Annotated in this window: 42 protein-coding genes and 1 pseudogene; 23 read left to right on the forward strand and 20 right to left on the reverse strand. The window is 67.4% G+C overall.

The window, feature by feature from the left end; genetic code table 11:
* Nucleotides 1–267 precede the first annotated feature (267 nt).
* From U7114_RS13840 to U7114_RS13875, 8 genes are read right to left on the reverse strand one after another with little or no spacing between them, the layout of a single operon-like run.
* Nucleotides 268–1,701 (reverse strand): mannitol dehydrogenase family protein, encoded by a 1,434-nt coding sequence (locus U7114_RS13840; protein ID WP_323057668.1) that lies wholly within the window; start codon nucleotides 1,699–1,701, stop codon nucleotides 268–270.
* Nucleotides 1,698–3,098, reverse strand: a complete 1,401-nt coding sequence (gene uxaC / locus U7114_RS13845) for a glucuronate isomerase (protein WP_323057669.1) — start codon at nucleotides 3,096–3,098, stop codon at nucleotides 1,698–1,700. Before uxaC ends, U7114_RS13840 begins: the two co-directional genes overlap by 4 nt.
* Before the next feature lie 4 nt (nucleotides 3,099–3,102).
* Nucleotides 3,103–4,008 (reverse strand): sugar phosphate isomerase/epimerase, encoded by a 906-nt coding sequence (locus U7114_RS13850; protein ID WP_323057670.1) that lies wholly within the window; start codon nucleotides 4,006–4,008, stop codon nucleotides 3,103–3,105.
* Nucleotides 4,009–4,012: 4 nt separating this feature from the next.
* Nucleotides 4,013–5,179, reverse strand: a complete 1,167-nt coding sequence (locus tag U7114_RS13855; protein WP_157239205.1) for a Gfo/Idh/MocA family protein — start codon at nucleotides 5,177–5,179, stop codon at nucleotides 4,013–4,015.
* Nucleotides 5,176–6,024 carry a sugar phosphate isomerase/epimerase family protein gene (locus U7114_RS13860; protein WP_321215314.1) on the reverse strand — a complete coding sequence of 283 codons (849 nt, stop codon included), beginning with the start codon at nucleotides 6,022–6,024 and terminating at the stop codon, nucleotides 5,176–5,178. The genes U7114_RS13855 and U7114_RS13860 overlap by 4 nt, the downstream gene beginning before the upstream one ends.
* Nucleotides 6,025–6,026: 2 nt before the next feature.
* Nucleotides 6,027–6,950 carry a carbohydrate ABC transporter permease gene (locus tag U7114_RS13865; RefSeq protein ID WP_323057671.1) on the reverse strand — a complete coding sequence of 308 codons (924 nt, stop codon included), beginning with the start codon at nucleotides 6,948–6,950 and terminating at the stop codon, nucleotides 6,027–6,029.
* Nucleotides 6,947–7,975: a sugar ABC transporter permease gene (locus U7114_RS13870; RefSeq protein ID WP_323057672.1), complete on the reverse strand. Its 1,029-nt coding sequence runs from the start codon at nucleotides 7,973–7,975 to the stop codon at nucleotides 6,947–6,949. Before U7114_RS13870 ends, U7114_RS13865 begins: the two co-directional genes overlap by 4 nt.
* Nucleotides 7,976–7,981: 6 nt before the next feature.
* Nucleotides 7,982–9,340, reverse strand: coding sequence for an ABC transporter substrate-binding protein (locus U7114_RS13875; RefSeq protein WP_197432423.1), 1,359 nt, complete (start codon nucleotides 9,338–9,340; stop codon nucleotides 7,982–7,984).
* A 202-nt stretch (nucleotides 9,341–9,542) separates the two neighbouring features.
* Between U7114_RS13875 and U7114_RS13880 the strand changes: the two genes are divergently transcribed.
* Nucleotides 9,543–10,595, forward strand: coding sequence for a LacI family DNA-binding transcriptional regulator (locus U7114_RS13880; protein WP_323057673.1), 1,053 nt, complete (start codon nucleotides 9,543–9,545; stop codon nucleotides 10,593–10,595).
* Nucleotides 10,596–10,608: 13 nt separating this feature from the next.
* On the opposite strand, the gene U7114_RS13885 is transcribed toward U7114_RS13880, so the two are convergent.
* Complete coding sequence (locus U7114_RS13885) at nucleotides 10,609–10,953, reverse strand: hypothetical protein (protein ID WP_157239215.1); 345 nt, start codon at nucleotides 10,951–10,953, stop codon at nucleotides 10,609–10,611.
* Nucleotides 10,954–11,118: 165 nt separating this feature from the next.
* On the opposite strand from U7114_RS13885, the gene U7114_RS13890 reads away from it, so the two are divergent.
* Nucleotides 11,119–11,739 (forward strand): hypothetical protein, encoded by a 621-nt coding sequence (locus tag U7114_RS13890; RefSeq protein ID WP_323057674.1) that lies wholly within the window; start codon nucleotides 11,119–11,121, stop codon nucleotides 11,737–11,739.
* A 78-nt stretch (nucleotides 11,740–11,817) separates the two neighbouring features.
* The gene (locus tag U7114_RS13895) at nucleotides 11,818–12,537 is read left to right on the forward strand and encodes a YcnI family protein (RefSeq protein ID WP_323057675.1); all 720 of its coding nucleotides are present in this window, start codon (nucleotides 11,818–11,820) and stop codon (nucleotides 12,535–12,537) included.
* Nucleotides 12,538–12,644: 107 nt separating this feature from the next.
* Here U7114_RS13895 and U7114_RS13900 read toward each other — a convergent pair whose 3' ends face one another.
* Nucleotides 12,645–12,875 (reverse strand): hypothetical protein, encoded by a 231-nt coding sequence (locus tag U7114_RS13900; RefSeq protein WP_323057800.1) that lies wholly within the window; start codon nucleotides 12,873–12,875, stop codon nucleotides 12,645–12,647.
* A 55-nt stretch (nucleotides 12,876–12,930) separates the two neighbouring features.
* Between U7114_RS13900 and U7114_RS13905 the strand changes: the two are divergent.
* Nucleotides 12,931–13,281 (forward strand): annotated as a pseudogene (locus tag U7114_RS13905) (DUF4232 domain-containing protein); the annotation flags it as partial.
* A 94-nt stretch (nucleotides 13,282–13,375) separates the two neighbouring features.
* On the opposite strand, the gene U7114_RS13910 reads toward U7114_RS13905, so the two are convergent.
* Nucleotides 13,376–13,840 carry a DUF4383 domain-containing protein gene (locus tag U7114_RS13910; protein ID WP_323057676.1) on the reverse strand — a complete coding sequence of 155 codons (465 nt, stop codon included), beginning with the start codon at nucleotides 13,838–13,840 and terminating at the stop codon, nucleotides 13,376–13,378.
* Nucleotides 13,841–14,027: 187 nt separating this feature from the next.
* Between U7114_RS13910 and U7114_RS13915 the strand changes: the two genes are divergently transcribed.
* The 3 genes from U7114_RS13915 to U7114_RS13925 all read left to right on the forward strand — a co-directional run bounded on the left by U7114_RS13915 (nucleotide 14,028) and on the right by U7114_RS13925 (nucleotide 21,639).
* Nucleotides 14,028–15,554, forward strand: coding sequence for an FAD-dependent oxidoreductase (locus U7114_RS13915; protein ID WP_323057677.1), 1,527 nt, complete (start codon nucleotides 14,028–14,030; stop codon nucleotides 15,552–15,554).
* A gap of 165 nt (nucleotides 15,555–15,719) precedes the next feature.
* Nucleotides 15,720–20,816 (forward strand): DEAD/DEAH box helicase, encoded by a 5,097-nt coding sequence (locus U7114_RS13920; RefSeq protein WP_323057791.1) that lies wholly within the window; start codon nucleotides 15,720–15,722, stop codon nucleotides 20,814–20,816.
* Entirely contained in the window at nucleotides 20,809–21,639 is an 831-nt protein-coding gene (locus tag U7114_RS13925; protein WP_323057678.1) for an Fpg/Nei family DNA glycosylase, read from the forward strand. The genes U7114_RS13920 and U7114_RS13925 overlap by 8 nt, the downstream gene beginning before the upstream one ends.
* 24 nt (nucleotides 21,640–21,663) lie before the next feature.
* On the opposite strand, the gene U7114_RS13930 is transcribed toward U7114_RS13925, so the two are convergent.
* The gene (locus tag U7114_RS13930) at nucleotides 21,664–22,311 is read right to left on the reverse strand and encodes a hypothetical protein (protein ID WP_323057679.1); all 648 of its coding nucleotides are present in this window, start codon (nucleotides 22,309–22,311) and stop codon (nucleotides 21,664–21,666) included.
* Between the two features lie 61 nt (nucleotides 22,312–22,372).
* Between U7114_RS13930 and U7114_RS13935 the strand changes: the two genes are divergently transcribed.
* Nucleotides 22,373–23,857 carry a PLP-dependent aminotransferase family protein gene (locus tag U7114_RS13935; RefSeq protein ID WP_323057680.1) on the forward strand — a complete coding sequence of 495 codons (1,485 nt, stop codon included), beginning with the start codon at nucleotides 22,373–22,375 and terminating at the stop codon, nucleotides 23,855–23,857.
* 40 nt (nucleotides 23,858–23,897) lie between these two features.
* Here U7114_RS13935 and U7114_RS13940 read toward each other — a convergent pair whose 3' ends face one another.
* Both U7114_RS13940 and U7114_RS13945 read right to left on the reverse strand, forming a co-directional pair.
* A complete protein-coding gene (locus U7114_RS13940) occupies nucleotides 23,898–24,590 on the reverse strand; it encodes an SRPBCC domain-containing protein (RefSeq protein WP_323057681.1) in 693 nt (230 codons plus the stop codon).
* On the reverse strand, nucleotides 24,583–25,212 hold the full coding sequence (locus U7114_RS13945) for a winged helix-turn-helix domain-containing protein (RefSeq protein ID WP_157239229.1): 630 nt from the start codon (nucleotides 25,210–25,212) through the stop codon (nucleotides 24,583–24,585). Before U7114_RS13945 ends, U7114_RS13940 begins: the two co-directional genes overlap by 8 nt.
* A gap of 104 nt (nucleotides 25,213–25,316) precedes the next feature.
* Between U7114_RS13945 and U7114_RS13950 the strand changes: the two genes are divergently transcribed.
* The 3 genes from U7114_RS13950 (at nucleotide 25,317) to U7114_RS13960 (ending at nucleotide 27,616) form a co-directional block, all read left to right on the forward strand.
* Nucleotides 25,317–26,300 carry an RluA family pseudouridine synthase gene (locus U7114_RS13950; protein ID WP_157242718.1) on the forward strand — a complete coding sequence of 328 codons (984 nt, stop codon included), beginning with the start codon at nucleotides 25,317–25,319 and terminating at the stop codon, nucleotides 26,298–26,300.
* Between the two features lie 88 nt (nucleotides 26,301–26,388).
* Nucleotides 26,389–27,018 (forward strand): hypothetical protein, encoded by a 630-nt coding sequence (locus U7114_RS13955; protein ID WP_323057682.1) that lies wholly within the window; start codon nucleotides 26,389–26,391, stop codon nucleotides 27,016–27,018.
* A complete protein-coding gene (locus U7114_RS13960) occupies nucleotides 26,999–27,616 on the forward strand; it encodes a DedA family protein (protein WP_157239233.1) in 618 nt (205 codons plus the stop codon). The genes U7114_RS13955 and U7114_RS13960 overlap by 20 nt, the downstream gene beginning before the upstream one ends.
* A gap of 35 nt (nucleotides 27,617–27,651) precedes the next feature.
* Here U7114_RS13960 and U7114_RS13965 read toward each other — a convergent pair whose 3' ends face one another.
* Entirely contained in the window at nucleotides 27,652–27,957 is a 306-nt protein-coding gene (locus tag U7114_RS13965; RefSeq protein WP_323057683.1) for a hypothetical protein, read from the reverse strand.
* 141 nt (nucleotides 27,958–28,098) lie between these two features.
* On the opposite strand from U7114_RS13965, the gene U7114_RS13970 reads away from it, so the two are divergent.
* Nucleotides 28,099–28,602 (forward strand): hypothetical protein, encoded by a 504-nt coding sequence (locus U7114_RS13970; RefSeq protein ID WP_323057684.1) that lies wholly within the window; start codon nucleotides 28,099–28,101, stop codon nucleotides 28,600–28,602.
* A gap of 89 nt (nucleotides 28,603–28,691) precedes the next feature.
* Here U7114_RS13970 and ppc read toward each other — a convergent pair whose 3' ends face one another.
* Both ppc and U7114_RS13980 read right to left on the reverse strand, forming a co-directional pair.
* Entirely contained in the window at nucleotides 28,692–31,514 is a 2,823-nt protein-coding gene (ppc, locus tag U7114_RS13975) for a phosphoenolpyruvate carboxylase (RefSeq protein ID WP_323057685.1), read from the reverse strand.
* Nucleotides 31,515–31,626: 112 nt separating this feature from the next.
* Entirely contained in the window at nucleotides 31,627–32,172 is a 546-nt protein-coding gene (locus U7114_RS13980) for a hypothetical protein (RefSeq protein WP_321215298.1), read from the reverse strand.
* 95 nt (nucleotides 32,173–32,267) lie between these two features.
* Here U7114_RS13980 and U7114_RS13985 point away from each other — a divergent pair, with 95 nt between their 5' ends.
* Nucleotides 32,268–33,119, forward strand: coding sequence for a DUF1684 domain-containing protein (locus tag U7114_RS13985; protein ID WP_323057686.1), 852 nt, complete (start codon nucleotides 32,268–32,270; stop codon nucleotides 33,117–33,119).
* Here the strand turns inward: U7114_RS13985 and U7114_RS13990 are convergent.
* Nucleotides 33,116–34,315, reverse strand: coding sequence for an acyl-CoA dehydrogenase family protein (locus U7114_RS13990; protein ID WP_321215296.1), 1,200 nt, complete (start codon nucleotides 34,313–34,315; stop codon nucleotides 33,116–33,118). The two genes, U7114_RS13985 and U7114_RS13990, sit on opposite strands and share 4 nt — an antisense overlap.
* A 2-nt stretch (nucleotides 34,316–34,317) precedes the next feature.
* A complete protein-coding gene (locus tag U7114_RS13995) occupies nucleotides 34,318–35,112 on the reverse strand; it encodes an SDR family NAD(P)-dependent oxidoreductase (protein ID WP_323057687.1) in 795 nt (264 codons plus the stop codon).
* 136 nt (nucleotides 35,113–35,248) lie between these two features.
* Between U7114_RS13995 and U7114_RS14000 the strand changes: the two genes are divergently transcribed.
* The 4 genes from U7114_RS14000 to U7114_RS14015 all read left to right on the forward strand — a co-directional run bounded on the left by U7114_RS14000 (nucleotide 35,249) and on the right by U7114_RS14015 (nucleotide 40,425).
* On the forward strand, nucleotides 35,249–36,460 hold the full coding sequence (locus tag U7114_RS14000; RefSeq protein WP_323057688.1) for a glycoside hydrolase family 76 protein: 1,212 nt from the start codon (nucleotides 35,249–35,251) through the stop codon (nucleotides 36,458–36,460).
* Nucleotides 36,461–36,624: 164 nt separating this feature from the next.
* A complete protein-coding gene (locus U7114_RS14005) occupies nucleotides 36,625–37,677 on the forward strand; it encodes an iron ABC transporter substrate-binding protein (protein ID WP_323057689.1) in 1,053 nt (350 codons plus the stop codon).
* A gap of 4 nt (nucleotides 37,678–37,681) precedes the next feature.
* Nucleotides 37,682–39,271, forward strand: a complete 1,590-nt coding sequence (locus U7114_RS14010) for an iron ABC transporter permease (protein WP_321215292.1) — start codon at nucleotides 37,682–37,684, stop codon at nucleotides 39,269–39,271.
* Nucleotides 39,268–40,425: an ABC transporter ATP-binding protein gene (locus U7114_RS14015; protein WP_321215291.1), complete on the forward strand. Its 1,158-nt coding sequence runs from the start codon at nucleotides 39,268–39,270 to the stop codon at nucleotides 40,423–40,425. Before U7114_RS14010 ends, U7114_RS14015 begins: the two co-directional genes overlap by 4 nt.
* A 58-nt stretch (nucleotides 40,426–40,483) precedes the next feature.
* On the opposite strand, the gene U7114_RS14020 is transcribed toward U7114_RS14015, so the two are convergent.
* Complete coding sequence (locus U7114_RS14020) at nucleotides 40,484–41,101, reverse strand: YdeI/OmpD-associated family protein (protein ID WP_323057690.1); 618 nt, start codon at nucleotides 41,099–41,101, stop codon at nucleotides 40,484–40,486.
* Between the two features lie 107 nt (nucleotides 41,102–41,208).
* Between U7114_RS14020 and U7114_RS14025 the strand changes: the two genes are divergently transcribed.
* The 6 genes from U7114_RS14025 (at nucleotide 41,209) to U7114_RS14050 (ending at nucleotide 46,639) form a co-directional block, all read left to right on the forward strand.
* A complete protein-coding gene (locus tag U7114_RS14025; RefSeq protein ID WP_323057691.1) occupies nucleotides 41,209–41,940 on the forward strand; it encodes a VOC family protein in 732 nt (243 codons plus the stop codon).
* Between the two features lie 93 nt (nucleotides 41,941–42,033).
* On the forward strand, nucleotides 42,034–42,573 hold the full coding sequence (locus tag U7114_RS14030; RefSeq protein ID WP_157239255.1) for an NUDIX hydrolase family protein: 540 nt from the start codon (nucleotides 42,034–42,036) through the stop codon (nucleotides 42,571–42,573).
* 88 nt (nucleotides 42,574–42,661) lie between these two features.
* Nucleotides 42,662–43,639 carry a DUF6707 family protein gene (locus U7114_RS14035; protein ID WP_323057692.1) on the forward strand — a complete coding sequence of 326 codons (978 nt, stop codon included), beginning with the start codon at nucleotides 42,662–42,664 and terminating at the stop codon, nucleotides 43,637–43,639.
* A gap of 83 nt (nucleotides 43,640–43,722) precedes the next feature.
* Nucleotides 43,723–44,451 (forward strand): SRPBCC domain-containing protein, encoded by a 729-nt coding sequence (locus tag U7114_RS14040; protein ID WP_323057693.1) that lies wholly within the window; start codon nucleotides 43,723–43,725, stop codon nucleotides 44,449–44,451.
* A gap of 46 nt (nucleotides 44,452–44,497) precedes the next feature.
* Nucleotides 44,498–45,847, forward strand: coding sequence for a tRNA guanosine(34) transglycosylase Tgt (tgt, locus tag U7114_RS14045; RefSeq protein ID WP_416235557.1), 1,350 nt, complete (start codon nucleotides 44,498–44,500; stop codon nucleotides 45,845–45,847).
* A 42-nt stretch (nucleotides 45,848–45,889) separates the two neighbouring features.
* Nucleotides 45,890–46,639 carry a dienelactone hydrolase family protein gene (locus U7114_RS14050; protein ID WP_323057694.1) on the forward strand — a complete coding sequence of 250 codons (750 nt, stop codon included), beginning with the start codon at nucleotides 45,890–45,892 and terminating at the stop codon, nucleotides 46,637–46,639.
* Nucleotides 46,640–46,745: the final 106 nt, after the last annotated feature.

Consider the following 46,745-nt stretch of genomic DNA (forward strand, 5'->3'; position numbering starts at 1 on the left):
ACCATCCTCCGTGGTGACCCGCAGCGTCACGAAGTTACGGGAGGGACTGGTCACAAACACATCGGCAGCAATGATTTTCACAACAGATCCAGGCTTTCTTAATCGATGGAGCGGTACTTGGTGGATTGGCAGGGGCTCAGCCGGTGGTTGCCGGCTGTTTGGCGGCCGCGGCATCCGCGGCGCCAGGTTCCGCGGCGGCGGGGCGGCGACAACGGCCCAGTCCCCGAATCTCTCCGGGAACCGGGCAGATGTGCGTGCTTTGCACAACTACCGCGGGACAGTCCGCGGCTCAAACGTCCCGCAGAGGCCCTCAACCAGGTCCACTGCGCCGGTGTCCCCGGCGAGGGCAGGATCCACCAAGGACAGGAGGGCACGGATCCGCTCCCTGCCCCGGAGTGAGTTGGCTGCGGCAACCTCGCCCGCGAGCGGATCCTGGACCGCGCCGCCGGCCGTGTAGTCCATCCACGCAGCAATCATCAGCGCGGCGGCTGCTCCCGAGCGTCCCGCGGCACGCTCCGCCTGCAAAACAGGGACGGCACGCATGCGCAGCTTGGTGCTGCCGTCCATTGCGATCTGCGCCAGGTGGTGGGCAATCCGGGCATTGCGGAACCGCGCCAGCAGGGCCGCGCGGTAGGCCGGGATCTGCAGGTCGACCCCGTCACCCTCCTGTTCCGTGAGGTTGGTTTCCGCCTCGTCCCAAAAGCTCTCCACCGCCTGCAGGCAGCGCGGGTCCGCCAAGGCTTCCGCGACGGTGGCATGGCCACGGAGCTGGCCGGCGTAGGCGAGGAGGGAGTGCGCACCATTCAGGAGCCAGAGTTTGCGGTTCTCATAGGGTTCGATGTGGTCAACGAACACCGCGCCGGCATCTTCCCAGTGCGGACGCCCGGCGGGAAAGTCCCCGCTGAGCACCCAGTTGGCGAAGGGCTCGGCCACCACGGGAGAGGTGTCCCGATACCCGCAGGCGGCCTGGACGGCCGCAATGTCGGCGTCAGTGGTGCGCGGTGTTATCCGGTCCACCGAGGTGCTGACGAAGCTGACGTTGGCATCGATCCATCCGGCCAGGTCCGCATCCCAGGCCTCGGCCATGCCCGTGACGGCATGGTGTGCAATGGTGCCGTTGTTGGCGAGATTGTCGCAGCAGACCACAGCGAGCGGTCCAGCAGAAGCAGCCCGGCGGGCGGCGAGGGCGAACACGAGGCGGCCCAGCGGCGTCGTCGGTTGGCCCTTGCCGGAGGAGAGCACGGCAAGGTCGGCAGCTACGCCAGGCGCGGTGAGGTCCAGCCTGCCGCCGGAACCGATGCCGTAGGCGGCTTCCGTGATCGTCAGGGTGATGACGGCGGTACCGGGGGCGGCCACCAGATCCGCCAGGCGCTGCACGTCGGCGCCGTCCACGGCCTCCACAATGCTGCCGACGACGGTGTAGGAGTCGCCGTCGTCAGCACGTTCCACCAGGGTGAACAGGCCGTCCTGCTCAGCGAGGGCCAGAGCAGCATCGGGACGGCGGCCGGTGAAGGCTGCGATGCCCCAGTCCGGGGCATCGGACGCCTTCTGCGTGTACCAGGCCTGGTGGGAGCGGTGGAAGGCGCCCAGGCCAAGGTGGACAATCCGCACTGGAGCCTTGGCTAACTGGTGCAGGCGGCGGTTCAACTGCGGAAGGTCCCCGGCGGCGGACCCTGGTTGTGGTGGCAGTTCAATGCTCACAGCTTGAAGACCCTCCTCGGCGAACCGTCAACGATGTCCACGATCAGTTCGCGGGCGCGTTCTTCGCTGATGCGGTGCTCGGCTACCAGGCGTGCCAGGAAGGCCGACTCGATCCGGCGTGACGTGTCGTGGCGTGCCGGGATGGAGCAGAAAGCCCGTGTGTCGTCGATGAATCCCGAGGAGCGCGAGAAACCGGCAGTTTCCGTGACGGCGGACCGGAACCGCAGCATCGCATCCGGCGCATCCAGGAACCACCACGGGGCGCCGATGTAGACAGACGGGTAGAACCCCGCCAGCGGCGCCAGCTCCCGCGAGAACACGGTCTCGTCCAGGGTGAACAGCACCAGGTGGAAGTCCTTGGCCGTGCCGAAGTCCTGGAGCAGGGGCCGGATGGCCTCGGTGTAGTTGATCGCGAACGGAATATCGTGGCCCGTGTCCGCGCCAAATGATTCGAACGTGGGCCCGTGGTGGTTGCGGTACGAACCCGGGTGGATGGTCATGACCAGCCCGTCCTCCACGGACATCCGTGCCATCTCGTAGATCATGTGGGCTTCGAAAGCGTCGCGGTCCTCCGGGGTCGTGTTCCCCGCACGCGCCCGTTCGAACAGCCGTTCCGCGTCGGAGCGGTCCAGCTTCAGGGTGGCCGGCGTACGGACGCCGTGGTCGGCGGATACCGCCCCGTTTTCGACGAAGTGACGCCGCCGAGATTCCAGCGCGGTGATGTAGCCGGCGTACCCCGAACCGCCTCCACCGGCAGCGATGAGCCGCTCCACATTGTCCTGCCAGGCCGGATGGGCAATGTTGAGGTACTGGTCCGGCCTGAAGGTGGGCAGGACACGGCTGGCGAAGGCCGGGTCCTTGGCCAGGGCCGCGTGACTGTCCAGTGTGTCCAGCGGATCGTCGGTGGTGGCGAGCACCTCGATGTTGAATTCCTTGAACAGCTGCCGGGGCCTGAAGCCTGGTTCGGCAAGCTTGGCCGAGATCGCGTCGTAGATCCTGTCGGCGTTTTCGGCGGTGGGCTCCTCATGCAAACCGAACACGTGCTCGAATTCCTGCCGGATCCAGTACCCCGAGGCCGTGCCCTCAAATTGCGGCCACGCGGCACAAAAGTTGCGCCAGACCTGCCGGGAGCCTGCAGCGGAGCCGCCAAGGCCCAGCTGGTCCATTGGGACGCCGCCGGCATGGATCAAGCGGGTCACATAGTGGTCCGGGGTGACCAGGAGCGCGGCGGGATCCGGAAAGGGCAGGTTCTGTTCGATGACGGCGGCATCAACGTGTCCGTGCGGGGAGATGATCGGGAGGCCGGCCACCAGGCTGTAGAGCGAACGGGCAATCTCCCGAACGCCGGGGTCTGCGGGCAGGAGCCGGTCGGGGTGGGCTGCCATTGAATGTGCCATGGCGTCAACGCGCCCCGGCCCCTGCGGTGAGCCCGGCGAGGGCCGCCGTACGCCGCAGGTAGTCGAGATTGCCGGCAGTACGTTCGGCAAGGGGCAACTCCGTGGAGAAGTCTTCCACCGTGACCCACCCGTCATAGCCATGGGCCGCGAGCGCCTTGAAGTATTCGAGGACGCTTCCCTGTCCGGACTGCAGCGGTGCCCATTCGTTGCTGAACACGGCGGCACCTGATTCGTCCGTTGCGTCCTGGCGGACCCAGACGGCGTTCTTGACATGGATGTGTGCCAGGTATTCGCCCAGCAGTTCGAAGGCCGGAAGGTAGTCTTCCTGGCCTTCGATCAGCAGGTTGCCGAGGTCGTGGATGACCCCCACGTGCCGGGGGTCGAGGCCCTCCAGCAGGCGCCGCGCCGAGGACGCGGATGCGGTAATGGTGCGGTGGTGCAGTTCCACCAGTGCCTTGACGCCATGGTGGGCGGCCCGTTCAGCCACCCACTCGAAGTCACGGCGGGCTGCCTCAAACAGGGCAGGATAAGGAATCCCGCTCGGTCCTTCGTTACCCCACGCCGCCGTTCCCAGCGGAAGCGTAGTGACGCGGACCTGGCCCGCGCCCAAGGCGGCCGTAGCTGCCAGCATGCGCTCGACGTCGTCGTGGTTGTCACAGCGCGCATAGCCGCCGATTCCGGAGAACTCCAGCCCGGCGTCGCGGGTAATGGCTGCCACCCGCCCAAGGTTGTCTTCGAGTCCAGTGAGCGGGATCGTCGCTTTGTTGCCGGCCCAGAAACCTGGCTCGGGCGCCTCCGCCTGGTCCGTGATCCGCCACTCGATGCCGTCCCAGCCCTGGCCCGAAAGGTGGCTCACGGCTTCCTCGGGGGTCCAGTCCGGCGTGGAGGCTGTAAATACTGAAAATTTCATCGCTTCAGGCGCTTTCTGTCGCAGTGGAGCCCGTGCGGACCTCCAGGTCGTTGTACTTGCCGGCCAGGACGTCGTCGAAGAGGACCGCCTGGTTGAGCGTGGCGGAGACATAGACGGCACGCACGGCGGCCAGGGCATTGACTGCATCGCTCACCGTGACCCCGGGCTGGCGGCCTTCGGTGATGGCCCCGAGGATGTCGCGGTACTGGCGGATGTGTCCGGCCGGGTACACCGTGGGGTCCTTGGCCTCGTAATCCTCTGCCGGGTACTTGGCGAGTTCTTCCCGGGCCTGGTTGCCGCCGCCCTGAAGCCCCATGTCCGCGGAAGGGCCGCCGGCGTCCTTGGCGTGGAAGTAGTGCAGCTGGTCGTTGTCCACCACTGCGGAGCCTTCGGAGCCCATCAGCTGTACCCGCACTGTCAGGCCCGGGTATGCGGCGGTGGTGGCATGCAGTACTGCCAGGCCGCCGTTTTCGAACGTCACGGTAGCTACGGCGGTGTCCTCCACCTCGATGCGTTCGTGTGCCAGGCGGGCCGTGTGCGCGTGGATCTCAACCGGGCGGCCCATGAACCACAGCAGCAGGTCAACCGTGTGGACGCCCTGGTTCATCAAGGCGCCACCGCCGTCCATTGACCAGGTGCCGCGCCAGTCACCGGAATCGTAATAGCCCTGCCCGCGCCACCAGGCAACAGAAGCGATGGCGGACGTCAGCCGGCCGAACCGGCCTTTTGCCACGGCATCGGCAACCGCAACGCTGGCCTGGTCAAAGCGGTGCTGGCTGATGACGGAAGCGACTACGCCGCGGCGTGCGGCTTCATTCGCTGCCGCCTCGATCTCCTGGGCGCGGCTCAGGTCCACGTCGAGGGGCTTTTCGATGACAACGTGCTTGCCGGCAGCCAGGACTTCGAGGCCCTGCTGGATGTGCAGGCCGCTGGGGGTGGCCAGCGCCACCAGGTCGATGTCTGCGGCGGCGAAGGCGTCCGCAAGGGACGCGTGCACGGAGGGCCTGGGGCGTCCGCTCTTTTCGATGAAGTCCGCAAGGGCAACAGCGGCGTCCGGGACCGCATCCACCAGCGCCACAATGCTGGCGCCGGGGAACTCCTGCAGGGCAACCGCGTGGGTCCGCCCAATGACGCCGCAACCCGTGATGGCAACCTTCAACGTCTCACTCATACTGTCTGCACTCCTGCTTCCGCTGTGACTTTTGCAAAGGCCCGGGCAGCAATACCGAAGGCCGTGGGACCGGAGAATCCGCCAAGGCCGTGGGCCCCGGCAAGATGCGGCTCCAGGGAGGCGAAGCCGGTGAAGCCGTCAGCCTTAAGCGCTTCGACGGTGCGCAGCAGGTCGCCGTCGCCTTCGCCTGCGGGGACCACATGTCCGTTGGAGAACAGGGCGTCCTTGACCTGGAGGTATTCCAGGTGCGGGCGCAGCTTCGCGTAGGCCTCGTCAAAGGGCTTCACGCCCACCTGCACGAAGTTGGCTGCGTCCCACGCCACTTTCAGCGCCGGTGAGTTCACGCTTTCGATGATGTCCAGCACGCGGTCCGGAACGTCCCCGAAGATGTCTTTTTCATTCTCGTGCAGCAGGACCACGCCCTCTTCCTCGGCAACAGCGGCGAGCGCCCTCATCCGCTCGATGACCGCGTCACGGATGCTGTCCACCGGAACGGATTCGCCGTAGTAGAAGGAGAAGATCCGGATGTACTTGGCACCCAGGACTTTGGCAGCATTGGCTGCCCGCCGCAGCCGCTCCACTTCGTGTTCAACGGGGAGGCTGACGTCCACCTTGCCGATCGGCGAGGCAATCGCGGAAACCTGCATGCCCTTTTCCTTGAGCAGCCCCGCGAGTTCCGCGAGCTGGTCATCGGACAGGTCCACGATGTTGGTGCCCCACGCGCTGCGCACTTCGATGTAACTGGCACCGAGTGCCTGCAGCACCGCGATCTGCACCGCGGGGTCGTCGTCGATTTCGTCGCCGAATCCGGACAGGGCCCACGAGACCTGGGTGGCTGGAACCATGGTTACTTAACTCCTCCGGCGGTAAGTCCGCCCACTAGATAACGCTGGAAAATCAGGTAAAGAATGACCACGGGGGCGGCACATACGAGGGCCGCAGCCATCATCTGGCCGTAGAACGGGATGGCGCCGCCTTCCTGGGACGCACCGAAGATCTGCAGTGCCACAGCCGCGGTCTGGCTTTCGGGCCGGGTCATGACGGAAGCGAACAGGACGTCGTTCCAGCCGAGCAGGAAGGCGAAGATGCCGGACACCACGATGCCGGGCCAGCTCAGCGGCAGGATGATCCTGAACAGGACACCCACGTTGCTGGCGCCGTCGATCCTGGCTGCTTCCTCAAGTTCCCGGGGAAGCCCGCGCAGGTAGGTCACCATGACCCAGGTGGAGAACGGCATGGCGAACGTCAGGTAGGTGACAAAGAGTCCCCACTGGGTTCCGATGACCTGGATTCCCAAGTAGGTGGCGGCCGAAGAGAACAGGACGAACACGGGCAGCACCATCAGGGTTCCCGGCACCGACTGCAGCGCAAGGAGGCCGCGCAGGATGGTGAGGCGGCCCCGGAAGCTGTAGCGGACCAGGACAAACGCGGTTGAGACGGACAACGCTGCCGAAACAACGGCTGTTGCGCCTGCCACGAGGACGCTGTTGGCAAGTCCGGTGGCCAGTCCCACGCTGGTCCAGATCTTCGAGTAGTTCTCCAGGGTGAAGCTTGAGGGCCAGAACTCTCCGTTGGCCACGCCGATGTCCGAGTTAACGGACGCAAGGAAGATGTAGAAAACGGGGATCAGGACGAGGGCACCGAGGAACACGAGAATGATGGTGAGCAAAGGCCCCGGGAGCAGCCGCAGGACTTCGTGTTGTTTCTTCGATCCCGGACGTGGAATGTCCGCGGTGGCCTGACTCCGCCTGGTGGCAGTGGAGGTGCTCATTTTTTGGCTCCAGGTGACTCGGCGTCGTCGAGCTTGACGGCGCGCAGGTAGACAAACAGCGGAATGGCGATCAGGACCAGGGAAACGAAAGCCATGGCAGCGCTCAGCCCGAAACGGAAGCTTTGGAAGCTGGTGACGTACGTAAGGATCGGGAGCACTTCCACGTCGGCCGGGGCCGGAACTCCAAAGAGGACATAGGGAAGCGTGAAGTTGTTGATGTGGTGCAGCATGCCGATCAGGAAAGCGAGGGAGAGCGGCCCCTTGAGGTAGGGGAAAATGACGTAGCGCAGTTTGTTCCACCACAGTGCGCCGTCCAGGGCTGAGGCCTCATGGACCTCATGGTCCACGGACTGCAGCCCGGAGAGTGCGAGCAGGTAGATGAAGGGCCAGGAAGCCCAGATCTGGACCAGGACCAGCGTCCAGAAGGTCTGCGGTCCGTTCAGCCACAGGCCGGCCTCGATGCCGACAGTCCCCAGGGCCTTGTCCACGATGCCGTCCGGCTGGAACATGGTGCGCCAGACGGTCGCCACCACGAACGACGGAAGCACGTAGGGGATCAGGAAGATGGACCGGATCACGGCCCGCCCCTTGAACGCGTTCTGTGTGGCGACGGCGGCGGCTATGCCCAGCGGAAGGGTCACGACCATTGCCAGCAGCGAGTAGCTGACGCTCAGCCAGGTGGCGTGGAGGAGGGGTGAGGACGTCAGTGCTTCGACGAAGTTTTCGACGCCGATGAAGGGCGAACTGATCCACTTGCGGAGTGTGTACTGGTCCAGGTTGAGGGTGGACATGAAGATGCCCAGCAACAGCGGCACGACGATGATGATGATCATCAGTACCCCGCCCGGGATCAGCATCCACAGTGGGCGGTTTCGTTCGCTGAGGCCTTTGCGGCGCGGGCTCTTCTGCCCGCCCGGCTCTGTGCCGGCGGTGTCCTGGCCGGCGGTGTCAGCGGCCGAGCGGGCCGCCCGGCTTGCGGCGGACTCCGCCGCAAGCCGGACTTCGTTGGATGCGTCAGTTGACATCACAATTTATCCTTTGGAGGCCCGGTCCAGGGAGGCCTGGCCCTTGCTCTGGGAGTCCTTGATCCGTGCTTCAAGGGCAGAACTGTCCACCTTGCCGGCGGCAAGGTCAGGGACGGACTGGACCGTGACGTTCAGCAGGCCCAACTGGATGTCGCCCCAGGCTCCGGTGAACGGCGTCGCCTTGGACTTCGCAGCTGCGTCCGTGATGGGCTTGAGCTTCGCATTTCCGCCCAGCTCCTCCAGGGCCTCGGCGTTGGCCGGCAGGTCGCCGAAGATCTTCTGGTAGTTCAGCTGTTCCTCTTTTGAGGTGATGAGTTTGATGTACGCGAAGGCCAGGTCCTTCTGCTTCGAGTAGTCCGCTACCACCAGGTTGTCGCCGGACAGGATGCTCGCTGCGTCCTCGTTCTTGGAGCTGGACTCGCCCGGAGGGGTCGTAGGCATCAGTGCGTACTCGTACTTGCCCGCAACGGCCGACTTCTCAAGGGTGGGAAGGGAGCTTGAGGTGGTCATCATCAGGTAACCGGCCTTGCCGCTGGCAAAGGCCGCGACTGCGTTGCTGTTGCTCCAACCCACGGAAGCCGGGTCAACGATCTTGTCCTCTGTCAGCCAGCCGAAGTAGGTTTCGTAGGCCTTCTTGACGGTGGGGTCGTCGAGCTTGAGCTTGTTGCCGTCCACGATCGGGTTGCCGGCCTGGACGGACATCGCCCAGATGAACTTCCAGGGGTCGTAATTGTCCTTGTAGCCGGTGGCCAGGCCGTAGGTGCCGTCCTTGGTCATCTTCTTCGCCTGCTCCGCAAGCTCATCCCACGAAGTGGCCGGCTTTTCAATTCCGGCGGCGGCCAGCAGTTCCTTGTTGTACGCCATCACGAAGGGGCGGCTGACGAACGGAATGCCGGCCTGGTGCTCCTCGTCCGGCCCGGAGATCCCCAGGGCAGCCTTGTTGAACCGTTCCTTGCCTCCCACCTTCTTCCAGTCGTCGTCGGACAGGGTGACAAATGCCTTGGTGGCGAAGGCAGTCGGCGTGAAGGTGGTGCCCAGTCCGTAGATGTCCGGGCCCTGCCCCGATACCACTGAGGTCTGGATGCGGGTCAGTTCGTCGTTGGCCGAGGCAAAGGTCTCGAACTTCACGTCGGCACCGGTTTCAGCCTTGAATTTTGCCGCGATGTCGCTCTGCCACTGCTTCTGCTGTTCCGGGTACTGGCTCAAGACACCGACGAGGACGTTGAGGGTCTTGCCCGTTCCGTCCACCTTTCCGTCCGCGCTGGTGGACGAATCAGTAGTGCCGGAGCCGCCGCCGCAGCCGGTCAATGCCAATGCCGCAGCCGTAACGATAGCCGCGAGCCCGGAAGACGATTTAAACCTCATTGTTTTCTCCTCTTGGACACCCACATGGCCACAACGTCAAGTGGCGCACATCACTGCAGGCGATTCGAAACCCAGTCTAGGGAGCGGCAACACATGCGGCAAGCGGTTGCCAAAAGTTGCCAAAAGATGTTTCCATTGAGGTACGGCCACTCCACCGCGGATGAAGGACCGGGCGCCTTCTCGGCACGAAAGGATTGGGCCAATGACTGCAACAACGCCGGGAGCTCGCACGGAGGGGGCACCGGAGGGCCGCGCGGGCGCGGAAAAACTCCCAACAATCCGGGACGTCGCCCAACTCGCGGGGGTGGCCACATCAACGGTTTCGCGGGCCCTCTCCAAGCCGGACCGGGTCAACCGCCACACCAGGGAACGCATCGAAGCAGCGGCCGCTCAGCTGAACTACGTGCCCAGCTCACAGGCACAGGGACTCAGTTCAGGGCGCACCAACGCCGTCGCCGTCCTGGTGCCGGACATTACCAACCCGTTCTACTTCGACATCATCCGGGGCACCCAGCACCAGCTCAAGGCTGCGGGGTATACGCAGTTGCTGGTAGATACCGAGGAGTCCAATGAAATGGAGCTTGAAGCGCTCCACAAAATGCGGCGGTCTGCTGACGGGTTCATCCTTGCAGCCTCCCGTTTGACTGATGCGCAACTGGCCGAGGTCTCCGAGACCCAGCCGCTGGTGACAATCAACCGGGCGTCCACCAGCGCTCCAACGGTTGTCATCGACACGCCCTCCGCGATCATCCAGGCCCTGGAGCACCTGGCGTCCCTGGGCCACCACCGCGTCTGCTACGTCAGCGGCCCGCCAACATCCTGGTCCAACCGGGCACGGTGGACAGTCTTTGAGGAGGAGTCATCCAAACGCGGCATGGAAACCCACCGCATTGGCCCCTACACGCCCAAAACAACCTCGGGCGCAGCCGCGGCAGACGCAGCCGCGCGCACCGGCGCCACGGCGTGCATCGTGTTCAATGACCTTCTTGCCATCGGAATGCTCCAACGGCTTCGCGAGCGCGGAATCCGCGTACCGGAGGACATCAGCATCGTCGGCTCGGATGACATCTTCGGCGCAGATTTTTGCAACCCCCCGCTGACCACCATTTCCAGTCCCATCGAGCAGGCCGGCCGGGTGGCTGTATCCATGCTGCTTTCCCAGCTGAATCCTGTTCCAGGCCGCTCGAGCCGGCAGCTTGCCGTGATGCCCACGCACCTTACGGTGCGGGCCTCCACGGGGCCTGCTCGGGCCTGATCCCGGCTGCCTGCTACAGCCGGTCCGTCTTGTCCTCGCCCTTGTGGCCCGCGCCGCGCAGGTTTTCCTGCACCTTGCCGAAAAGGTCCTTGATGGTGGACTCAGCGTTCGTGATGACGTCCACGGGCACATAAACGTCGTGGGTAAGCGGCAGGTCGTATTCATCCTTCAGGTGCGTGCCGTTTCCGACCCCCGTCAGGGACAGGTAGACCATCGCCTCCGTGCGGGCGATTCCCGCGAGCTTTCCAAAGACGATGGTGAACTCGTTGGGCTGGAAGCTGATCGTCTGGCCAATGTGGCTGCGGCCAAGTTCACCAGCGGGAACAACCTTTTCTGACTGGCTTCCGGTGTAGTCCATGAACTTCTCCTCAACATCGCCAACAGTTACGCAGGCAGTCTAACCCGGCCCTGAAGAGGCGGTACATGGCCGCCGCTCAGGGCTGCACCTCCCCTGCCGCCACAGGCGCGGGCAGGCCCCGGATACAATTTGTACGACTGACTTCAGGCCGGAAGGGGACCATCCGTGGATGCGCTTCGTACCCGCGTCCCCTTCCACTTCCTCCGGTCTTCAGCCATGGCGACCGCCATCCTGACCCTTGCCGCCGGAGCACACCTGGCGGGCGGCGGCGCGTTGCCGGCCCCCACCGTCATGCTGGCAGTGCTGGCATTGACTGCACTCGGCAGCACCACAGCCGCCCGCCTGCGGTTGGGTTTCCCCGCCGTCATGGCGCTCCTGGGTGCCGGGCAGCTGGCGCTGCATGAGGTCTTTGGTGCCTTCAGCATCCCCGCAGCCGCCGCCGAATCCGGCGCCACGGCAGCTCACGGCAGCCACCTGGCCGGAACCGCTGCGCTGCCGCTGGACCACATCTCGGGGGCCGGGGCAGCGGCCGGCCCGCTGATGCTTGCGGCCCACATCCTGGCGACGCTGGGGTCCGCGCTCCTTCTCGCCAAGGGCGAGGACGCACTGTGGGCGCTTGCTGCCTGGCTTCGGCCCCTCGTGGCGCTCCCCCGGCCGGCAGCGTGCGACGGCGGCGCCGCGCCTTTGTTTCCTTTCGCACCTTTCGCCGTGCCGCTGCGTCCCTGGCGCAACCTTCGGCAGGACAGCCGGCGCGGCCCGCCTTCCGCCGTCGCGCTTTCCTCCTGACCCCGCCGGATCCTTCCGGCGCGGACCCCGAAAACCTACGCACCCCGGCCGTTCCGGCGTGCGCCAGAAAGGCAACCCATGAACACCCCATTCCTTCGCCGTGCCCTGAAAACTTCCGCCGCAACCGGAGGTGCTGCCATGCTCCTGCTGGCGGCCGCGGGCGGTGCCGCCGCACATGTCGGCGTAACGCCGGACAAGACCTCGGCCAACTCCTACGCCCTGCTCACCTTCGCGGTCCCCCACGGCTGCGACGGATCGGGTACCACCAAGGTGGCCATCACGCTCCCTGCGGAGCTGAACGATGCCCAGCCCACCGTCAACCCCAACTGGACGGCGGAGAAGGTGACCGAGCAGCTCGCCGAGCCCCGGAAGCTCGCCGACGGCTCCTCAATCACCAAGCGGACCAGCCAGGTGGTCTACACAGCCAAAACACCCCTGGAGCACCAGCTCCGGGACACCCTGGTCCTCTCCGTCAAACTCCCCGATGCGGCGGGAACAACGCTGTATTTCCCCACCCTCCAGACCTGCGAGGCAGGGCAGACCGACTGGTCCGAGATCGCGAAGGACGGCCAGGACCCGCACTCCCTGAAGGCTCCCGCGCCGTCGGTCACCATCACCGGGGCGGCCGGCGCCGGCGGCCCCGGGACGGAGCACGCCGCAGCAGTCGCCGACGGCGGCGCAGCGGCACGTGCAGATGGCGGTGCCGACGCGCGCAGCTGGGCGGGCCTGGCGGCGGGGGTCGGCGGGCTGGTGCTGGGCGGCGCGGCGTTCGTCCGGAGCGCTGCACGGCGCAAGTAGTCCGCCTTGATGCCCGGATCATCACGATCCGGGCATCAAAATGCCGTACGGCCTCGTGGCGTCGTTGACGCGGGCTCCTGCTGCGGCGAAGGTGGTGCCATGAGGTCTCAGCGAATTTTCCAGGGGTTGGTCATTTCCACGGCTGCCGCGTCGGCGGCATTGATGCTCAGTGCCTGCAGTCCGGGCCAGTCGCAGGCACAGACGACTCCGCCGGCAGGCACCAGCTCAGCCAGCCCGGACGCAACGTCCGCCGCTCCCACTACGTCGGCACCGCCGTCGTCCGCCGGCACGCCCACCGGCTCAGAGACCGCGGCGCCGGGGGCACCTGCCCGCTGCAAGGCGGCAGGGCTTACGGCTGCTACCGATGCGTCGGGGGGCGGGGCGGCCGGCAGTGTCTACATGAAGCTCAACCTCACCAACACCGGCGCAGAACCGTGCATCCTCCAGGGCTTTGCCGGCGTCTCCCTGGCAGCGGATGGCGCCGGCGCCCCCATCGGCGCGCCCGCCACCCGCGATGAAACCTCCGCACCGGCCGACGTTGTCCTGGCCCCCGGCCAGACCGGCTCCGCCGTGCTGCGCTACACCCAGGCCGGAAACTACCCGGACTGCGCCATGGTGGACGCCGCCGGCTACCGGATCTACCCGCCCGAGGACACCGAATCCCTGTTCCTGGCCCAGCCCACGCGCGCCTGCAGCAACGCCGAAATCACGCTGCTGACCATCGGTCCGTTCCAGCCGGCCTGACCTCCCGGATACAGTCCACGGAAAACCGCAGGCGGTCCAGCTGGTGCCGGGCCGCCTGCAGTTGTCTGTGCTGTGTTGCTGACGTGCTTGGTGCTTACCTGGTGGCAGTGGTGGGGCGTCCCGCGCGGGCGGTGCCCCGTGACAGGGCGACTCCCAGGCCAACCATTGCCACGCCAAGGACGAAGTGCAGCCAGTCGTCCGCGGTGTTCACCGGGACAAAGTTCGCCGCGGTGTCCTTGCCGATCAGCAGGCCGTAGATCCAGAGGACCAGGTAGATGGCACCGCCTCCCACCAGGTAATTCCTGGACTGCACGGCGCTGCGGGCCATCGCGATGCCGGCCGCGCCGAAGAGCAGGTGGACGATGTTGTGCAGCACCGACACCTGGAAAATGCCCAGCAGCAGCGCTTCCGAACCATGTCCGGCGAAACCCAGGGCCTGGTAGTTGGTGGTGATGCCTGGAATGAATCCCAGGAGGCCCACCAAGAGGAAGACTGCACCCACTGCAAGGGTTACCTTTTGAATGTTGGTCCGGTCCACCGCGCGACCGTCGGAACTCATGCTTGTCATGATCTCTCCTGTTTGCCGTTATGTTCACACCGTGGCTGCCGGGCTGCCACCTGACCATAGACTTAAACCCCGACATCGTAAGTATACTTAGTAAACAGATTGCGGACAGGTGGGGATTCATAACAGACCCATCACAAATGGCCCCCAGGGCCTGGAGCAAAAGGCGGGCTGAGCAGGAATGACGTCGATTTGGTTGGATCGGGCGGACACCTTCACCACGGACCCGTTCGAGCCCGGAAGCAGCTATGACACCGTGGTGGCAGGAGCCGGACTCACCGGCCTCGTCACGGCACTCCTGCTGGCCCGCTCGGGGCAGAAAGTGCTTGTCCTGGAGGCCAGGTACCCCGGTGCCGTCACCACAGGAAACACCACCGCCAAGGTGTCCCTGCTCCAGGGGACGTTCCTGTCGCAGCTCGCCCGCCAGTACTCGCAGAAGCAGGTGCAGGCATATGTGGACGGCAACCGCGAAGGCCAGGCCTGGCTCCTGCGCTACCTCGATGAGAACGGAGTGCCGTACCAGCGGAGGGACGCCTACACCTACGCCGCGTCCCCCCAGGGCACGGAAAAGCTCCGCGAAGAGGTCAGTGCCGGCACCACCGCCGGGCTGGACATGGAATACGTGCGCGACGCCGGGCTGCCGTTTGCCGTGCACGGCGCCGTGCGCCTGGCGGACCAGGCACAGATCAACCCGGTGGAGGTGCTGGACGTCCTGGTGTCCGACCTTCGCAGCCGGGGAGGATTGATCGTGGGCGGCGTGCGGCTCCGGGACGTCACGGGCGCCGGACCCGCCACGGTCCACACAGCCCAGGGCAACATCACCGCCAACCAGGTGGTGCTGGCCACCGGCATCCCGGTGCTGGACCGCGGCCTGTACTTCGCCAAGCTCACACCCAGCCGCTCCTACGCGGCGGCCCTGCAGCTGCAGGAGGACCAGGCGCCTCCACCGGGAATGTACCTCTCGGTGGAACAACCCACCCATTCGCTGCGGGACTACGAGGCGGACGGCCGGCGGCTGCTGCTGGTGGGCGGGCACGGACACCACGTGGGCAGGGCGAGGTCCGAGAAACACAACCTGGACAGCCTCCTCGCCTGGGCCGTGCAGCACTACCCCGGCGCGGTTGCCACCCATACCTGGTCCGCGCAGGATTACCTGCCAACCAACCTCATGCCCTTCTTCGGCAAGTTCCCCCGCGGCAAAGGCCATATCTACTTCGGCACCGGCTACAACAAGTGGGGCATGACCAACGCGGTCGCGGCCGCCGTCGGAATTTCCGCTGACATCCTGGGTGGAAACGTGCCATGGGCGAACACCATCCACCGCCGCGTCACCGCACCCTCCGGCGCCCTGTCCGCCGTCGCCCTTAACGCGGGAGTGGCAGCCAAGCTGGCCTCCGGCTGGGGACAGGTGGCTGCCCAGGGCCTGCGGAGGGACAAGAAGGACCAGGCGGCTAAGCCCGCGCCGGTAATTCCTGCCGAAGGCGAGGGCAAGGTTTACCGCGAAGGACCCAAACCGGTGGCCGTGTCCACCGTTGCCGGCACCACGTGCAGGCTGTCCGCCGTCTGCACCCACCTCGGCGGGATCCTGCACTGGAATGACAGCGAGCTGACGTGGGACTGCCCGCTGCACGGCTCCCGTTTCAGCAGCGACGGAAAGCTCCTGGAAGGGCCCGCCACCAGAGACCTTCCGGCCGCAGGAAAGGCTTGAGCCAGGCATCGGGGAGGCCTGCGGTAAGGCCGGAGCACGGCCGGCACCAGTGTCGGTGGCTTGGGGCATGATGGAGGCATGATCCAGGAACAGGGCCCCCAAACTGGAAACACCAATGGTGGGACTGCCGGCGGGAATGCCGGTGGGAATGCCGGCGGCGCCGCCATGGCACAGTTCAGCCGGCCCACCAGGGACTGGTTCCTCGGCGCCTTCCCAGGGCCGACGCCCGCACAGGAGGGCGCGTGGCGGGCGATTTCCTCAGGTTCGCACGCCCTGGTGGTGGCTCCTACCGGTTCGGGTAAGACCCTTGCCGCTTTCCTGTGGGCGCTGGACCGGCTGCTCATCGCCTCCACCGAAGAAACGGAGGCTGCCGAGCGCCATGCCGCCGCGTCCGGCGCTGCCGCTGCCACGGGCGAACAGGCCCCCGCCAAAGGCAGGCGGATACGGGCCCCCAAGCGCAAGACCCGAGTCCTCTACATCTCGCCGCTGAAAGCCCTTGGCGTGGACGTCGAACGGAACCTCCGCTCGCCGCTGATCGGCATCACCCAGACCGCCAAGCGGCTCGGCCTGCCGGCACCACTGACTACAGTGGGCGTGCGCTCGGGGGATACTACTGCCGCGGACCGCCGGACACTGCTGACCAGCCCGCCGGACATCCTCATCACCACCCCGGAATCGCTGTTCCTGATGCTGACCTCCAGGGCACGGGAAACCCTGGCCGAAGTGGACACCGTCATCATCGATGAAGTCCACGCGGTGGCCGGGACTAAACGCGGCGCCCACCTGGCCGTCTCGCTCGAACGGCTGGATGCCTTGCTGCCCAAGCCGGCGCAGCGCATCGGCCTGTCCGCCACGGTGGAACCCAAGGAGCTCGTGGCGCAGTTCCTCGCAGGTTCGGCACCGGTGGAAATCGTGGCCCCGCCCGCCAAGAAGAACTGGGACCTCACAGTCTCGGTTCCCGTGGAGGACATGTCCGACCTCCAGGGCGCTGCCGGCGCCTTTGACTCGGGCCCGGCCTCCGGACTGCAGCCGCAGGCATCCATCTGGCCGCATGTGGAAGAGAAGATCGTGGACCTGGTGCTCGCCAACCAGTCCACGATCGTCTTTGCCAACTCCCGCCGGCTGTCCGAGCGGCTCACGGCACGGCTCAACGAGATTTACGCTGAGCGGCAGCTGGTGGCCGTGGGCGGCGGCTGGGATGATCCGGTCCCCCCACCGGCGGCGTCAAGGATTCCCGCCTCCACGGCCACGCCCGCGCACATGATGGCGCAGGCGGGAAGCTCGGCGGGCGCGGATCCGGTGCTGGCGCGCGCGCACCACGGCTCGGTTTCCAAGGACCAGCGTGCGCTCATTGAGGACGACCTGAAGTCCGGGCGGCTGCGGTGCGTGGTGGCCACCTCGTCCCTGGAACTGGGCATCGACATGGGTGCCGTGGACCTGGTGGTGCAGGTGGAATCGCCGCCGTCCGTTGCCAGCGGCCTGCAGCGGGTGGGCCGCGCCGGCCACCAGGTGGGCGAAGTCTCCCAGGGTGTCCTCTTCCCAAAGCACCGTGCCGACCTCGTCCACACAGCCATCACCGTGGAGCGGATGCTGGCCGGCAAGATCGAGCGCCTCAGCATCCCCGCCAATCCCCTGGACATCCTGGCCCAGCAGACCGTCGCTGCCGCCGCCCTCGGCAGCATCGATGTTGAGGAATGGTTCGCCACCGTGCGGCGCTCCGCCCCTTTCGCGTCCCTCCCCCGCTCCGCCTTCGAAGCCACCCTTGACCTGCTGGCCGGCCGCTACCCGTCGGACGAGTTCGCCGAGCTTCGTCCCAGGATCATCTGGGACCGCAACGCGGGCACCATCGAGGGCAGGCCGGGGGCTCAGCGCCTGGCCGTGACCTCCGGCGGAACCATCCCGGACCGTGGCCTCTTCGGCGTGTACATCATCGGCACCGAGGTGGAAGGTGCCGCATCCCCTTCTGCTGACGGCAAGCCGGCGCCCGCGCCAAAGGGAGGACGGCGCGTCGGCGAGCTGGACGAGGAAATGGTGTACGAGTCCCGGGTGGGGGACGTCTTTGCCCTGGGCGCGACGAGCTGGAAAATCGAGGACATCACGCACGACCGCGTGCTTGTCTCCCCGGCCTTTGGCCAGCCGGGCAAGCTTCCCTTCTGGAAGGGCGATTCCCTGGGCCGGCCCGTGGACCTGGGGCGCGCCCTCGGCGCGTTCGTCCGCGAACTGTCAGCGTCCGACGTCGGCCCTGCCACCGAGCGCTGCGAGGCAAGCGGCCTGGATGCCTTCGCGGCAAACAACCTGATCCAGTACCTCAAAGAGCAGAAACTGGCCACCGAAGTTGTACCGAACGACACCACGCTGGTGGTGGAGCGGTTCCACGACGAGCTGGGCGACTGGCGGGTGATCCTGCACAGCCCCTTCGGCATGCCCGTGCACGCGCCCTGGGCCCTCGCCGTCGGGCAGCGGCTCCACCAGCGCTATGGGATGGACGGCTCCGCCATGGCCGCCGACGACGGGATCGTGCTTCGGGTGCCCATGATGGAGGATGAGCCGCCGGGAGCGGAGCTCTTCCTGTTCGACCCCGAGGAGCTGGAACAGATCGTCACCGCAGAGGTGGGCGGCAGCGCGCTCTTCGCGTCGCGGTTCCGGGAGTGTGCCGCCCGTGCCCTGTTGCTGCCGCGGCAGACTCCCGGCAAGCGGCAGCCACTGTGGCAGCAGCGGCAGCGCTCCGCGCAGCTGCTCGATGTTGCACGGAAGTACCCGACTTTCCCCATCGTGCTGGAAACCGTCCGTGAATGCCTGCAGGACGTTTACGACCTTCCCGCTTTGAAGGACATCGCGGCGTCGGTGGAGCGGCGCGAGCTGAGGATTGTCCAGACCACCACCTCCCAGCCCTCGCCGTTCGCCAAGTCCCTCCTGTTCGGGTACGTGGCACAGTTCCTCTACGAGGGCGACTCCCCGCTGGCTGAGCGCCGGGCTGCCGCACTCGCCCTGGACTCCACGCTCCTCAACGAGCTGCTGGGGCGGGTGGAACTGCGCGAACTGCTGGATCCCAAGGTCATCGAGGCCACCGAGCGCGAGCTGCAGCGGCTGGCCCAGGACCGGCGGGGGCGGGGAATGGAGGGCGTCGCCGACCTGCTGCGGCTCCTTGGCCCCCTGGCACCGGAGGAGGTAGCCGCCCGGCTGGAACCGGCCACGGCGGCTGAGCCTGCACCGGTGGTTGAGCCTGCCGGCGTGGTTGAGCCTGCCGAAACCGAGCACACCCACACAGAGCCCACCGACACCGAGCCCACCAACACAGAGCCCACCAACACAGAGCCCACCAACACCGGGCACGCCCAACCCGCAGAAGCCGCCGCCCACCTCACCGCCCTGCAGCGGGCCAACCGCGCCATCAAGGTAAACATCGGCGGCGTGGAACGCTTTGCCGCCGTTGAAGACGCCGCGCGGCTCCGCGACGCCATTGGCGTTCCGCTGCCCATGGGCGTCCCGCTCGCCTTCATCGAGCCCGTGGCGGACCCCCTCGGCGACCTTGTTTCGCGCTACGCCCGCACGCATGGACCCTTCACCGCCGCCGAGGCCGCAGCGCGGCTGGGCCTGGGTGTGGCAGTCGTCAGCACGGCCCTGAAGCGCCTGGCCGCGGACGGGCGCGTGGTGGAGGGCGAGTTCCGGCCGCATGCCGCACAGCCGCAAGCCACCCGGGAGGGCAGGGTCGGCGGCGAAGCCGCTCCCGCCGATGGTGTGGAACCTGGTGGTGTGGAACCGGGCCCCCAGCCGGCAGGAGACGGCCCCTCGCCGCACCTGCCCCTCCATGCTGCCGTCAGCGAATGGTGCGACGCCGAGGTCCTGCGGAAGCTCCGCCGTCGTTCGCTGGCGGCCCTCCGCGCGGAAGTGGAACCAGTGGACGCGGCAGCCTACGGGCGCTTCCTCCCCGCATGGCAGCATGTCCGCACGCCGGGCGGCGGCCGCGGCCAGCCCTCGCTGCGCGGCCTGGACGGCATCATCACGGCCGTTGACCAGCTCTCCGGAATTCCTGTTCCGGCATCCGCGTGGGAGCCGCTGATCCTCGCCAGCAGGGTGTCCAACTACCAGCCGGCCATGCTGGACGAGCTCATGGCCGCCGGGGAAATCCTTTGGTCCGGCGCAGGCGCCCTGCCCGGGAATGACGGCTGGATCAGCCTTCACCTCGCCGACTCCGCGGAACTGACCCTGAGCCCCGCAGTCGAGTACGAACCCGGTGATGCCCAGCAGCGGCTGCTGGACCACCTGCGGAACAACGGCGGCGGCTACTTCTTCCGGCAACTGACGGACGTCGCCGGCGGCATGGACTCCGTGCTCAGCGACCAGGAAGTGGTCGCGGCGCTCTGGGACCTGGCCTGGGCAGGCCGGATCACCGGGGACACCTTCGCCCCGGTCCGCGCCCTGATTGCCGGTGGACATACAGCGCATCGGCAGGTGGCACGGGCACCGCGGGCCAGGGCTCCGCGGCTCAGCAGGCTGGGCCGTTCCCACGGAAGCGGGCTCGTGGGCTCGCCGGGACTGGCGGGCGGGCGTTATGGCGCCTTGGCCGGGGCGGCCGCAACTCCCCCGATGGCTGCCGGCCGCTGGTCCGCCCTTCCGCAGCCGGAGCTGGACGCCACCATCCACGCCCGCGCCACTGCCGAACTCCTGCTGGACCGCTACGGGGTGGTCACCAGGGGATCCGTGATGGCGGAACAGATCCTGGGCGGCTTCGGCCTGATGTACAAAGTCCTGGCCAGGCTGGAGGAGGCAGGGCGCTGCCGCCGCGGCTACTTCATTGAGCACCTGGGCGCGGCCCAATTCGCCGTTCCTGCCACTGTTGACCGGCTGCGCTCGTACTCAGAGGACAGCCAGCTCGCCAAGCCCGAGCCGGTTGCCCTTGCCCTGGCCGCCACGGACCCGGCCAACCCGTACGGTGCAGCCCTCCCCTGGCCCGCCCTCCAGGACGACGCCGGCACCGGGCACCGTCCGGGGCGGAAAGCCGGCGCCCTGGTGGTGCTGGTGGATGGGGCGCTGGTCCTGTACGTGGAGAGGGGCGGGAAGACCCTGCTGGCTTTCAGCGGCGATGATGCCGTGCTGGCGGCGGCAGGCGCAGCCCTGGTGGGCGTGGTGACCCGCGGGGCCGTGGACAAACTCATCATGGAGAAGGTCAACGGCCACGGCATCCTGGACACCCCGGTGGCTGCAGCCCTCAGCTCCGCCGGCGCCTACTCCACCCCGAAGGGGCTGAGGATCCGTGCCTGAGGGCGACTCCGTCTGGCGTGCAGCCAACCAGCTGCACCAGGCACTGGCAGGGCAGACACTGCTTGGCTCCGATTTCCGCGTTCCGCGCTTCGCCACGCTGAACCTTGCCGGCTGGACCGTGGCCGAGGTAGTCGCGCGCGGCAAGCACCTGCTGATGCGCGTGGTGGGACCGGACGACAAGAGGCTCACCATCCATTCCCACCTGAAGATGGAAGGGACCTGGCAGGTCTACCCGCCCGGGGGGAAGTGGCGGAAACCAGGCTACACGGCCCGTTGCGTGCTGCGGACCGCGGCTGCGGACGCCGTCGGATTCTCGCTGGGCATCGTGGAAGTGGTGGCCACCGCAAGCGAGGATTCCATCGTGGGATTCCTGGGCCCGGACCTGCTGGGCCCGGACTGGGACCCGGACGAAGCAGAACGGCGGATCCGCTCCGCCCCGGACGTCCCCGTGGGCGTGGCCCTCCTGGACCAGCGGAACCTTGCCGGGATCGGCAACATCTACCGGTGCGAGGCGTGCTTCCTCTCCGGGGTGCACCCCGCCTCGCCGGTGTCCTCGGTGGCGGACCTGCGGACCCTCATGACCGACGCCAAGCAGCTCCTGGAAGTCAACCTGGGCCCCGGCCGCCGGGTCACCATCCTCAACGCCAGGGGCCTGCCGGTGGGCAGGATGGCGGGGCGGCCCGGCTACTGGGTGTACCGCAGGGAACACCAGGCCTGCCTCAAGTGCGGAACACCCATCCGGCGCAGGGTGCTGGGCAAGCTGAACGGCGACGAGGAACGGGACATCTACTTCTGCCCCACATGCCAGCCCCTGTTGGCCTAGGATTCCCCGCCCCCGCCTGCCGCCTCAGTTGGTGCTGGCAAGCGGCTCCGGGGCTGCGCTTCGGGAGTCGCCGCCGCTTCCAGCGTCGGCGTGTGCAGCGGGCACCATGAAGACCGGCAGCAGGAGCTGGACCAGGGGGCCGATGGCAAGGGCGTACACAACAGTCCCCACTCCCACGGAGCCACCAAGGAACCAGCCGACGGCGAGGACAACAACTTCGATCAGCGTGCGGGACACCCGGACAGACCAGCCAGTACGCCTCGCCAGCCCGGTCATCAGTCCGTCCCGTGCGCCGGGACCGAAACGGGCGCCGATGTAGCAGGCCGAAGCGATGCCGTTCAGCAGCACCGCGCCGGCAAGCAGGCCCACCTGTCCGCCCAGGTGGGAGAACGCGGGAATCAGGGCGAGACCGATGTCCGCGAACAAGCCAACCAGGACGGCGTTGCAGAGGGTTCCGAACCCCGGCCACTGCCGCAACGGAATCCACAGCAGCAGCACCAGGAAACTGACGATGATGACCACCACACCGATGCTGAGCCCGGTCCTGCCAGCGACACCCTGGTGAAAGACATCCCACGGGTCCAGGCCCAGCCCGGCGCGGATGAACATGGCGAGGGAGATGCCGTACATGGCAAGGCCGGTAAAGAGCTGAAGAAGTCTGCGGGTCAACATACACACGACCCTGTCAGAAAACTGGCCTTGATTTACATAGCCAGTCTGAAATACTGGCCTGATGTCATCCCTCACCGCCGCCGGCCTTGCCCGTCTCTTGGGCGAGTGGAACGTTGGTGCCGCGGCCGCTTACCGCGAGCTGGCCGACGTCGTACGCCTGCTGGTGCTCGACGGGCGGGTGGCCCTGGACACGGCCCTGCCCAGCGAGCGGGCGCTGTCCGACGTCCTGGGCGTCAGCCGGACCACGGTGACTGCCGCCTACGGCCTGCTCCGTGACCAGGGTTTCCTTACCGGCGGCCAAGGCAGCAGGAGCCGGACACGGATCCCGGCGGTGACCCCGGCAGGCGCCACGGTGTTCACAGGCCCGGCGCGCAAGGACCCGGCGCTCACCGCGCCCGGACTGGCTGCCCCGGAAGGACTGATCGACCTCGCCTATGCCTCCCTTCCCGCAAGCGGAGAGGTGGTGCACCGCGCGTTCGCGGCGGCCCTCACCGAGCTCCCGGCCCTGCTCCCCGGCTTCGGCTACGACGCCATCGGCCTGCTCCCCCTGCGGGAGGCAGTGGCGGCGCGCTACACCGCGGCCGGAGCGCCCACCAGCGCGGACCAGATCCTTGTGACCTCGGGCGCGCAGCATGCCCTCAACATCGTCCTTCGCGCCCTTGCAGGCCGGCAGGAACGGGTGCTGGTGGAGCACCCCAGCTACCCGAACGCCCTCGATGCCATCCGGGCGGCCGGGTGCCGGCCCGTTCCGGTGGCATTCTCCGGGGGCCGGCCGGGGTGGGACATGGACAGCATCCAGGCGGCACTGCAGCAGCAGCGGCCCAAGCTGGCGTACGTGGTTCCGGACTTCCACAATCCAACGGGCCAACTGATGCCGGACCTCCAGCGCCGCCGGCTGGTCCGCGCGGCCGCGGCCGCCGGCACCGTCCTGGTGGTGGATGAGACCCTCCGGGAGCTGAACCTTGACGGCGCCGGGTCCACTCCCGTCGCGGCTTTCAGCCCGGCAGTGGTAACCATCGGCTCGCTCAGCAAATCCCATTGGGGCGGCCTCCGCACAGGCTGGATCCGGGCTACTCCGGACCTGGTCCAGCGCTTTGCGGCAGCGCGGACCTCGCTGGATCTGGGCGGACCCCTGATGGAGCAACTGGCCGCCACCCACCTGGTCAGGGCCTTGGACGAGCCCCTGCCGGCCCGGCTAGCCGCGCTCCGGGACAGCCGGGCCGCGCTCCTGGAACTCCTCGCCGGCCACTTGCCCGAATGGGAGGTGGCGTACCCCGCCGGCGGCCTCTCGGCGTGGTGCAGGCTGCCGGCCCCCATCAGCACTGCGCTGACAGTCATAGCCCCCGACTTTGGAATCCGGCTGGCGGCAGGGCCGCGCTTCGGGCTTGGCGGCGCCTTCGAACGCTACCTCCGGGTGCCCTTTACCCTGCCGCCGGAGAAGCTGGAGACCGCAGTCCTGGCCCTGCGTTCAGCGCAGGACCGGCTGGATGCCGCCCCGCAGCTCCGGCGCACCCTCAGGAATGCCCCGGCCGTGGCCATTGCCTGACCCTCGGCTGTCGCCAGTGGTGCGCGTCCCGGCGGCAGCCCTACGTGTACACCTTCGCCAGGAAGTTGCCCCATGCCCTGGCGGTGGCTTCGGAATCCCCTGCACCGCTGAAATCATGGACGGTCATCCCGACGGGTGCGCCCCACGCGTTGCGGCCGAAGAAGCGGTACATGGCCTCGGATGTCCGCAGGCCAAGGAAGTGCTCATTGGAGAAGTCCACTTCCCCTGAAAGCCTCCCCACGCCGTCGAGCTCCACGTCCAGGCGGGAACCCTGCTCCGCGGACGCCACGCCCAGCGCGCCGCGCACCCGGGCAAAGCCGTCTGGTGACTGGGACGCCGCCGGCGCCTGGATGTCCGTGAATACCACGGGCCGGCCGTCGAAGTACTGCAGGTACTGGCCCAGGGTGTGGAGGTAGAACTCGGTGTGGCGGGAGGCGCCGTCGTACTGTTCGTCCCAGTTGTCCGCAAAGATCCCGCTGTGGACGTAGTGGAGGCGGGCGCCACCGCCGTCAAGCGGTTCCAGGACGTGCTCCAGCTGGTTGAACCAGCCGTCCGGCCCCTCCATCCTGGACACGAGGTGCGTCGGGTACTCCTTGACGGTCTTGACGTCCGGCCACTGGTCCGTGGGGAACATCCACGCGGGCGTTCCAGTGGTCACAGCCTCCCACACGCGCTCCGGCGTGCCCGGAAGCTCGGTGTCGCAGACGATTTCGAAGTTGCGGTTGTCAGTCATTGTCCTGCTCCTTGCCTGAGGGGGTTTCCGTTGTTTCCTTGAGCGGCTTGAGGACGGGATGAAGGGCCACCACGAGGCGGTGCCGCCGCCCGCGGGGAGCGTCGCCGTCGTGGTATTTGTCCACCAGCCGGGTGACTGCCACGCCGAGCTCCTCGGCGAAAGCCGCGCGGTCGGCCGCGGTGCGGAAGGTGACTTCGCCGTCCACCGCGAACGTGGCCAGCTCCTGGCGGGCCGCGGCCGCGCCGGCAATCAGCTTGCCCAGCTCCTGCACCATCCGGCCTGCAAGCGCCAGCAGCCAGAACGCCGAGAAATGGCTGGAAAAGCGGCCCGGATCCGGTGAGATCGAGGCCAGCGCCTGGGGCGAGATCAGGTAGGACGAGGCCGTGGCCTGGACGACGCGCTCGGTCACGTTGCCCTTGCGCCGCTCCTCCACCAGCTCCACCAGCCCGTGCTTCTCCAGGGCCTTCAGATGGTAGTTGACCTTCTGCCTCGGCAGCGCCAGCCTGACCGCGAGCCGGGTGGCCGATGCCGGCTGGACCAGCTCCCGAAGGATCCGGGTACGGATCGGGTCGAGTGACGCCTCGGCCGCCGCCGGGTCCTCAATAACCGCTATCTCCAACATGCTTCCAGTATCGCTACCGACAATTTTTATTGTCAAGAACTTTTTTGTCGTCGGTTTTAGTTCGCCGAACGGGCAGGAACGCGCGCCGGTAGAATGGACCGGTGATGCAATCCCCCCTCCCCGTCCGCGACGGCGTGAACGCCACCCGCCTGCGCCTGCCGGAAGAGGGCCCGTGGGACACCGCAATGGACTACATGATGCACCGCTGGGGGCATATCGATCCGCAGGGCATCGAGGACAGGTTCGACGCCGGCGAGATCGTTGGCGAGGGCGGGGTGCCGCTGGACCGGGCTACTCCCCTCCAGGACCACACCTTCATCTGGTACTACCGCAGCCTGCCGCCGGAGACGCGGATCCCGGTGGACATCAGCATCCTCCACCAGGACGAGCACCTGCTGGTAGTGGACAAGCCGCATTTCCTGCCCACCACCCCGGGCGGCACCTACATCCAGGAGTCCGCGCTGGTGCGCCTGCGCAACCAGCTGGAACTGCCGGACCTGATTCCCATGCACCGGCTTGACCGCATGACCGCCGGGGTACTGCTGTTCTCCACCAATCCGCAGACCCGCGGCAAGTACCAGGTGCTCTTCGAGAAGCGCCAGGTGCAAAAGGAGTACGAGTGCGTGGCCGCCGCCCACCCTGCCCCCGGCCATGCCGCCGTCGAATTTCCCGTGGTGGTGCGCAACCGGATGACCAAGTCCCGCAGCTACCTGCTCGCCGAAGTGGTGGACGGTGAACCCAACGCGGAAACCCGGATCGAGCGGCTGGAAACGTTCGACGCCGGCGCTTCCCCGGGTGCCTCCGGCGCCACGGCCGCGGCATCAGCCGGTCCCCGGCGCCTCGCGCGGTACCGGCTGGAGCCGCATACCGGAAAGACCCACCAGCTGCGGGTGCACATGGCTTCACTCGGCCTGGGCATCATTAACGACGCGTTCTATCCGGAGCTGCTGGACAAGGCACCGGACGACTACAGCCGGCCGCTCCAGCTGCTGGCCCGCGGCATCCGGTTTGTTGACCCCATCGCGGGAGTGCCCGTGGAGTACCGCAGCCGGCTTGAACTCAGCACTGCCGGCCCCGCCCGCAGCTGACCGGCCGCGCCTGGCCGCTGCGTCCTCTGGATGGCGGGTGCCGACGGGACTATCCTGAGGGATACCTGGGCCAAGGCAAGGAAGCACAATGGACGCGCTCATCGAAATACCCGGCGATCGGACAGCCGCCCGTTTTGCCTACGCAGCAGCCGGGCTGGGCGCGGTGGGAGTGGCCACCCTGGGCGCCATGTTTGCCGTGGAAGTCCCCCGCAACGGACCCTATGTCTTCGGCACCATCAATGACGCAACGGGCGCCGTATTCAACCTGGCGGCCATCCCCGTGATCCTCCAGGTCCACCGCCGGCTGCCCCGGACGGGCGCCTCCGAGGGCGGCAAGTGGGTGGTCATTGCTTCCTGCGCGGCCGGATCCGCAAGCTCGTTCCTGCTGGTTTCCAGGCAGCTCGACTTCAAGACCTCCACCGCCATCTCGGTCGCGGCGATGACCGTCCAGGCGGGCTGGTTCCTGCTGGCACACCGGGAGCTCCTGGCCTCCGGCGGGTACCCGCGGAAGCTCGCCAGACTGGGGCAGGCCATTGGAGGTTCGCTGCTGGTGGCGCTGCCCGTGGCCGGCCTCACCGCCGTGGAGCAGCTTCCCCGCTGGATCCGCTACGGGGTTGGCGGTGCCGGCGTCGCGGCGGGAGCAGCCGCCTGGATCGCCTGGCCGTACTGGTACTTCCTGGCCGGCCGGCAGTTGGGCCATGGACTTCGGCAGCGCTGAGAGCTGGGGGACGGCGATCTACTTTTGGATCATCCCCGTGGTTCTCGGTGATGCCATCTTCCCGCCCGTTCCCTCCGAAATGGTGGTGATCACCGCCGGCGCCCTGTCCGCGGACGGACGCGCCAACGTCTTCCTGGTGGTAATACTCTCGGCGGTGGCCTCCTGGATCGGCGACATGGTGGTTTTCCAGCTCTTCCGGCGGCGGCTGAGCCACGTGCTGGACCGGTGGAAGTGGGGCCGGCGGGTCCACCAGGGCATCCACGAAGCCATCGCCAAAGCCGGCCGTTCGTCCACCTACGGGACCATCATCGGTGCCAGGTTTATCCCGGGCGGCCGGCTGGCCACCTCGGCCGCTGCCGGCATAGCCAACGTCTCCGCGCCGGGATTCAGCCTGTGCGCGGGCATCGGGGCAGTGCTGTGGGCATGCTGGCTGGTGGGCCTGGGCTACTTCACGGGCTCGGCAACCAAGCTGCCGTTTTGGGCCAGCTCGCTGATTGGAGTGGCGCTCGGCCTGGTGGTGGGCGCCGCCGTCGGCGTGATCGTGACCCGGCGGCGCGGCAGCCGGTCACCAGTGGAGGAACCGGGCCCTCTGGGCTGAGCGCTGGACGACACCGGGCCCAGTGGCAGCGGGTCCTACACGGGAGCCCAGCGGCCGCGGTTGCGGCGCAGCACCGTGAGCGAACCGGTGAGGGCAACGCGTTCGACGGCGTCCCGCATCATGGCTGCCGATTCCCGCGCCTGCCGGTTCTCACCGCTGTACTCGGTGGCCTCCACGAGGAACCGCAGGTTCAGCTGCGGCACCCCGCCGGCAATCTGCAGCTGGTTCGACTCCACATGGTGGCGGGTTCCCAGCGCTTCCACCGCAGCGTCCATCACGGCTTCAGGCGGGTTACCCGGCCGAAGTCCGGTGATCTTCAGCCGGGTCTGGAAGGAGGGCATGCCTTCAACCCTAATCAATAGCCTGCGAAAAGCCCGTCCGGCAGTGGATCCAAATCACCCATGGCGGTCTCCGGTACGGCGGGGCTACACTATCCCCGCGGTCTCATCTTCAGTATCAACAACGAGAAAAGAAGACGGAACATGAGACGGAATATCCTTCGCGCTTTTGCCACGACATTTGCGGTCCTCCTGGCCTTGGTTTTGGGCATCAGTGCCGCTTCAGCTGGCTCGGGCCAGAGCGACCTGGCGGCGGTTCGCCAGGCCACGGTCCAGTACCGCAACGTTGACGCAGCCGTAATGGCCGGGTACGAGGCAGTGGGTGAATGTGTTCCAGGCATGGGCTTCCACTACGTCAACTTCAGCCAGTTCGGCCAGATGGACCCGCTGACCCCGGATGCACTGACGTACGCAGCCAACAGCGCGGGCCAACTCAGGCTGGTGGCCGCAGAATGGTTCAAGGTGGACGAGGACCAGGACCTGGGAACCGACAGCGACCGGCCCTCCATGTTTGGCAAGGACTTTGACGGCCCCATGCTGGGCCACGCCCCTGGCATGCCGATCCACTACGACCTCCACGCCTACCTCTGGCAGGGTAACCCGGACGGTGTGCTGGCAACCTTCAACCCGAACGTTCGCTGCCCGTAGCCCCGGCAGCAGCGGCCCGGGTGCGCTATCACTTTTGGTTGCCCCCACGCCGGGAAGCAGTCAAAGTGATAGCGCTACGCCAGAAGGGCCTAGCCCGTATTGCGGAGGCCGGCTGCCACGCCGTTGACGGTGATCAGCATGGCGCGCTGGAGGCGTTCGTCAATTTCGGCGCCGCTGATGCCATCTGCGGCTTCAGCCGCTTCAGCCCGGACGCGGCGCAGGAGCTCCACCTGCAGGTAGCTGATGGGATCCAGGTACTGGTCCCGGATCTCGAGTGAACGCTTGAGCGTGGGCTGGGCATCCAGGAGCAGGTTCTCGCCGGTCAGCTTCTGCACCTCGGATACTGTCAGCTCATACTCCTCCCGGATGGACCGGAAGATGTGATGCAGTTCCTCGGGGACGAGGGTGGAGACGTAGTAGCCGGCGATGTCCAGGTCCGTCTTGGCGAGGGTCATCTCCACGTTGGAGAGCACGGACCGGAAGAAATGCCAGTTCTCCCACATTTCCACGAGCTGCGCCGCGTTGCCGGCCTCGCGGGCCGCCTTGAGGCCGGAGCCCACGCCGAACCAGCCGGGGACGATCTGGCGGGACTGCGTCCAGCCGAACACCCAAGGGATGGCACGCAGCCCGCCGAGGCCCGCTCCGGAATCCGGCCGCTTGGACGGGCGGGAGCCAATGTTCAGCGAGCCCAGTTGCTCCACCGGGGTGGAGGCCATGAAGTAGGCCGGAAGGTCGGGGTTGTCGATCAGGTTCCGGTAGCGGTCGAAAGCGGCGTCGGAGATGGTCTCCATGACGTGCCCGTAGCGTTCCCGCTGGTCGGCGGAGGTGCGCGGGTCCTTGTGCAGGGCCGAGCCCTGCAGCACGGCGGCCAGGGACAGCTCAAGGTTTTCGCGGGCGAGCTCGGGCAGGGAGTATTTGTCCGAGATGACCTCGCCCTGTTCCGTGAACTTGATCTCGCCTTCGAGCACGCCGTTGGGCTGCGCCAGGATGGCATCGTACGTGGGTCCGCCGCCGCGGCCCACCGACCCGCCGCGGCCATGGAACAGGCGCACGCGCACGCCGTGCTTGGCGGCGACGTCCCGCAGCTTCCGCTGGGTCTTGTGGATTTCCCACTGGCTGGTCATCACGCCGGATTCCTTGTTGGAGTCCGAGTAGCCAAGCATGACTTCCTGGACGTCCCCGCGCAGGCGCACCAGTTCGCGGTAGGAGGGATCGGACAGCAGCTGGTCAACGATCTCCGCGGAGGCCCGCAGCTCCTCAACGGTCTCCAGCAGGGGCGCGAACCCGAGCCTGGCGTAGGGCTTCTCGCCAAAGAGGTTCACCAGGCCGGCCTCACGGGCCAGGACGGCCGCGGCCAGGACGTCGTCGGCGCCACGGGTCATGGAGATGATGTAGGTCTCGATGACGTCCGGGCCGTACGTGCGCAGGGCGCGGCGGATCTCACGGAAGACGTCGTACGTGCCGTCAGCGGCGCCGTCGAGCTTGATCGGGTGCCCGGACAGCGGCCGGCGCGAGGCGAGCTCGGAACCCAGCACCTCAAAGCGTTCCTCGCGGCTGAGTTCCGCATAGCGCAGGCCGGGCCCGCCCAGGCGGTCCATCAGCTGGCCAACGGCGTCATGGTGGTGGTCGGCGTGCTCGCGGATGTCCAGGGTTGCCAGGTGGAGTCCGAACGAGGCGATGGCGCGGCGCACCCGGGCCAGTGCGCCGTCGGCAGCCAACGACGCCGAGTGGTTGCGGAGGGAGAGCTCCACCAGTTCCAGGTCCGCCAGGAGCTCGCCGGTGCCGCTGTAGTCGCGGCCGTGTTCGTGGTGCGAGCCCGCCGCCACCCGCTTGCCGGTGTTGATCAGCTTGGCCTTGATGCAGGTCAGCTTCAGCCGGTAGGGCTCCTGGGCGTTGAGCTCCAGCACCCGCTTATCCAGGCCGGGCAGTTTCTGCAGGTCGGCCTCGATGGATTCCAGCAACTCCGCGTCCGCCCCCGCGAGCGCGGTGGAGTTGGAAAGGATGGAGATCAGTTCGTCGATCATGCCAATGCTGATCCGGACCGCATGCTGGTTCTGGATCTGCAGGATCTCCCGGGTGACCGCGGCGGTGACGTTGGGGTTGCCGTCCCGGTCGCCGCCGATCCATGAGCCGAAGCGGATGGGGGCGTCCTGGGATGCAAGGGTTACGCCGTGCTCGCCCAGCAGGTCGGAGAATTCGCTCAGCATCTCCGGCATTGCGTCGGTGAGGATGCTGCCCAGGTAATAGATGGCGTTGCGGGCCTCGTCCACCGGCGTGGGCCGAACCTGGCGGAGCTCGTCCGTCTGCCACATCTGGTCGATGATTTCGGCCAGCTGGCGGTCCTGGCGCCGGCGTGCAGTGGTGCCCTCTGCGGTGGGCCGGGCCAGCACGTCGGAGAGCTTGCGGATCTTGTCCAGCACGGACCGGCGCGAGGCTTCGGTGGGGTGGGCGGTGAAGATGGGGCGGACGTCCAGCCCGTTGACCACTTCCTGCAGCACCGCCGGTCCGGCCTGGTCAGCGATGTCGGCAACCGTCTTGGCCAGCCAGCCGTCCTTTTCAGCGCGCGTGCGCAGCCCCCGCACCCGGTGGACCTGTTCGGCGGCGTTGGCGAGGTGGAAGTAGAAAGCGAAGGCCCGGACCAGGTCGGTGGCCTGCCCGATGGGCAGGGAGCCCAGGAGCTCGCGGACCTGGGCCACGACGTCGTGCGCGCTCCAGGGACCGGTGGCGTCCGCACCGCCGCGGGCCGCTTCCTTGGACTCCTTGGTGAGGAGGCGCACCTGCTCCACCAGGTCAAGGAGCTCAGGTCCGTGCTGGCGGACCAGCGATTCTCCCAGCAGGGTGGAGACGCGACGGACGTCTGCCCTCAGTTCGGAGGCAAGATCGGTTTCGGGATTCGTTGCAGTGTGAGCCATGGAAACTATCTTTCGAGGGTTCGGACTTGGCTCGTACACTGCGCTGGATACTGTGAGCCACGTAACTAGCTAAAGATGCTACCCGCACTTCGGCGGCATAGGTGAATCCGTCTCAGATAATGTCGTGCGCTTGGTAACCTACGTGCCGCTTGACGAGTTCGAGCTCCTTCCGGAGTTGCTCAACTTCAGACTTATAGCCTGTGAATTCTGCCTTGAGCCGCTTGGCGGCCCTGGCGGTGACTACCATGGCCACCAGCGCCAGGGGCACCGACAGCGCGAGCGCCCAGCCCGCGGCAACAAAGAAATCCAGCGCCACCGGCAACGCGGACCGGAAGTCCACGAACTCGTTGATGCCGTCGGTAACGCCGCCCAGCATCCCTTCCAGCGGTTCCAGGAACTGCCCCACCATCGGTGCGTCAGTGAGCGGAGGCGGGCTCAGTTTTGACTGCTGGTCACCGCCCCAGCGGCCGTCGCCCAGGTGGTTCAGGACGTAGATCCCCGCGCCGGCACTGGCTGCCATGAACACCACCAGGGCTGCCAGACCCGCCAGGTCGGGCCGCCGCGGCCGCCACAGGAGGATTGCCACGCCGACTGTTACTGCCGTGATCCAGGTCAGGGCCTTGAGCCATTCGGTGCTTACTCCAGCAAGTATGTCCACGCCACCTATTCAACAGGGCGGCCCGCATCAAAGTGGAATGAACGCCGGCGCGGTGCGGTTGTAGGGTATGGCAATCCGACCGTGTGAAAGGAACCATGGGCACCCTCCCCGCAGCCAAGGTGGAGCGCTGGCAGCGCTTCCGCGACAACCGCAACAAAGCCCTCGCCGCCCGCCACGGCTGGCTGACCCTCACCTCGTTCCAGTGGCTTGAGAACTCCCCCGCCGCCGTCGAACTTGCTCCCGGGCTCTGGTCGACGGACGGTACGACGGCGGAACTCACCGCGGTGCCCGCCGACGGCCTGTCCCTGGTGGAGTCAGGGGAACCGGTGTCCGGGACGATTTCCGCGGCCCTCGCCGATGAGGAGTCGCTGATGTGGGTGCAGTTCGGCGGACCTGGCGGGGACCAGGTGGTGGTGGAACTGGCCATGCGGGCGGGGCGCTATGCCATCCGCACCCGGGACTCGGCCTCCCCCGTGCTCACCGGATTCGCCGGAGTGCCTACCTTCGACTACAACCCGGAGTGGGAGGTGGCGGGCAGGTTCGAACCCTATCCCCGGCCCGTGGACGTGCCGATCGCCACGGCCAACCCCCTGGTGGACGGCATCCACCGCACCGTGGGTGAAGTGGTGTTCCGCGTCCCCGGCAGCGCCCACGAGTGCCGGCTGAAGGCGGAGGAGGAAAAACTCGGGGCGCTGACCGTCACTTTCCATGACGAAACCAACGGCGCCGCCCCGCCGGGACAAACAGCTGACTGGCGCAAGCTGTCCTTGCCGCGGCCCCGAACGGATTCATCCGGAAATGCGACCGTGGTGCTGGATTTCAACCGCGCCATCAACTATCCCAGCGCCTTCACCCCGTACGGCACGTGCCCCATGCCGGTGCGGAACAATTCGCTGGACGTGCGCGTGGAGGCCGGCGAGAAGCTTCCGTACACCCGCGAGGATTAGGCGATGGCCGAAACCCCGGTGATGGCGCGGCCCGCAATCAGGGTGTTGACCTCGAAGGACCCTTCGTAGGTGTAAATGGCCTCGGCGTCGGAGAAGATCTTGGCCATGCGGTAATCGGTCACAATGCCGTTGCCGCCCAGGATAGACCTGCCCATTGCCACAGTTTCCCTCATCCGCGCGCTCAGGTATGACTTCGCGAGCGCCACCTGCGGCATGTCCGCGGCGCCGTCATCCTGCAGCCGCGCGAGGGCGGCCATCATGCCCATGCTCGCCACGGCGTTGCCCAGCATCGTCACGAGCTGCTGCTGGATCAGCTGGAACTGTGCCAGCGGGCGGCCGAACTGCCTGCGCTCCAGGGCGTACTGCCGGGCGACGTCGAAGGCGGCCAGCTGCTGGCCCACGGCCTGCCAGGCGACCATGATCCGCGAGCCCCGCAGCAGCTCCTTGGTGTCCTCGAAGCTGCTGACGGACGCGAACCGGTCCGCCTCGGCCACGCGGACGTCCGCCAGGAGGATGTCCGCGTTCTGCACCGTCCGCAGGGCAATCTTGTTCTCGATCCGGGTCCGCGTGACGCCCGGCAACGTGGCGTCCACTATGAACCCGCGGACCGACCCGTCCGCCTCATCCAGCGCCCACACCAGCATGTAGTCGCAGAACGTCCCGTTGCCGATCCACCGCTTGGCGCCGTTCAGCACCCAGGCATCACCGTCGTCGTCCGCCTCGCCTGTCACAGAGGAGATGCGCCTGGCCCGCGTCTCCATGCCGCCCGCCACGTCCGAGCCGTGGTTGGGCTCAGTCAGGGCGAAGGCACCCGTGATTCGCAATTCCGAGGCGTCCGCCAGCAGCCGCTGCTTCTGGTCCGCGGACCCGAAGTCGTACAGGGCCTGGACAAACAGATCGTGGTGGACCAGGAAGAAAGTGGCAATCGAGGTGTCCACGCGCGTCATCTCGGCGATGACCAGGCCGGCGAACAGGTTGCTGTAGCCGCGCTGGGCGGGCGTGCTGAGTTCAAGGGCAGCCAGTTTGGGCAGGATGTGCGCGGGGAACTCGGCCTTGTTCCACCAGTCCCCTGCGTACGGCGCAATCTCGGCGGCCAGGAAATCCCGCAGTTCGGCGAGCTTGTCCCGTTCCTTTTGGCCCAGGAGGGATTCAAAGGCGAAGAAGTCCGCTGAGGGCAGCTCGGGCTGTGTTTCCATGCTCACTTCGGGCCCATCCGGATGGCGCCGTCCAGGCGGATGGTTTCCCCGTTCAGCATGGCGTTGTCCACGATGTGCGCCACCAGGTTCGCGTACTCGCCGGGCCTGCCCAGCCGTGACGGATGCGGCACCTGCGCGCCCAGGGAGTCTTGCGCCTCCTGCGGCAGGCCGGCCATCATGGGCGTCTCAAAAATGCCTGGCGCGATGGTGACCACCCGGACCAGCGAGCGGGCCAGTTCCCGGGCGATTGGCAGCGTCATGGCCGCCACCGCGCCCTTGGAGGCCGCATACGCCGGCTGGCCGATCTGGCCTTCGAAGGCCGCGACCGAGGCGGTGTTGATGATCACGCCGCGCTCGGGCCCGCCCAGCACCGTGGTGGCCGGCTCGGTGGCTGCCATCGCTGCCGCTGCGAGGCGCAGCACGTTGAAGGTGCCGATGAGGTTCACCTGGATGACCCGGTTGAAGGCCTCGAGCGGAAGCACGCCGTCCCGGCCCAGGACCTTTCCGGGGGTGGCGATCCCGGCGCAGTTCACCACGATCCGCAGCGGGCCAAGGCTGCCCGCGGCGGCGACGGCGGCCTGGACCTCGGACTCGCTGGTCACGTCCGCGGGTGAAAAGACGGCGGACCTGCCTGGAGCGCCGGCCGCGTTCAGTTCTTCTGCGAGGGCAGCCCCTGCCGACGACGGGAGGTCAACCAGCACCACGGAAGCGCCGTCGTCGAACAGGCGCCGGGCTGTTGCCGCCCCCAGGCCGGAGGCACCCCCGGCCACCAGCGCCACAGTGCCGTTGACGTCCATACATCCTCCTTGATGCGCGTCCCCCATGGCAGGCCGGCCGCGGAGGTTAGTTAGTGAATGTTAACTGAAATACGCGAGGCCTGCATCACCGGGGCCCTTCCTGGCCGGCTGGAGGAAGCGGGCTAGGGTGGGATCCATGACGCGTCCGGAGCCCGCCCCTGACCGCCAGGATCTTTCCCACTGGCACGGCAGGGCAAATGAAGCTGCACGATCGGTGACCACGCTCTTCGGCAGGAGGCTCCTGTTCCTGCCGGGCACCCATCTCGGCGCCGTGCAGTGGCCCCCACCTTCCTGGCGCAGGGATCCGAAGGGCGCACTCCCGGGCCCCTGGCATTACTGGTGGCAGGCCCATTACGTTGACTGCCTGGTTGATGCAGGGCGGCGGGAACTCGGCTACGGCGCCACCCCGGCCGCGCGGTTCAACGGCCCGGAACACCCCAGCGCCGGGCGGCTCGCCTCGCGCCTGGTCACCGGCATCCGGCTGCGGAACGCCTTCACCTTCGTCAACAGCTATTACGACGACATGGCCTGGCTGGCGCTTGCCACCCACCGGCTCGACAAGCTGGCCGAGGAGACCCGCAGGCCGGGGCGCGGGCGCAACGCGCGCGTCCGGAAGTCCCTCACCCTCCAGTTCGAGGCCGCGTGCACCGCCGACCTGGGCGGCGGCGCTTTCTGGAGCAAGGCGCGGGATTTCAAGAACACCCCGGCCACGGCGCCGGTCGCCCTCTACTTCGCCCGGACGGGCAGCCCCGGGAAGGCACAGGCACTGCTCGACTGGCTGGGGGCCACCCTCTTCGACCCGGACCAGGGCCTGTACCTTGACGGGGCGCGGCTGAATGCGGCCGGCGAAGTGGTGCTTGAACGGGCGGTCTACACCTACAACCAGGGCCCCGTCCTGGGCGCCCTCCTGGAACAGGGCGGGGAGGCGAACCTTGCCCGGGCAGCAGTCGTGGTGGAGGCGGTGGACCAGCTGCTGACGGTACCGGCCCCAACCGCCGGCGAGGGCCGCGTCCTGCGGTGCGAAGGAACGGGCGACGGCGGCCTGTTCACCGGGATCCTCTGCCGCTACCTGGCGCTGGCGGCCGCCGATGCCCGGCTGTCCCCGCAGACCCGCAGCACCGCGGCCACGCTGGTGGCCGATACTGCGGGCGCCTTCTGGGCCGGTCGGCGCCCCGCGGAAGCCGGCCAGGCCGCCGGAAGGAACGGCGCAAGCATCTTCTCCGTACATGCCGCCAAGCCGGCACGGGAAACCTGCCCCGCGGGGACCGCCGTCGAACTTTCCACCCAGCTGCAGGCATGGATGGCTTTGGAGGCCGCAGCAACCCTCCCGGACAGCGCGGGCAATTAGGGCACGCAACAGTTCCGTAATTGTTGTGATCCTGCTCACATAAGGTCATTGTGGTTTGGTGGCTTAGGTATGGCTAACCTACGCTTTTTCACGTAGGCCTCCCGAATCCCCCGGCCCATGAGGACTCCGGTCCCGTTGACTTTTTCCCAGAAAGCAGCCCCTCAATGAAGATCCGCAACAGCGCCTTGGCCGGCATCGCCCTCGCCGCCGCCGCAGCCCTCGGACTGACCGCCTGCGGCGGCGGTTCCACTCCGGCAGCCACCGGCTCGTCCGCCGCCGGCGGGGACTCGGGCGGAATCACCGTCTACAACGCGCAGCACGAAAGCCTGACCAAGGAATGGATCGACGCTTTCACGGCGGAGACCGGCATCAAGGTCACCATGCGCCAGGGATCGGACACCGAACTGTCCAACCAGATCATCCAGGAAGGCGACGCCTCCCCGGCCGACGTTTTCCTGACGGAGAACTCCCCCGCCATGACCCAGGTTGAGAACGCCGGCCTGTTCGCGGACGTGGACGCGGCAACCGCTGCGCAGGTGCCGGCAGAGTTCCGTCCTTCCACCGGCAAGTGGACCGGCATTGCTGCCCGCTCCACCGTCCTGGTGTACGACAAGAACAAGCTCACGGAAGACAAGCTGCCCAAGTCCATGCTGGACCTGGCGAAGCCGGAGTGGAAGGGTAAATGGGCTGCTTCCCCGTCCGGCGCCGACTTCCAGGCCATCGTTTCCGCGCTGCTGGAACTCAAGGGAGAGGCCGCCACCGAGGAGTGGCTCAAGGGCATGAAGGAAAACTTCAAGGCCTACAAGGGCAACAGCACCGCCATGAAGGCCGTCAACGCCGGTGAAGTGGATGCCGCCCTGATCTACCACTACTACTACTACGGGGACCAGGCCAAGACGGGCGAGAACTCCAAGAACGTCAGCCCGTACTACTTCAAGAACCAGGATCCGGGCGCCTTCCTCTCCGTATCCGGTGGCGGTGTCCTGAAGAGCTCCAAGAAGGCTGCTGACGCCCAGGCGTTCCTGAAGTTCGTCACCGGCAAGAAGGGCCAGGAAATCCTGAAGGACGGCACGTCGTTCGAGTACGCCATCGCCTCGGATGTTCCGGCCAACGAGAAGCTGGTTCCGATCGCGGAGCTCCAGGCCCCCATCGTCGATCCCGCCAAGCTCAACTCCGAAAAGGTCACCGACCTGATGACCTCGGCAGGACTCCTCTAAATCCGTGACTCCTGATCTCTCGGCTCCCCCTCGGGGGAGCTCGACGACGGCGGGCCGGGGCAGCAGCCCCCGCCCGCCTTTCGGCGTTTCTGCACTGTCCGCGCTGGCGGTGCTGATTGCCCTGTTTTCGCTCGTTCCGCTGGCGTACGTGGTGTACATGACCGCGGCAACCGGCTGGGACACCGCCGTCGAACTCATCTTCCGGCCGCGCGTGGCCGAGCTGCTGCTCAACACCCTCCTGCTGACGGCGATCACCGTCCCGCTGTGCCTGGTCCTCGGTGTCGCCGGGGCCTGGCTGGTGGAACGCACCGCCCTGCGCGGTGCGCGGATCTGGGCTGTGCTCCTGGCCGCGCCGCTGGCCATCCCCGCGTTCGTCAACAGCTACGCCTGGGTCTCGGCGATCCCGTCGCTCGGCGGCCTGGGCTCGGGAGTCCTGATCGCCACGCTCTCCTACTTCCCGCTGGTCTACATTCCCGCCGCTGCCGCGCTCAGCCGGCTGGACCCGGCCATCGAGCAGTCGGCCGCCGCGCTGGGCCTCGGCGCCTGGCGTTCCTTCTTCCGGGTAGTCCTCCCCCAGCTCCGCATTGCCATGACCGGCGGTGCGCTCCTGGTGGCCCTGCACCTGCTCGCCGAGTACGGGGCGTTCGCCATGATCCGCTTCGACACCTTCACCACGGCGATCATGGTGCAGTACCAGTCAACCTTCAACGGTGCTGCCGGAAACATGCTGGCCAGCGTGCTGGTGTTCTTCTGCCTCCTCCTGCTGCTGGCCGAAGTCAGGAGCCGCGGCACCGCCCGCTACGCCCGCATCGGCCCCGGCGCGCAGGCGAAGGCCCTGCGCCTGCCGCTGCACGCGTACCAGTTTCCCGCCCAGCTGTTCCTGGTGGGACTGACCACACTGGCCTTCGGCCTCCCCCTGTTCTTTGTGCTCCGCTGGGTGGCCTCCGGCGGGACCGCCGCCTGGGCCGCGGACGAGTTCCTGCCGGCCCTCCTCGCCACGCTCGGCTATGGCCTGACCGGCGCCGCGGCCACCATCGTGGTGGCATTTCCGATGGCATACCTGGCTGTCCGCCACCCCGGCTGGTTCAGTAAGTCCCTGGAACTCTCCAACTACATCACCAGCTCCCTGCCCGGCATCGTGGTGGGGCTGGCCTTCGTGACGGTGAGCATCCGGATCGTGCCGGGGATCTACCAGACCGCAGGGGTGCTGGTGGCTGCCTACGTCCTCCTGTTCCTGCCCCGCGCCCTGGTCAACCTCAGGGCAGGCCTGGCCCAGGCTCCGAAGGAACTGGACGAGGCCGCCCAGGCTTTGGGCAAGCCTCCGCTCGTGTCCTTCGTCCGGGTCACCCTAAGGCTCACTGCACCCGCTGCCGCGGGAGGCGCGGCTCTCGTCTTCCTGGCCATCGCCAACGAGCTCACCGCCACCCTCCTGCTGTCCCCCAATGGGACGCGCACCCTTGCCACAGAGTTTTGGAGCAAGAGCAGCGAGATCGACTACGCGGGCGCCGCGCCGTACGCCCTGCTGATGATCCTGCTCTCCGCGCCGATGACTTACCTCCTTTTCCAGCAGTCCAAGAAAGTAGCCGGACAGTGACAGAACAAGCCCCCTCGAGGCTGCCGGAGCCGCGGGTCGCACCGTCCGTGGCGCCCACCACCAACAGCCACCTGGAGATCACCGACGTCACCAAGAACTTTGGCAACCAGGCCGTCCTGAAGGGCGTCAACCTCTCCGTCGCCAAAGGCGGAACCACGGCCATTGTGGGCCCGTCCGGGTCAGGCAAGACCACCCTGCTGCGGCTGATCGCCGGGTTCGAGCACCCGGACACGGGCAGCATTGCGCTGAACGGCACCAAAGTGGCCGGCGACGGCGTCTGGGTGCCTGCGCACAAACGGCACATCGGGTACGTGGCCCAGGACGGCGCCCTGTTCCCGCACCTCAGCGTGGGGCAGAACGTCGCCTTCGGGCTCGATCCGGACCGCCTGCCGGGGGGCCGGCGTGCTGTGGCCGGAAGGATCAGCGAACTGCTGGAAATGGTGTCACTGGACCCGGCCATGGCCAAGCGCCGCCCGCACCAGCTCTCCGGCGGGCAGCAGCAGCGCGTAGCGCTGGCCCGGGCCCTGGCACGCGAGCCCGAACTGATGCTCCTTGATGAGCCCTTCTCAGCACTCGACGCGGGGCTCCGGGTAGCCACCCGCAGGGCAGTGGCGAAGGTCCTGAACGAAGCCGGCGTCACCACCATCCTGGTGACCCATGACCAGGCCGAGGCGTTGTCCTTCGCGGACCAGGTGGCTGTAATGCGCGGCGGCAAACTCGCCCAGATCGGCAACCCGTTCGTGGTGTACACCCGCCCCGCGGACCGGGCCACGGCCGAATTCCTGGGGGACGCGGTCATCCTGGACGCCTGGCTGGAGGGTTCGCTCGCAACCTGCTCCCTGGGGGCGATCCCCGTCCGCAGGCCGCCGGTCCAAGGCCGGGTGCAGCTGATGCTGAGGCCTGAGCAGATCAGGATTGCCGAGGACGGGCCCATCCGGGGAGTTGTGGTGGACACCGACTACTTCGGCCCGGAAACCACGGTGCGCCTGAAACTCTCCGTCCCGCCACAGCTGGCCTCCAGCCCGGACCACCGCTACCCCGGAGGCGGCGAGATCATCACCATCCGGCACTGGAACGCCTCTATCGCCCGGCCCGGCATGGAGCTATGCCTGCGCGTGGTGGGCGAAGGCGTGGCCTTCCCCCTGGACGACTAACCCCAACTGGGTAGCGCCAAGTGTCGTTTTGGAGCCTCAAAACGACACTTGGCGCTACTTAGTTGGGGGCGGGCGGCGTGGTGGGGGCGGGACGCTTCTTCTGCGGGTACGGAGCCTCGCCCCGCGCCAGCATCTCCACGAACCCGGCAATCCGCCGTTCCCGGGTGGCAGCCTGCACAGCGGAGTTGACCCGGTAAATCAGGGCGAACCGGTTTGTCTTGGTCAGGACGTCGAACATCGCCTGAGCGGCGGGAACCGCGGCAATGGCGGCGGCCAGGTCAGCGGGAACTTCGGCCACGGCCTGCCCGCCGTATGCGTTTGCCCAGCGCCCGTCAGCCTTCGCTGCATTCACGGCCGCCCACCCGGCGTCGGTCATCTTCCCCGCTGCATCAAGCCGCGCCACGTGGCCGACGTTCCGTGCCGACCACGGGCTCCTCCGGGTCCGGGGCGTCATCCGCTGGAACGACGTGTGCTCATCACGGCGGCGCGTCTGGCCATCGATCCAGCCAAAGCACAGTGCCTCGTCCAGTGCGGCGGCGTAGTCCAGTTCCGTCACGTTTCCGCCCTTTTTGTGCAGGACCAGCCACACCCCGGGGCTGGTGCTGTGGTTCGCATCGAGCCAGTTGCGCCATGCCACCGCGTCCGGCAGCAGCAGTTCCTCAAGTTCAACGGCCATGCCCCCTATTGTGCTCCTGCAGCCCGCCGTGACAAGCGCCGAGACACCCGCCGGCCCACGTGGCAGTATGGGCCCTAAGCGTCCCGTTCCGACCCGAAGGACAAGCCATGCTCCGCGTCCGCCCCCTTCATTTCACCTCCCGGCCCGACTCCTGGGACACGCTCCTCACGGCGTTGGGCATGGTCATTACCGAGAACGACGCCGGGTGGCGGGTTTTTGACGCCGGCTCCGGCCGCCTCGCCCTCCACACCGTCCCCGCAGGCGCCGCGGAGGACGGCACCACAGCACTGGCGGTGGAGGTGGGCGACCTTGCGGAATTCGCCCGCCGGACCAATCTCGCGGCAGGGGAGGACGGCGCCGCCCCCGCGGAACTCGTCACCGCGGACCATGGCGAGGCCTGCAGGATCACGGCCCCCGACGGATTCACGTTCCTGGCGGACAAGGCGTCCCACTTTGCGCAATGCGCGGACGCCGACCCGGCGCTGGCCGTCGCCGGGGTCTGGTTCACCGAGGATCCCGCCGCCGCCGCCCGCACGCTGCAGCACATCGGGGCGCGCCCGCGCCCCGTTCCGGACCAGGACGACACTGCCGACTTTTCCACCAAGAACGGCGGTGTCCTGCTGGTGCGCCCGGCTTCAGGACCGGCACGTTCAGGCCTGGGCTTCGAGTACGACGGCGCGCTGGAACCCCTGCGGGAACGCCTCGCCTCGGCAGGTCAGCAGGTCAGCCTCACGGAGGAAGCGTTCGGACGCACCCTCCATGTAGCCAATCCCGACGCGGGCGGGCCCGGCCCCGGGCACGTACCGGCCACCCTCTGGATTGCCGGGCGCCACGGGTGACAGGCCGCGCCGGGACGACAGCCCGTGCCGACGCATTCCGCCGGCAGCTTAGCCTCGCCCTGCCAGCGGGGTCCCATGGGGTAGAACTTAACCATGAACGTGCGCACTCCTGACCCGAACCCCGGCTGGCTTTCCGAAGAAGACCTCTTTGAGGCGCGCGGGCGGCTGCCCATGGTGTACGTGGAGGCAGTGCCGGTGAGGCTGGACCCCCTGGGCTTCGTGAATGAAGTGGGAACCCTGCTCCAGGCGGACGAGGACGGAACCATGGTCCGGTCCCTCGTGTCGGGCCGCGTCATCTACCGCGAAACCATCCGCGCCGCCCTGCTGCGGCACATGGAAAAGGACCTGGGACCGCTGGCGTTCCCGCAGCTGCCCATCAGCCCCGTGCCGTTCACGGTGGCCGAGTACTTCCCGGCGCCGTCCCAGACCGGCTTCACCGATGAGCGGCAACACGCCGTGTCGCTGGCCTATGTCATCCCCGTGACCGGTGAGTGCGAGCCCCGCCAGGACGCCCTGGAACTGACCTGGATGACCCCCGCGGAAGTCCTCAGCCCGGGCGTCCAGATGGAGTTTTCCGGCGGCCGCGGTGCCCTCATCCGCCAGGCCCTGGCCTTCGCCGGCGTGGGCTTCTGACACCCCGGCAGCAAGCTGGGGGTCCCCGATTTTAAGGGCCCGCTTTTGTAGACTGTAGGGCGGACCGCAAGAGAACTTAAGGACTCCCATGACCGAAACACCAGCCGCCCGTCACCATCTTGAACAGCAGGCTGGATCCCTGACCACCGGCAGCCACATTGTCCTGCCCGACGGCGGGCGGACAGCGGAGATACACCAGGTTGAGCTTGAACGGGACGATTTCGGGGCGCCCGCGATGGTCCTCGCCAGCCTGTCCGGTGGCGGTACCCTCCGCATCGCGGTGGGCACCACGGTCACGGTGCTGGCGCAAGGGTCCCCGGCAGCAGGAGACGTGCCGCAGGAGCAAGCCAAGCAGCCCGGCGAAGAGCCTGCCTCCGCTGCCGCCGTTCCCGCCGTCGTCGTACCTCCCCTCCCGCCGGTCCCGCCCGCGGTGACCGGTCCCAGCGAAGAGGACCTGGCACTGATTCCCGCACCTCAGGGCACTCCGGAATCAGTGGTGGAAGCCGCGGCCGAAACGCACCCTGACGCCCAGGGCGTGTTGCTGCTGGCGGACCGGCTGGCCAAGGGCGTCAACTTCAAGTCCGGCAGCTGCCTGAAGGACCTGAGCGACCTCGCCCACGAACTGTTCATCACCCTCAAGGATGCCGACGGTGCACTTGCCGTTGCCGACCTCCTCAATGTCCTGCCCTTCGACGGGAACCCGGGGCGGTGGGCGTCCGTGGAGGCATCCCTCGCTCTGTCCAGCTACATCTGCCGGCAGGACGGACAGGCGGAGCGGGCCGAGGTTTACGAAAAGCTGATCCGGACCCCGGAAAACCAGGAAACGGATCCGTTCAAGGCCAGGATGGCGGCGAAGGTCCGGCAGCGCTCGCTCAACGAGCCCAACCTGTACGACAAGGAAATCTTCCGCTCCATCGACAACTCCAACCACGACGCCGAGCGCGAATGGCGCCTCCTGCGGCTCGAATCCCTGCTGTTCCTGCGCGCCCACGGGGGCTCGGAAACCATCGGGATGGGCGAACTCGAGCGGCGGATCAGCAACGAGCTGGAAGCCGTCCGCTCCTGACGCTGCCCAACGCCCCGGACAGGGTGCCCGGTTAGGTAATTTGCCCCTTCCCGGCATCCGGCCGGAGTTGTACATTCGGGGCTATGACCAACAATCTGAGCGTAGTGATCAACGCCGACGCGCCGCAGGTCTGGACCATGCTGCGGGAACCGTCCAAAGTAGCCCAATGGCATGGCTGGCAGGCTGAAGACCTGGACGCCGAGATCAAGGAGATCTACTTCTCCGGTGACGTTGAGGAGTCGCCGGACCACACCAGTCTCACCGTTCACGGCGGGGACACTTTTGAACTTCACCCCGAGCCCAATGGAACCCGGGTCAGCGTGACCCGGGGAGCGATTGACCACGATTCCGAGTGGGCCGCCTGGGACGAGGACATCACGCAGGGCTGGCTCACGTTCCTCCAGCAGCTCCGCTTCGCCCTGGAACGCCACCCCCACGGCAAGCGCCACACCCTGTTCCTGCACCTGACGGAAGGTCAGGGCTCAGCGATCGAGAAGCTCGGCCTGGCGGATTTGCCGGCACCGGGTGAAAGCTACCAGCTGACACTGGGGACCGGCGAGAAGATCAGCGGAAAGGTCTGGTACCGGACCAGCCACCAGGTGGGTGTCACGGTGCACGACTACGCGGAACACGGCGAGGGACTCCTGGTGGTGGCCGACCATCCCGCCATCAAGGACGTGCGCGAAGAGGGCGAAGGGTCCCTGGTCATCGCCTCCACCTACGACCTTGGCGCCGCAAGGCTGGACGCCATCCGCTCATCCTGGGATGCCTGGCGGGCCGAGCACTACCCCGCATCGGAACCGGTCAGCTGACCGGCCCGGTTGCCGGGACGGGGCTGGTTGCTGGCAGACTTGTACGGTGCCAGCCAACCCTGCCCCAGCTCCACACCCTGCTGACGCCCCGTTTGAACCGGGCCCGCGCACTGCCGGCGATGAAGCACGGTCACGGCAGTCGGAGTTTTCCTTCCGGGTAGGCACGCGCCTGGCCGAGAGCTGCCCGCCGTCCGCCCCGCAGGAGGCATCCAACGGGGGCCGGTTCCTGGGACGTACCGGCACCATCTCCACGCCCCACGGCACGATCCAGACCCCGGCGTTCATTGCCGTGGGAACCAAGGCCACGGTCAAATCCGTGCTGCCCGAGGCCATGGCGGACCTGGGGGCGCAGGCGCTGCTGGCCAACGCCTACCACCTGTACCTGCAGCCCGGTGCGGACATCCTGGACGAGGCCGGCGGCCTGGGCGCGTTCATGAACTGGCCGGGGCCCACGTTCACGGACTCGGGCGGATTCCAGGTGATGAGCCTCGGCTCGGGGTTCAAGAAGGTCATCGACATGAAGACTGTTGCCGCCGCCGGCGCGCCCGGACCGGACGACGCGGTGGCCCCCGGCAAGGAGCGCCTGGCCCATATTGACGACGACGGCGTGTGGTTCAAGAGCCACCTCAACGGCGACCGGCACAGGTTCTCCCCCGAAATCTCCATGCAGGTCCAGCACCGGATCGGAGCGGACATCATGTTCGCCTTCGATGAGCTCACCACCCTGCAGAACTCGCGCGGCTACCAGGAGGAGTCCCTGGAGCGCACCCGGCTGTGGGCGCTGCGCTGCCTCGAGGAGCACTTCCGGCTGACCTCCTCCCGGGCAGGCAAACCGTACCAGGCCCTGTTCGGCGTGATCCAGGGCGCGCAGTACGAGGACCTGCGCCGGAAGGCGTGCCGGGACCTGGGCGCCATGCCGTTCGACGGTTTCGGGATCGGCGGGGCGCTGGAGAAGGAAAACCTGGGCACGATTGTCCGGTGGTGCAACGAGGAGCTGCCCGAGGACAAGCCCCGGCACCTGCTGGGCATCTCCGAACCGGACGACATCTTCACGGCCATCGAGAACGGCTCGGACACCTTCGACTGCGTCTCCCCCACCCGGGTGGCCCGCAACTCCGCGTTCTATACGCCGACCGGCCGGTACAACCTCTCCGGCGCCAAGTACAAGCGGGACTTCGGCCCGCTCCAGGACGGCTGCGACTGCTACGCGTGCACCAACTACTCCCGGGCCTACATCCATCACCTGTACAAGGCCAAGGAGATGGTGTCCGCCACGCTGATCTCCATCCACAACGAGCGGTTCGTGGTGAAAATGGTGGACGACGCCCGCCTGGCCATCGAGGACGGCACCTTCTTCGACTTCAAAGCCGACACCCTGGCACGGTACTACGGGTAGCCAGCACGCCGCCGTCGGAATTGCGTCCGATATCCTGACCCCATGCTCATTGAAATCCCAGCCGCAGAAGGCACCGCGGAAGCCTTGCTGGCCCGTCCGTCCAGCGGCGGCGGGCCGTTCCCCGGCGTGATCCTGTACATGGACGCCTTCGGCCTGCGCCCGCGCATCGAGGACATGGCGCAGCGCGTTGCCGGCTGGGGGTACGTTGTCCTGGCCCCGAACGTCTTCTACCGGGACGGGACTGTTGCCGAGCTTGCCCCGAAGGGGGACATGACCACCCCGGAGGGCAGGCAGGCAGCCGGGCAGGCGGCGTTCCCGCGGATTGGCCGGCTCACCGCGGACAAGGCGCTGGCGGACATCGATGCCTGGGTTTCGGCGCTCAGGGCGCTCGACGGCGTTGCGCCGGGTCCCATCGGAACCTTCGGCTACTGCATGGGGGCCAGGCTGGCGGTGCGCACCGCAACATCCCACCCGGAGGCGGTGGCGGCATGCGGCGGCTTCCACGGCGGCGGGCTGGCCACGGACGAGCCGGACAGCCCGCACCTGCGGCTCGGAACGGCCAGAGCCGAGTTCGTGTTCGGCCACGCGGACCACGACCGGAGCATGGACGCCCCGGCCGTGGCCCGGCTGGGGAAAGCCCTAAAGGCTGCAGGACTTAAGGCATCCAACGAGGTCTACCGCGGAGCATCCCACGGCTACTCCATGGCGGACACCTCGGCCTTCCACGAAGGAGCCACGGAACGGCACTTCCGGGAGCTGCGCGCCCTGCTCGACCGGACGCTGAAGGGCTGACGCCACCTCACTGCGCTCACAGCGGCCACGAACCGGGCCATCAAAACCCGGCGGTCTCACCCGACCAGGAAGCGCTCGGCCGGGATATCCCGGCCGAGCGCTTCCT

Source organism: Pseudarthrobacter sp. C1 (assembly GCF_034720455.1).
GTDB lineage: Bacteria > Actinomycetota > Actinomycetes > Actinomycetales > Micrococcaceae > Arthrobacter.

Bases quoted from the DNA above. Each gene is read 5' to 3' on its own strand.
- uxaC (WP_323057669.1), bottom strand. From the start codon at position 3,098: ATGGCACATTCAATGGCAGCCCACCCCGACCGGCTCCTGCCCGCAGAC.
- U7114_RS13850 (WP_323057670.1), bottom strand. From the start codon at position 4,008: ATGAAATTTTCAGTATTTACAGCCTCCACGCCGGACTGGACCCCCGAG.
- U7114_RS13855 (WP_157239205.1), bottom strand. From the start codon at position 5,179: ATGAGTGAGACGTTGAAGGTTGCCATCACGGGTTGCGGCGTCATTGGG.
- U7114_RS13860 (WP_321215314.1), bottom strand. From the start codon at position 6,024: ATGGTTCCAGCCACCCAGGTCTCGTGGGCCCTGTCCGGATTCGGCGAC.
- U7114_RS13865 (WP_323057671.1), bottom strand. From the start codon at position 6,950: ATGAGCACCTCCACTGCCACCAGGCGGAGTCAGGCCACCGCGGACATT.
- U7114_RS13870 (WP_323057672.1), bottom strand. From the start codon at position 7,975: ATGTCAACTGACGCATCCAACGAAGTCCGGCTTGCGGCGGAGTCCGCC.
- U7114_RS13875 (WP_197432423.1), bottom strand. From the start codon at position 9,340: ATGAGGTTTAAATCGTCTTCCGGGCTCGCGGCTATCGTTACGGCTGCG.
- U7114_RS13880 (WP_323057673.1), top strand. From the start codon at position 9,543: ATGACTGCAACAACGCCGGGAGCTCGCACGGAGGGGGCACCGGAGGGC.
- U7114_RS13885 (WP_157239215.1), bottom strand. From the start codon at position 10,953: ATGGACTACACCGGAAGCCAGTCAGAAAAGGTTGTTCCCGCTGGTGAA.
- U7114_RS13895 (WP_323057675.1), top strand. From the start codon at position 11,818: ATGAACACCCCATTCCTTCGCCGTGCCCTGAAAACTTCCGCCGCAACC.
- U7114_RS13910 (WP_323057676.1), bottom strand. From the start codon at position 13,840: ATGAGTTCCGACGGTCGCGCGGTGGACCGGACCAACATTCAAAAGGTA.
- U7114_RS13915 (WP_323057677.1), top strand. From the start codon at position 14,028: ATGACGTCGATTTGGTTGGATCGGGCGGACACCTTCACCACGGACCCG.
- U7114_RS13920 (WP_323057791.1), top strand. From the start codon at position 15,720: ATGGCACAGTTCAGCCGGCCCACCAGGGACTGGTTCCTCGGCGCCTTC.
- U7114_RS13930 (WP_323057679.1), bottom strand. From the start codon at position 22,311: ATGTTGACCCGCAGACTTCTTCAGCTCTTTACCGGCCTTGCCATGTAC.
- U7114_RS13935 (WP_323057680.1), top strand. From the start codon at position 22,373: ATGTCATCCCTCACCGCCGCCGGCCTTGCCCGTCTCTTGGGCGAGTGG.
- U7114_RS13940 (WP_323057681.1), bottom strand. From the start codon at position 24,590: ATGACTGACAACCGCAACTTCGAAATCGTCTGCGACACCGAGCTTCCG.
- U7114_RS13945 (WP_157239229.1), bottom strand. From the start codon at position 25,212: ATGTTGGAGATAGCGGTTATTGAGGACCCGGCGGCGGCCGAGGCGTCA.
- U7114_RS13950 (WP_157242718.1), top strand. From the start codon at position 25,317: ATGCAATCCCCCCTCCCCGTCCGCGACGGCGTGAACGCCACCCGCCTG.
- U7114_RS13955 (WP_323057682.1), top strand. From the start codon at position 26,389: ATGGACGCGCTCATCGAAATACCCGGCGATCGGACAGCCGCCCGTTTT.
- U7114_RS13960 (WP_157239233.1), top strand. From the start codon at position 26,999: ATGGACTTCGGCAGCGCTGAGAGCTGGGGGACGGCGATCTACTTTTGG.
- U7114_RS13965 (WP_323057683.1), bottom strand. From the start codon at position 27,957: ATGCCCTCCTTCCAGACCCGGCTGAAGATCACCGGACTTCGGCCGGGT.
- U7114_RS13970 (WP_323057684.1), top strand. From the start codon at position 28,099: ATGAGACGGAATATCCTTCGCGCTTTTGCCACGACATTTGCGGTCCTC.
- ppc (WP_323057685.1), bottom strand. From the start codon at position 31,514: ATGGCTCACACTGCAACGAATCCCGAAACCGATCTTGCCTCCGAACTG.
- U7114_RS13985 (WP_323057686.1), top strand. From the start codon at position 32,268: ATGGGCACCCTCCCCGCAGCCAAGGTGGAGCGCTGGCAGCGCTTCCGC.
- U7114_RS13990 (WP_321215296.1), bottom strand. From the start codon at position 34,315: ATGGAAACACAGCCCGAGCTGCCCTCAGCGGACTTCTTCGCCTTTGAA.
- U7114_RS13995 (WP_323057687.1), bottom strand. From the start codon at position 35,112: ATGGACGTCAACGGCACTGTGGCGCTGGTGGCCGGGGGTGCCTCCGGC.
- U7114_RS14000 (WP_323057688.1), top strand. From the start codon at position 35,249: ATGACGCGTCCGGAGCCCGCCCCTGACCGCCAGGATCTTTCCCACTGG.
- U7114_RS14005 (WP_323057689.1), top strand. From the start codon at position 36,625: ATGAAGATCCGCAACAGCGCCTTGGCCGGCATCGCCCTCGCCGCCGCC.
- U7114_RS14020 (WP_323057690.1), bottom strand. From the start codon at position 41,101: ATGGCCGTTGAACTTGAGGAACTGCTGCTGCCGGACGCGGTGGCATGG.
- U7114_RS14025 (WP_323057691.1), top strand. From the start codon at position 41,209: ATGCTCCGCGTCCGCCCCCTTCATTTCACCTCCCGGCCCGACTCCTGG.
- U7114_RS14030 (WP_157239255.1), top strand. From the start codon at position 42,034: ATGAACGTGCGCACTCCTGACCCGAACCCCGGCTGGCTTTCCGAAGAA.
- U7114_RS14035 (WP_323057692.1), top strand. From the start codon at position 42,662: ATGACCGAAACACCAGCCGCCCGTCACCATCTTGAACAGCAGGCTGGA.
- U7114_RS14040 (WP_323057693.1), top strand. From the start codon at position 43,723: ATGACCAACAATCTGAGCGTAGTGATCAACGCCGACGCGCCGCAGGTC.
- U7114_RS14050 (WP_323057694.1), top strand. From the start codon at position 45,890: ATGCTCATTGAAATCCCAGCCGCAGAAGGCACCGCGGAAGCCTTGCTG.